General features: G+C 54.9%; 55 protein-coding genes and 1 tRNA gene (2 of these 56 only partly in view). 16 read left to right on the forward strand and 40 right to left on the reverse strand.

The window, feature by feature from the left end; all coding sequences use genetic code 11:
• The 3 genes from KJS47_RS07125 to KJS47_RS07135 form a co-directional block, all read right to left on the reverse strand.
• A protein-coding gene (locus KJS47_RS07125; RefSeq protein WP_213523993.1) for a helix-turn-helix transcriptional regulator crosses the window boundary here: on the reverse strand, positions 1-556 show its 5' portion. It extends 245 nt beyond the left edge of the window; the window shows 556 of its 801 coding nt (coding positions 1-556); its start codon is at positions 554-556; its stop codon lies beyond the left edge, outside the window.
• Positions 557-674: 118 nt separating this feature from the next.
• Positions 675-1100, reverse strand: a complete 426-nt coding sequence (locus KJS47_RS07130) for a hypothetical protein (RefSeq protein ID WP_213523995.1) — start codon at positions 1098-1100, stop codon at positions 675-677.
• Complete coding sequence (locus tag KJS47_RS07135; protein ID WP_213523997.1) at positions 1090-1563, reverse strand: MerR family transcriptional regulator; 474 nt, start codon at positions 1561-1563, stop codon at positions 1090-1092. The genes KJS47_RS07130 and KJS47_RS07135 overlap by 11 nt, the downstream gene beginning before the upstream one ends.
• Before the next feature lie 358 nt (positions 1564-1921).
• On the opposite strand from KJS47_RS07135, the gene KJS47_RS07140 reads away from it, so the two are divergent.
• The 5 genes from KJS47_RS07140 to KJS47_RS07160 all read left to right on the forward strand — a co-directional run bounded on the left by KJS47_RS07140 (position 1922) and on the right by KJS47_RS07160 (position 4297).
• Positions 1922-2404, forward strand: coding sequence for a DUF2975 domain-containing protein (locus KJS47_RS07140; protein WP_213523999.1), 483 nt, complete (start codon positions 1922-1924; stop codon positions 2402-2404).
• A 10-nt stretch (positions 2405-2414) separates the two neighbouring features.
• Positions 2415-2633 carry a helix-turn-helix domain-containing protein gene (locus KJS47_RS07145; protein ID WP_213524001.1) on the forward strand — a complete coding sequence of 73 codons (219 nt, stop codon included), beginning with the start codon at positions 2415-2417 and terminating at the stop codon, positions 2631-2633.
• A gap of 164 nt (positions 2634-2797) precedes the next feature.
• A complete protein-coding gene (locus KJS47_RS07150; protein ID WP_213524003.1) occupies positions 2798-3268 on the forward strand; it encodes a DUF4871 domain-containing protein in 471 nt (156 codons plus the stop codon).
• A 199-nt stretch (positions 3269-3467) separates the two neighbouring features.
• On the forward strand, positions 3468-3809 hold the full coding sequence (locus tag KJS47_RS07155; RefSeq protein ID WP_213524005.1) for an MmcQ/YjbR family DNA-binding protein: 342 nt from the start codon (positions 3468-3470) through the stop codon (positions 3807-3809).
• A 104-nt stretch (positions 3810-3913) separates the two neighbouring features.
• Entirely contained in the window at positions 3914-4297 is a 384-nt protein-coding gene (locus tag KJS47_RS07160; protein ID WP_213524007.1) for a hypothetical protein, read from the forward strand.
• A 210-nt stretch (positions 4298-4507) separates the two neighbouring features.
• On the opposite strand, the gene KJS47_RS07165 is transcribed toward KJS47_RS07160, so the two are convergent.
• From KJS47_RS07165 to KJS47_RS07190, 6 genes are all read right to left on the reverse strand, one after another.
• Positions 4508-5998 (reverse strand): sodium:solute symporter family protein, encoded by a 1491-nt coding sequence (locus KJS47_RS07165; RefSeq protein ID WP_213524008.1) that lies wholly within the window; start codon positions 5996-5998, stop codon positions 4508-4510.
• Entirely contained in the window at positions 5998-6228 is a 231-nt protein-coding gene (locus tag KJS47_RS07170) for a DUF3311 domain-containing protein (RefSeq protein ID WP_186381963.1), read from the reverse strand. Before KJS47_RS07170 ends, KJS47_RS07165 begins: the two co-directional genes overlap by 1 nt.
• 145 nt (positions 6229-6373) lie before the next feature.
• Positions 6374-6835: a RidA family protein gene (locus tag KJS47_RS07175; RefSeq protein WP_076170412.1), complete on the reverse strand. Its 462-nt coding sequence runs from the start codon at positions 6833-6835 to the stop codon at positions 6374-6376.
• A complete protein-coding gene (locus KJS47_RS07180) occupies positions 6835-8046 on the reverse strand; it encodes a M20 family metallopeptidase (RefSeq protein WP_213524010.1) in 1212 nt (403 codons plus the stop codon). The genes KJS47_RS07175 and KJS47_RS07180 overlap by 1 nt, the downstream gene beginning before the upstream one ends.
• Before the next feature lie 26 nt (positions 8047-8072).
• Positions 8073-9164 carry an alanine racemase gene (locus KJS47_RS07185; RefSeq protein ID WP_213524012.1) on the reverse strand — a complete coding sequence of 364 codons (1092 nt, stop codon included), beginning with the start codon at positions 9162-9164 and terminating at the stop codon, positions 8073-8075.
• Positions 9165-9518: 354 nt separating this feature from the next.
• Positions 9519-10187, reverse strand: coding sequence for a helix-turn-helix transcriptional regulator (locus KJS47_RS07190; RefSeq protein WP_213524014.1), 669 nt, complete (start codon positions 10185-10187; stop codon positions 9519-9521).
• 543 nt (positions 10188-10730) lie between these two features.
• Here KJS47_RS07190 and KJS47_RS07195 point away from each other — a divergent pair.
• From KJS47_RS07195 to KJS47_RS07220, 6 genes are all read left to right on the forward strand, one after another.
• The gene (locus tag KJS47_RS07195; protein WP_213524016.1) at positions 10731-12524 is read left to right on the forward strand and encodes an alanine--tRNA ligase; all 1794 of its coding nucleotides are present in this window, start codon (positions 10731-10733) and stop codon (positions 12522-12524) included.
• Between the two features lie 129 nt (positions 12525-12653).
• On the forward strand, positions 12654-13139 hold the full coding sequence (locus KJS47_RS07200; protein ID WP_213524018.1) for a DinB family protein: 486 nt from the start codon (positions 12654-12656) through the stop codon (positions 13137-13139).
• Between the two features lie 142 nt (positions 13140-13281).
• Positions 13282-13728: a VOC family protein gene (locus KJS47_RS07205; RefSeq protein ID WP_213524020.1), complete on the forward strand. Its 447-nt coding sequence runs from the start codon at positions 13282-13284 to the stop codon at positions 13726-13728.
• Between the two features lie 169 nt (positions 13729-13897).
• The gene (locus KJS47_RS07210) at positions 13898-14323 is read left to right on the forward strand and encodes a hypothetical protein (RefSeq protein ID WP_213524022.1); all 426 of its coding nucleotides are present in this window, start codon (positions 13898-13900) and stop codon (positions 14321-14323) included.
• Between the two features lie 32 nt (positions 14324-14355).
• Positions 14356-14640: a GNAT family N-acetyltransferase gene (locus KJS47_RS07215; RefSeq protein WP_213524024.1), complete on the forward strand. Its 285-nt coding sequence runs from the start codon at positions 14356-14358 to the stop codon at positions 14638-14640.
• Positions 14641-14758: 118 nt separating this feature from the next.
• On the forward strand, positions 14759-15676 hold the full coding sequence (locus KJS47_RS07220) for a VOC family protein (protein WP_213524026.1): 918 nt from the start codon (positions 14759-14761) through the stop codon (positions 15674-15676).
• A gap of 10 nt (positions 15677-15686) precedes the next feature.
• Here KJS47_RS07220 and KJS47_RS07225 read toward each other — a convergent pair whose 3' ends face one another.
• From KJS47_RS07225 to KJS47_RS07260, 8 genes are all read right to left on the reverse strand, one after another.
• Complete coding sequence (locus KJS47_RS07225; RefSeq protein WP_213524028.1) at positions 15687-16067, reverse strand: VOC family protein; 381 nt, start codon at positions 16065-16067, stop codon at positions 15687-15689.
• A gap of 16 nt (positions 16068-16083) precedes the next feature.
• Positions 16084-16521 (reverse strand): SRPBCC family protein, encoded by a 438-nt coding sequence (locus KJS47_RS07230; protein ID WP_213524030.1) that lies wholly within the window; start codon positions 16519-16521, stop codon positions 16084-16086.
• A gap of 56 nt (positions 16522-16577) precedes the next feature.
• Positions 16578-17144 carry a TetR/AcrR family transcriptional regulator gene (locus KJS47_RS07235; RefSeq protein WP_213525005.1) on the reverse strand — a complete coding sequence of 189 codons (567 nt, stop codon included), beginning with the start codon at positions 17142-17144 and terminating at the stop codon, positions 16578-16580.
• Positions 17145-17601: 457 nt separating this feature from the next.
• Positions 17602-18855, reverse strand: a complete 1254-nt coding sequence (locus tag KJS47_RS07240) for an FAD-binding protein (RefSeq protein WP_213524032.1) — start codon at positions 18853-18855, stop codon at positions 17602-17604.
• Between the two features lie 321 nt (positions 18856-19176).
• On the reverse strand, positions 19177-19851 hold the full coding sequence (locus tag KJS47_RS07245) for an MBL fold metallo-hydrolase (RefSeq protein WP_213524033.1): 675 nt from the start codon (positions 19849-19851) through the stop codon (positions 19177-19179).
• Positions 19852-19902: 51 nt separating this feature from the next.
• Positions 19903-20484 carry a TetR/AcrR family transcriptional regulator gene (locus tag KJS47_RS07250; protein WP_213524034.1) on the reverse strand — a complete coding sequence of 194 codons (582 nt, stop codon included), beginning with the start codon at positions 20482-20484 and terminating at the stop codon, positions 19903-19905.
• A gap of 298 nt (positions 20485-20782) precedes the next feature.
• Entirely contained in the window at positions 20783-21319 is a 537-nt protein-coding gene (locus KJS47_RS07255) for a hypothetical protein (protein WP_213524035.1), read from the reverse strand.
• A 21-nt stretch (positions 21320-21340) separates the two neighbouring features.
• Positions 21341-21712: a DUF3139 domain-containing protein gene (locus tag KJS47_RS07260; RefSeq protein ID WP_213524036.1), complete on the reverse strand. Its 372-nt coding sequence runs from the start codon at positions 21710-21712 to the stop codon at positions 21341-21343.
• A gap of 335 nt (positions 21713-22047) precedes the next feature.
• Between KJS47_RS07260 and KJS47_RS07265 the strand changes: the two genes are divergently transcribed.
• Positions 22048-22860 carry a VanW family protein gene (locus KJS47_RS07265; RefSeq protein WP_213524037.1) on the forward strand — a complete coding sequence of 271 codons (813 nt, stop codon included), beginning with the start codon at positions 22048-22050 and terminating at the stop codon, positions 22858-22860.
• A gap of 197 nt (positions 22861-23057) precedes the next feature.
• Here KJS47_RS07265 and KJS47_RS07270 read toward each other — a convergent pair whose 3' ends face one another.
• A complete protein-coding gene (locus KJS47_RS07270; protein ID WP_213524038.1) occupies positions 23058-23429 on the reverse strand; it encodes a winged helix-turn-helix transcriptional regulator in 372 nt (123 codons plus the stop codon).
• A 132-nt stretch (positions 23430-23561) separates the two neighbouring features.
• On the opposite strand from KJS47_RS07270, the gene KJS47_RS07275 reads away from it, so the two are divergent.
• On the forward strand, positions 23562-24770 hold the full coding sequence (locus KJS47_RS07275; protein WP_213524039.1) for an MFS transporter: 1209 nt from the start codon (positions 23562-23564) through the stop codon (positions 24768-24770).
• 223 nt (positions 24771-24993) lie between these two features.
• Here KJS47_RS07275 and KJS47_RS07280 read toward each other — a convergent pair whose 3' ends face one another.
• The 3 genes from KJS47_RS07280 to nrdR form a co-directional block, all read right to left on the reverse strand.
• On the reverse strand, positions 24994-26778 hold the full coding sequence (locus KJS47_RS07280; protein ID WP_213524041.1) for a GmrSD restriction endonuclease domain-containing protein: 1785 nt from the start codon (positions 26776-26778) through the stop codon (positions 24994-24996).
• Positions 26779-28187: 1409 nt separating this feature from the next.
• Positions 28188-28263 (reverse strand) — tRNA-Ala (locus KJS47_RS07285).
• A 69-nt stretch (positions 28264-28332) separates the two neighbouring features.
• Positions 28333-28809: a transcriptional regulator NrdR gene (nrdR, locus tag KJS47_RS07290; RefSeq protein ID WP_213524043.1), complete on the reverse strand. Its 477-nt coding sequence runs from the start codon at positions 28807-28809 to the stop codon at positions 28333-28335.
• Between the two features lie 119 nt (positions 28810-28928).
• Here nrdR and KJS47_RS07295 point away from each other — a divergent pair, with 119 nt between their 5' ends.
• Positions 28929-29147 carry an alpha/beta-type small acid-soluble spore protein gene (locus KJS47_RS07295; protein ID WP_213524045.1) on the forward strand — a complete coding sequence of 73 codons (219 nt, stop codon included), beginning with the start codon at positions 28929-28931 and terminating at the stop codon, positions 29145-29147.
• Between the two features lie 87 nt (positions 29148-29234).
• Here KJS47_RS07295 and KJS47_RS07300 read toward each other — a convergent pair whose 3' ends face one another.
• The 5 genes from KJS47_RS07300 to polA form a co-directional block, all read right to left on the reverse strand.
• Complete coding sequence (locus KJS47_RS07300) at positions 29235-29816, reverse strand: lytic transglycosylase domain-containing protein (RefSeq protein ID WP_213524046.1); 582 nt, start codon at positions 29814-29816, stop codon at positions 29235-29237.
• On the reverse strand, positions 29813-30409 hold the full coding sequence (gene coaE / locus KJS47_RS07305) for a dephospho-CoA kinase (protein ID WP_213524047.1): 597 nt from the start codon (positions 30407-30409) through the stop codon (positions 29813-29815). The genes KJS47_RS07300 and coaE overlap by 4 nt, the downstream gene beginning before the upstream one ends.
• Before the next feature lie 125 nt (positions 30410-30534).
• Positions 30535-31248 (reverse strand): MntP/YtaF family protein, encoded by a 714-nt coding sequence (locus KJS47_RS07310; RefSeq protein ID WP_213524048.1) that lies wholly within the window; start codon positions 31246-31248, stop codon positions 30535-30537.
• Between the two features lie 269 nt (positions 31249-31517).
• Positions 31518-32447, reverse strand: coding sequence for a DNA-formamidopyrimidine glycosylase (mutM, locus tag KJS47_RS07315; RefSeq protein WP_213524049.1), 930 nt, complete (start codon positions 32445-32447; stop codon positions 31518-31520).
• A gap of 76 nt (positions 32448-32523) precedes the next feature.
• Positions 32524-35190 carry a DNA polymerase I gene (gene polA / locus KJS47_RS07320; protein WP_213524050.1) on the reverse strand — a complete coding sequence of 889 codons (2667 nt, stop codon included), beginning with the start codon at positions 35188-35190 and terminating at the stop codon, positions 32524-32526.
• A 128-nt stretch (positions 35191-35318) separates the two neighbouring features.
• On the opposite strand from polA, the gene KJS47_RS07325 reads away from it, so the two are divergent.
• On the forward strand, positions 35319-36059 hold the full coding sequence (locus KJS47_RS07325; RefSeq protein WP_213524052.1) for an HAD family hydrolase: 741 nt from the start codon (positions 35319-35321) through the stop codon (positions 36057-36059).
• Between the two features lie 96 nt (positions 36060-36155).
• On the opposite strand, the gene KJS47_RS07330 is transcribed toward KJS47_RS07325, so the two are convergent.
• From KJS47_RS07330 to pnpS, 13 genes are all read right to left on the reverse strand, one after another.
• On the reverse strand, positions 36156-36677 hold the full coding sequence (locus KJS47_RS07330; protein WP_213524054.1) for a DinB family protein: 522 nt from the start codon (positions 36675-36677) through the stop codon (positions 36156-36158).
• Between the two features lie 145 nt (positions 36678-36822).
• Positions 36823-37656: a CheR family methyltransferase gene (locus tag KJS47_RS07335; RefSeq protein WP_213524056.1), complete on the reverse strand. Its 834-nt coding sequence runs from the start codon at positions 37654-37656 to the stop codon at positions 36823-36825.
• Between the two features lie 19 nt (positions 37657-37675).
• On the reverse strand, positions 37676-40897 hold the full coding sequence (locus tag KJS47_RS07340) for a response regulator (protein WP_213524058.1): 3222 nt from the start codon (positions 40895-40897) through the stop codon (positions 37676-37678).
• Positions 40898-41190: 293 nt separating this feature from the next.
• Positions 41191-41850: a phosphate signaling complex protein PhoU gene (gene phoU / locus KJS47_RS07345; RefSeq protein WP_213524060.1), complete on the reverse strand. Its 660-nt coding sequence runs from the start codon at positions 41848-41850 to the stop codon at positions 41191-41193.
• A gap of 34 nt (positions 41851-41884) precedes the next feature.
• The gene (gene pstB / locus KJS47_RS07350) at positions 41885-42643 is read right to left on the reverse strand and encodes a phosphate ABC transporter ATP-binding protein PstB (protein WP_213524062.1); all 759 of its coding nucleotides are present in this window, start codon (positions 42641-42643) and stop codon (positions 41885-41887) included.
• Between the two features lie 6 nt (positions 42644-42649).
• Positions 42650-43507 (reverse strand): phosphate ABC transporter permease PstA, encoded by an 858-nt coding sequence (gene pstA / locus KJS47_RS07355; protein ID WP_213524063.1) that lies wholly within the window; start codon positions 43505-43507, stop codon positions 42650-42652.
• The gene (pstC, locus tag KJS47_RS07360; protein WP_213525007.1) at positions 43504-44346 is read right to left on the reverse strand and encodes a phosphate ABC transporter permease subunit PstC; all 843 of its coding nucleotides are present in this window, start codon (positions 44344-44346) and stop codon (positions 43504-43506) included. Before pstC ends, pstA begins: the two co-directional genes overlap by 4 nt.
• A 375-nt stretch (positions 44347-44721) precedes the next feature.
• Positions 44722-45627, reverse strand: coding sequence for a phosphate ABC transporter substrate-binding protein (locus KJS47_RS07365; protein WP_213524064.1), 906 nt, complete (start codon positions 45625-45627; stop codon positions 44722-44724).
• Positions 45628-45862: 235 nt separating this feature from the next.
• Positions 45863-50020, reverse strand: a complete 4158-nt coding sequence (locus KJS47_RS07370; RefSeq protein ID WP_213524065.1) for an FIMAH domain-containing protein — start codon at positions 50018-50020, stop codon at positions 45863-45865.
• Between the two features lie 355 nt (positions 50021-50375).
• A complete protein-coding gene (locus tag KJS47_RS07375; RefSeq protein WP_213524066.1) occupies positions 50376-51458 on the reverse strand; it encodes a Gfo/Idh/MocA family protein in 1083 nt (360 codons plus the stop codon).
• Between the two features lie 208 nt (positions 51459-51666).
• Positions 51667-52641, reverse strand: coding sequence for a Gfo/Idh/MocA family protein (locus KJS47_RS07380; RefSeq protein WP_213524067.1), 975 nt, complete (start codon positions 52639-52641; stop codon positions 51667-51669).
• A 45-nt stretch (positions 52642-52686) separates the two neighbouring features.
• Complete coding sequence (locus KJS47_RS07385) at positions 52687-53406, reverse strand: response regulator transcription factor (protein WP_213524068.1); 720 nt, start codon at positions 53404-53406, stop codon at positions 52687-52689.
• 85 nt (positions 53407-53491) lie between these two features.
• The gene (gene pnpS / locus KJS47_RS07390; protein WP_213524070.1) at positions 53492-55312 is read right to left on the reverse strand and encodes a two-component system histidine kinase PnpS; all 1821 of its coding nucleotides are present in this window, start codon (positions 55310-55312) and stop codon (positions 53492-53494) included.
• A 207-nt stretch (positions 55313-55519) separates the two neighbouring features.
• Between pnpS and KJS47_RS07395 the strand changes: the two genes are divergently transcribed.
• Positions 55520-56041, forward strand: a complete 522-nt coding sequence (locus KJS47_RS07395; RefSeq protein WP_213524072.1) for a YoqH family protein — start codon at positions 55520-55522, stop codon at positions 56039-56041.
• 442 nt (positions 56042-56483) lie between these two features.
• On the opposite strand, the gene KJS47_RS07400 is transcribed toward KJS47_RS07395, so the two are convergent.
• Positions 56484-57378 carry the 3' portion of a fumarate hydratase gene (locus tag KJS47_RS07400; protein ID WP_213524074.1) on the reverse strand. 647 nt of this gene lie beyond the right edge of the window, so 895 of the gene's 1542 nt are visible here — the last part of the coding sequence; the start codon falls outside the window, past its right edge; the stop codon is at positions 56484-56486.

A 57378-nucleotide genomic window follows, 5' to 3' on the forward strand; every position in this document is an offset into this window, starting at 1 on the left:
CACGAACGGAGAGCCGGGCCTGCTCGGAGAAGATATATTGCATGCCGGCATGGAAAAGCGGGTCCGTCCTCCCTTCATTCCGGCACAGAGCTTGCAGCAAAGAGCGTTCCACCTGCTCTATCCGCTCTTGTATGCCGCGAGCCTCTCCTGCTTGCTCAGCCAAATCCCCGGCCCTTGTTCCCCACAGGTCGTCCAGCCCTACGTGGCCTCCCTTTAATTCGGAGACCGGACAGGTCAGAAAGCGGTGAGCGTGCTCGGGATAGAAGCGGATGCCAAAGGAAGAGCTCTCTGTTAAGGATACGGTTTCATATCCGGTCATAAGCCCCACCGCAAAAGTTTCTATCGAAGAGGAACGAAGGTCAACTATAATATCGACGCAGCCATCCGGGATAATGCGATGAAGCAGGGGGGCGTCGGCCGAACAGGCGTCTAGCGTCCAGTAGCAAGCTACATAAGGCGCAAGAGGTTTACAAGGAGCGAATTCTTGGTAACGACAGCTGGCATCCGTCCCGGCTCTTTGAAGCATGGGCGGCTGTATAGGAAGAAATGCTTTCATGGTCCTCCCCTTTCTCCGCAGCGCCAGTAGCATAACGATACCATATCCGTTGTCCTCTACAAAAGGAGAATGGCCGCCAAACAAAAGACGCGGCCGCATGCGGCCGCGTTCTTGCAGGCTAGGGCAATGTCTGAACGCCGCTGCGCTTCCTCCTCTGCCCTGTGCCCAGCAGGATCAAGACTACGTAGAGGACGATAGCAAGTGAATCCACCATCGTATCCGTAAGCGCCGAGCGATCAAACCATGCCGTGACGCCAACGATGACCGCGAGCCGGACGAGCAGAAGCGCGGCGATCGTCCAGGCGGCATACCTGCTCTTCGTTCGGTCCTGCTGGAACGACAGCAGCAGGAACGCAATGCCGAAGACCAGATTTTCCGCCGTGACGATGTGCCAAACATACGTGAATACCGTCCGGGTCTCCAAGGAAATCCCCCGGCTATCGAGAGCCGGCAGCACCGCGGAATGCCCATTCCATGCATGCGTCACCGCAAACAGAACCGCAAGAACGCCCGCAAGCAGATAATACCCGTTTCTAACCTTCATCGTCCTGACACCCCTCCTTGGGAATTTCGGGATCCTTCTTTCGGCTGTCCTTGTAAAACGAACGTACGGATTCCGCCAACCGCTGGTCGCTTTCGGGATTCAGGTCTCTTAACGTTTCCGCCGCCAGGCGGAGCAGCCCGCTGACCTTTTCCAGATGGTCGATCTTCTTGCGAACTTCTGCGTGTTTGGCATCGAGGAACGCAGCGGCCTCTTCGCAGGAAGCGGGATAGAGCTTTTTCAGCTTGCGGAACCCAACATTCCCCTTGATTTCGTCAAGCGAGAAGTTCGCAGCCTGCATGATCTGAACCGTCATCAAATCGATCAGGTCTTCCGCCGAGTACACGCGGTACCGATTGTCTCCCCGGGACGGCGAGACGACCCCCATCCGGTCATAATACCGAAGGGTATCCTTCGGGATCCCGAGCCTCTCCGAAGCCTCTTGGATAGAATAGAACGTTTTCATGCGTTCAGCATATCATTGGAGCGGACTCCAAGGTCAACACGTGTTTTTCTCGATCTGCGGAACTTCCGCACAACAAAAAACGCGACCTCATGCGGTCACGTTCTGGGTGGTGGACGAAAACGGTTAACGGAGTACGGAGAACGATTTCCCAACAATTAAACTAACGGGCAGTTTTGTTGACAAATTGTAAATTTAACATTTATAACAAGAGCATTTCTTTGTAATGAGAAATGCTCTTGTTATAAAATAGGATATCAATTTAACAATAGAAATATATTAAAAAACGATACTAATTTATTGTATAACAATAAATTGTGTGTTAATGTCATTTTATAATTAAATTAGTGAGGTGCTCTTTATGAAACGGGGAACAACACTCTTTTTGAAGATGGCTGTTATTCTTATGGGAATCCCAATTCTTGCTTTGTGCATATTTTTAGTGCCTAAGATCGGGAATTTTGCTGGAGAATCTTATCCAGATATCGCTTATATGAAATATCTCGTTTTAATAGATATGTACGCGGCAGCGATACCATTTTACTTTGCTCTGTATCAAGCTTTTAAACTTTTAAGCTATATTGATAAGAACCAAGCGTTCTCGGAATTATCCGTAAAGGCTTTAAAGAATATAAAATACTGTGCCATCACAATCAGTACCTTGTACCTGCTAGGTATGCCACTCTACTATCTCATGGCGGAGAGAGTTGACCCTCCAAGTTTCATACCAATCGGATTGGTCATCATCTTCACCTCTATGGTGATCGCCGTTTTTGCTGCTGTTCTCCAAAGACTTTTACAAGAAGCTATTAATATCAAATCAGAAAATGATTTAACGATCTGAGGTGAATATCATGGCGATTATCATCAATGTTGATGTGATGTTGGCAAAAAGGAAAATGAGCGTAACAGAACTTTCGGAGAGGGTTGGAATTACTATGGCGAATCTTTCCATTCTAAAAAATGGGAAAGCAAAAGCAGTTCGTTTTTCAACATTAGAAGCGATATGTAGGACTTTGGATTGTCAGCCAGGTGATATTTTGGAGTACAAAAGCGACGAAGACACTCAATAAAAACAGACAACTAATTTATTCAACTAACGGATACAAGAGCGCAGCGATGGAGCAGATCCATCGCTTTTGGCGTTAATCCACAATCTGTTCAACAGGATAGTGGATATTCCTGTATAATGAGCATATATTTAGGCTTTAATAAACACCTCGCAAGGAGGTTGCATATGCGATTCGTATTAATTTTAATGGTATTACTACTGACCTTAACAGGATGCGTATCGGAGCAACCCGTTCTAGAAAACCATGAATGGAAAGTCAGTCCTTTGTTTAAATCAGACAGCTATACCATGATTGGAGAAGAAGGAAAGATCGGCTTTATTTATGATGACGGTGAAGTAGTTCGTTTTTACCCGAATAAAGAACAAAAATATATGTGGCATTTTTGGGCTCAAACACCACAAGAAACACAAAAGTTATTTGGTAAAAAAGTAAAGATAATCGGAGTTAGCAAACAAACTGGAGAAAAAGTGAATGTTATTGAGGGTGGGATTGGTATTCCAAATACTGCAATAAAAGATAATGATAAGGTAGGTAGAATGCCATCAACGATGTCATTACCTTCAAAAGGTTTATGGAGATTAGAAGCTTATGTAGATGAAAAGCTATTCGGTAGCGTGGTTGTAGAAGTACACTAATTCTGCGACTTTGCCCGATATTAAACTAACGGACTATAGACCGGCTGCCGGCATGGATCGGAAGCCGCGTTGCGTTAACGGGCAGGATAATTTGATTTCCATTAAAAATGTTAGGTAGCAGCGTTGTGAGTGAGATGGAAGGTTGTCCATAATAGTGGCGAGTAAGACGCGATGAGGTTTATTGCGGAGGTGATCTCAAATGTTATCCATAAGTGAAATTCGTGAAGTGGCTCTATCGCTGCCTGAAGCGGAAGAGGTGGAGCATTGGGGGAAAGCTTCTTTTCGAGTGAATAAGAAGATCTTTGCTGTTATTCAGGACGATAAGAAGACCCTTACCGTGAAAATAACCAAAGAAGAAAGAGCGTTCTATATCCAGATGGCCCCTGAAATCTACAGGATCCCGGATTCGTTCGCCAACCTGAACTATATGCATATCAATCTCGATGCAGCGAAGGATGCGGAAGTAAAGGACTGCATTCGAAATGCATGGGGATGCGTTGCTTCTAAGAAAGCAGCAAAAGATTATTTTGAAAACCGTTAGTGCGCGCCAGTCATGGTAGGAATTATTGCTCTGCTAACGGGAACGAGAGCACGGCGGTGGATCCGATCCACCGCTTATTAGGTTGCTCTAAAGGGAGGGTACACATGTACATATTGATAGCAGCATCCGTATTCTCTACCTTAATCGGAATTGTAATTCTTTTTCAACTTGCTTTGGCTGCAGGAATGCCTTGGGGAAGTTTAGCAATGGGCGGGAAGTTCCCTGGAAAGTATCCGCCAGTTATGCGTTTAGCCTCTATATTTCAGGTCATCATTCTGGCGTTACTAGCCTCGGTCGTGTTAAGTAAATCAGGTATCATATTTACGGATTGGAATTCGGTTGCAGATTCGGCTATCTGGTTTGTTGTGACTTTTTCAGCGCTTGCTACTGTATTAAACTTTATTACAAGGAGCAAATGGGAAAAAAGGATCTGGGCACCCGTATCTTTGTTGTTGCTTATTACAAGTATCGCTATAGCCATTGGGTAGTTATTTATTCTACAGGTTCAAATCCCCCCACTACATATAAAAAAGCCGGGAAGTCCATCTTCTGGACGTTCCCGGCACGAAGCGCCGTGTATAACGAAAAATGCCTATCAAATGGCAGTCCATCAATTAAGTGGCCCCTTGATCTAAAGGTTCACCATGGCCATAACGATATCTTTCTAACTTTTCCCGCTGCTTGTTCACAGCACAGATTCATGCACCCTTGACAGCCGCACTCTCGGCAGCGGCGCTGTCGCGGCTGGCGGACAAGGATCGGGTTGCTGCGCTGACGATCAGGGAAACCACGATGTTGGCGAGCAGCGCCACGATCCCCACGTTCAAATCCTGGAACCAGCTCGGGGCCGCAGGGAAAAAGGTGCCCATGGTGGCGCCGATCAGATTGATATAAGCGACGATCAGGACACCGACCGTCACTCCGGCAAACACGCCGTACTTGTTCAACGGATTCCGTTTCATAAAGCTTGTGACCACCGCCGGCGTAAGCTGCGACACAAAACCGTACCCGCTCAGCATCAGCAGCAGGATCGCCGAGCCGCTGTTGAACGTGAAGATGAGCGCGACCGCGGCCACCACCGGCACCAGCCAGCGCGCCAAATTCATGACCGCGCGGTCCTCCGTCCGCGGGCGGAGCGCTTTGACGACGTTGTTGGCGATCAGCGATGCCGTCGTCATCAGCAGCATCGATCCCGGAACGATCGCCGTCAGCAGCCCGGCAGCGCCAAGGAGACCGACGACCCAGGGGCTGAAAGTCTGCTTCACGATGGCAAAAATGGCGATGTCGTTGTTGCTGACGCCATCCACCTGCAGTACCGCCGACGTCCCGATAAACAGAACGAACAGCGTAAACAGCATGTATAGCGGGAGCATGAGCGTATTTTTGCGGATGGAGCGCGCATTTTTGCCGGAATAGGTGGCGATGAAGGCGTGCGGCCACATGTAATATCCGAAGGACAGCAGAATCAGGCTGGATACGTACCAGGACGTGCTGTACCCCTTGTCCTCCAGGCCGAGAAAACCGGGCTTGGCGTTCTCCACCGCCCGGAACATATCCTCAATGCCGCCATAATAGTGAATCGGCAGGTACAAACCGAGAAACACGACGACCACCACGATGAGGATATCCTTGATGACGGCGGTCCACGCCGAGCCGTGAATGCCCGAAATCATCACATAGACCGTGACGGCGATCACGCCGATCCAGATGGCGGCGGTCGGGGAGATGGCGCCGTACGAAGCCTCGGAAATGATCAGCCCCAGCCCCTTCAGCTGGATGATCAGATAAGGAATCATTGAAATGAAGCCGACGACCGCCACGAAAATGCCCAGAACCGGACTGTTGTATTTTTTGATAAAAAAGTCGGATTGGGAGATCAGATTATGCTCCTTCCCATACTTCCAAATCTTCGGCAGCAGCCAGTATCCGATGATGAAATTGAGCATCGTGATGTTATAGAACGCAGCCCCGCCGCGCCCGAAAGCCCAGCCGCTGATGCCCATCAGGGCGTTGACCGTATACAGCTCGCCCGCCATCAGAAGAAAAATAAACGCCGTCCCGAATCCGCGTCCACCGACGGACCATTCTTCGAGACTCATTTTTTTGCCTTTCGACGCCCGGATGCCGAGATACAGCGCCAGAACTAGAAAAATGCCGATAATCGAGATGGAAATAGCCTGATGTGACATTACTCCGTCGCCTCCTTCTCTTCTTCCAGGTTGTCCGGATTGAGCCTATGAACCAGCAGCATGATGCCAACCCCAAGGAGGATCCACAGCACCATCCAGAACAGCAATAAAGGCATGCCGAGTACGAACACATGGCGTTCCTCGAAAATCCGATTCATCCAGATGACGCCGAGCGGCATCCCCAGGTATGCAATAAGAGACAGCAGATATAATGGAACCTTGCTCTTCATCGTTCGATCCTCCGGTTCGTTGATTTTCAAGCTTCGGTCTGTCAGATTAATAATCTGATCATTCTCCGGAGTGGTGGTTCATTGGGTTGAACCCCCTCCTTTTTTTGTATGAAAATAGCTCTCCCGGCAGTCTGCTCTACCGCCGTTATTCGATCTCGACGATGATCTCCACCTCGACCGGCGTATCAAACGGCAGCTCGTTAGTCCCGATCGCGGAGCGCGCATGTTTGCCCTTCTCCCCGAACACTTCGATCAGCAGATCCGACGCCCCGTTCAGCACGTAAGGCTGATCTTTAAATCCCGGAGCGCTTTGGATGAAGCCGAGCATCTTCACCACTTTCTTCACCCGGTCCAGGCTGCCCAGATGGGCCTGCAGCGACGATAAAATGTTCACGATGCACCGGCGCGCCGCCTCTTGCCCCTGTTCGATCGTCAGCTCTTCTCCAAGCTTGCCTTTTAATATCAGCTCCCCGTTCTTGCGGCAATCATGACCCGAAGTGTACAGCAGATTTCCTACCTGATTTACGGGAACGTACGAGAACTTCGGCTCGCCGACCGGCTCCAGCTCGATGTTCAGTTCTTTCAATCTCTCTTGAATGCTCATCATCATTCCTCCTGTAATGGTTGTTGTTGAAGCAGCCGCATGGCGAGCTGCATGTATACCTTGGCTGCGTCCGTGATCTGACGGACAGGAACCCGCTCATCCTTCACATGGGCTTGGTCCAGCGATCCTGGTCCGAATATAACCGTCGGTATGCCCAAGTCAACGGACAGAAACGGCGCCTCGCAGGTCGCTTCGAAAATGCCGATGGCGGACGGGTTCCCGAGAACATTACCGGTGACCTCCACCAGCGCCTGCACAAGCTCATGGTCCTGCGGAATGGTCGATGCCGGTATAAACAAGTAGTCGTCTACTTCGTAGGTGACTGCACCAGTTCCGGCACTTAAGCCTGCGCCTGAGCTTGTGCCTGCAGCTGCATTTAGCGCCTCCTTCAGTTGCTCCAGCGCCTGCGCCGCCGTCTCGCCGGGGATAACCCGGCGGTCGACCTCGATCTCGCAGTGCTGCGGCACGATGTTCGGCGCCGTCCCGCCCTTGATCTGCGTGACGTTCAGCGTCGCGTATCCGAGGAGCGGATCGGCGCTCTCTTTGAGGCGGCTTCGAAGCGGCTCCAGCGCCGAGATGAGCGCCGCCATCTTCGGAATAGCGTTGTCGGGCTCCAGCACCTTCGCCGCATGGCCGGCGACGCCCGCCGTGCGGATCCGGTAGCGGCCGACGCCTTTATGGGCGGTGCAGATGCCGAGCCCGGTCGGCTCGCCGATAACGGCGAAATCGGCGTGTATGCCGCTGCGCATAAAGTGGCGCATGCCGACATTCTCCCGCTCTTCGTCCACGTTGAAGAGCAGGATCAGCTCCCCGGCGAACGGGCAGCCGCGCCGGTGCAGCAGGATGGCCGCGTACAGCATGGCCGCGACGCCCGACTTCATATCGGCCGCACCCCGGCCGATCAACTCGCCGCCCCGGACGACGGCGGCAAACGGGTCCTCGCTCCAGCCTTCCCCGGCCGGGACAACGTCGAGATGGCCGTTGTACAGGAGCGCCGGCCCTTCCGCCGCGCCCTTCAACCGGGCGACCACATTCGGCCGATGCGGTGCGGCCCACTGCAGCTCTGCTTCGATCCCCTCGTTCCGGAGGAGCTGCAAGACGTACCGGGCGGCCGCCTCTTCGCGCCCCGGCGGATTTTCGCTCGGGATGCGGATCAGTCCGCAGACGATATCCAGCAGCTCCTGCTCGTGAAATGAATCAAGGTCCTTCCCCATGAATCCCAGCCTCCTCTCTATACCGCTTAGCTGTTCTTGCCCCTCGCGTCGATCCGTATCTTCTCGACCGGCATTCCTCCGCGGAAGCCGACGATTTCATCGCACAGATTCGGAAGGACGCAGGCATGGTTCGGGATAATCGTCAGGTTCTGGCCGATGTGAAGCGATACGGAAGCCGGATCATAGCTGAGGAAGCCGTGCTCTTCATTCAGCTTGAAAATTTCAATGTCGGGATGCTCCACGATGTAGCCGAAACCTTTAGAGAATGGCATCGTGTCCGTGGTGAGCGTTTTGGATCCCGCGTCGATGATCGCCCGGCCCGGAGCCGGAACGCTGACGACCGTTGTGATCACCCGCAGCGCGCAATCGTCCACCGTGATCATGCCCATCGACAATTGCCCCACGTCGTGGAATATGTAATTTCCGGCGCGGATCTCGGTTACACCCTCCAGCTCCCCTGCGAACTTGGACGACAGCGACGAACCGCCGCTGACGACCGGAACGTCGATCCCCGCTTCCCTCAGTAGATCGGCGGTATTCTTCAGGGTAGCCGCCTCCTGGCGTGCCGTGCTGCGGATCTCTTCCCGGCTCTCTTCGCCGTAAATCTGCCCCGCGTAGGACAGCAGTCCGGTGATTTCGATCCCCGGCAGGCTTTGGATCCGCCGCGCAAATTGCAGCGTGTCCTCCCCAGGCTGGCGGCCGCAGCGCCCGATGCCCCCGTCCACTTCAATGTAGAGCGGTATGCGGCGGCCGAGACGCTCACCCACCTCCGACACCGCCGTGGCGCCTTCCACGCTGTCGGCGACCGTCGTTAATTTAACCTTTTGCGCCAGTTGATACAGCCGCTCTTGCTTGTCTTCGCCAATGATGGGAAAAGCGATCAAAATATCGTCGATCCCCGCTTCAGCCATCACTTCCGCTTCTCCCAGCTTGGCGCAGGTGATGCCGGTGCTTCCGGCCTCCAGCTGCTTGCGGGCAAAATAAACCGACTTGTGGGATTTGATGTGCGGACGGTGCCGGATCCCGGCTTTTCTCGCTTCCTCCGCCATGCTGCGGATGTTGCGTTCGGCGATGTCCAAATCCACGATGACGGCAGGCGTTGATACGGTTTGAACCATCTTGCTCCCTCCTTGAATGACACAAAATCTGGATATAGATGTGCCCTTGTGATAGGCTCGCTGAGACAATCAAACTCCAAACCAACAAAAAAATAATTAGATCAAAAAAATATTTTTTTGATTTTTCACATTATGAATCCCTTCGCTGCGTATTGTCAATATATAATTTCTATGATTTATCACAAATCGAATGCGCTTTCAATCCATGATAAGAAAAACCTGAAATACAGGCTTACTCTTATGCAGCACCGTTTCCACTTATGTTCATGCGATTGCGCAGACTCCTTCTGCCCTTGTCTGTCACTTTGCTATTCGAAAATCCATCCGGCCCTTGGCCTGGGCAGCCTCTCCTTGCTATACCCTGTTTTTCGGCATGCCTTTGTCCTGGTTTGCCCGAATATCGTCGAGATAGTTATACAGCGTAAACTTGGAAATATCGAGGAACTGGCATACTTTATCTCCCGCCTTTTTCACGAGAAAAGCGCCGCGCATATCCAGAAACTGCACCGCCTTCACCTTGTCTTCCTTGCTCATATGCGAGACCGGCTTGCCGATTTCCTTCTGGCATTCCTGCAGCAGGTAATCAAGCAGATCGTTCACGTCGTTGACGAATACCTCTTTCACTTCCTGATCGAGGCTGTGCATCGTCAGCGAGCGGATCGTATTCTCCGCAACGAGCAGATCGGAAATATCCAGGTTCATGCAGAGCGCTCCGATCGTCTCACCCTTGCTGTTCTTAAAGTAGGTTGAGGAGGAACGCAATATTTTGCCGTCCTTCGTCTGGGTGATGTAGTTGTAGCGGTCTCCCTCCATCACGGTTCCGCGCAGCACCTCCAGCCCAAGATTGCTGCCGCAGTCCCCGACCTTCCGCCCGGTAATGTGGCCGTTCTCGATCGCCACGATCGTGCTTTCGTACCCATGCGTCAAATCATGAAGCACCACTTCGCATTTCTCCCCAAATTGGGCGGCGATGGCCCGGATAACAGGCAGCAGCACATTCAGCTGATCCTTGATATGTTCCATAGATCCCACTCTCTTTAATCTGTCGTCTAAAAATAATTTTGAATATCAAAAAAAATTTCATGTACGACTAGTTTCTTCAAAATCGTTCCTTTTGTCAAGACATGACGGCAGATCCGCGGCAGGACTATACGAAAAATGATAAGAACAGAAGAAGCAGCACATCCTGCTGCTTCTTCTGGGTTCGGACCTTAAATGCGAGTCCCAACCGCATAGGGTTGCTAATATACTCGATTGACATCTGAATTATAACTGGCTACAATACCAATAATTAGGAAATATTACAAATGAAATCAATGAATGAACAAAATATGCTACATTTCGTTCAGAGAGGGATGTTTTGGTGTGAAATCCTACGAAACTTAGTATGTTGCCGGTTCAGGAGTGCGGTTAATGCCCGCCGGTTTGACTCGTTATAGTCAACAAGAGCTGATTGTTTCGCTATGCGCGAGGACAATAACTTGGGTGGTACCGCGATTAAAATCGTCCCAATATTTGGGGCGGTTTTTTTGTTGTAAAAATTCGGAATGGAACGGGGTAATATTGATGAAATTGTATACATCCGATGAAATTAGAACGAAGTTTATTCGGTTTTTCCAAGGCAAGGGTCATGAAGTCATTTCAAGTGCTTCTGTTATACCCGATAACGATCCAACAGTTCTGTTTACGACAGCTGGGATGCACCCCCTGATCCCGTATTTGCTTGGAGAAAAGCATCCTTCTGGAACGAGGCTAACTAATATTCAGAAATGCATACGTACTGTTGACATCGACGAAGTCGGTGATGATACCCACTGCACCTTTTTTGAAATGATGGGCAACTGGTCACTGGGCGATTATTTCAACCAAGAATCGATTGCGTGGAGTTGGGAGTTCATCACATCCCCCGAATGGCTCGCAATTCCCAAGCAAAAAATTGCGGTTACCGTGTTCGAAGGGGATGCTGATGCTCCTCGTGATCAGGAGTCGTATGACATTTGGCGTGAATTAGGTCAAGATGAGAAAGAAATTTTCTTCCTACCCAAAGCCGATAATTGGTGGGGCCCAGCAGGTCAAACAGGTCCTTGCGGTCCTGATACAGAAATTTTCATCATTTCGGATAAAGAACGTTGTGGTCCTTCCTGTTCACCAGCCTGCGGTTGTGGGCGTTATATCGAAATCTGGAACAATGTCTTCTTGCAATACAACAAAAGGGCAGATGGCCAGTTTGAGCCGCTTGATCAAAGAAACATCGATACGGGAATGGGCTTAGAGAGAGTATTACTTGCATTGAATGGCGGAACTGTCTACGATAGTGATCTATTTACTTCGATATTCGCTCAAATTGCAGCATTGTCGGAGGCGACATATGTAGATCAGCCCAAAGCGTATCGAATCGTTGCGGATCATACCAGGACGGCCGTATTTATCCTGGGTGATACGTATGGCGTTACCCCGTCTAATGTCGACCAAGGATACGTACTGCGCAGATTAATTCGTCGGGCTCTTCGATTCGCAATGGAATTGGGTATTCAGGAGGGCAGTTTGGCAAATGTCGCTAACGCAGTAATTGAGAAATACGAGCTCATATATCCGGAATTGCAAAGGAACCGCGATAAGATTATTAGGGAGTTCCAAGCGGAAGAAGCACGTTTTCAGAAAACACTCTCGCAGGGACTTCGTGAGTTCGACAAGCTTACGATTTCGTTGGAGAATGATCAACTAGATGGCAAAGCAGCATTCAAACTTTACGATACGTACGGGTTCCCCATCGAACTGACGATGGAACTGGCAAAAGAGCGTTCTATCGTCATCGATCTGGAAGGATTTAAAGAAAATTTTCAGAAGCATAGAGAATTATCCCAAGCTGGAGCAGCCCAAAAGTTTAAAGGCGGCTTAGCGGATCATTCTACGCATACAGCTAATTTGCATACGGCAACTCATCTTCTACATGCTGCATTACGAAAGGTGCTCGGCGAAGAGGTAGCTCAAAAGGGCAGCAATATAACGGCTGAGAGGCTGCGTTTTGATTTTTCTTTCCATCGCAAAATGACGGTAGAGGAAATCGCGGCAACCGAGAGGCTTGTCAACGAAGCGATTGCCGAGGGCGTTGAAATTATCTCCGAAGAGATGACACTGGAAGAAGCGCAGAACACAGGGGCTATTGGGTTATTCGAGAGTAAGTATGGTCAAAAGGTAAAGGTGTATTCGATGGGGAAGTTCTCTAAAGAGATATGTGGCGGTCCTCATGCAGCGAATACGGCAGACCTCGGTACTTTTAAAATTGTTAAGGAAGAGAGCTCGTCGTCCAGCGTTAGGAGGATAAAAGCAATACTTGAAAGCACTGATGCTTTACGCTAACGGGTACGAGAGCACAACAACGCAGGCTGTCGGCAAAAGGTCGGCAGCCTGTTAAACTAACGGGCAGGAGTATTGAATAAGTGAGCGAACTTAAATAACCATAAAAATCGTTTGCGATGGAGGATTGTGATGAAACAGCTTATTTTTGAATATGAAAAAGGCTATGATTTGATCATGCAAGCCATTGAAAATGTTTCAGATGAGGAACTGAATTATAAGCCTACACCTGAGCAATGGAGTATCAAACAAATTATTATTCATCTAGGTGATTCAGAAACGGTTGTTATTAATCGAATGAAACGAATAATAGCAGAGGAACGTCCTTTACTCGCTACGATGCAACAAGATCTTTGGACGGAAAAACTGGATTATAGTAACCTCGACCACGTCCCGTATTTACAACTCTTTAAACTGCTTCGAAGCACAATGGCGGAAGTATTGCGTGGTTTGAGCGATGATATTTTTGCAAAAATAGGTATCCATGATGAACTCGGCGAAATGACTCTGAGTGACGTAATACAACGCTATACTGCTCATGTGAGTGGGCATGTGGACCAAATAAATGGAGTTAGAGCCGCATACCGTAGTGAACAATTTCATGGCAGTAGGCGGTGATAACTAAACCGTGCTTGTTGACGGCATGAATCGCCTCCTGGTATCAAACGTGTTCATTGGATCGGCGTAACTTCCGAGAAGTGCAACCACCTGTATTTCCGGTAACGGCAATGGTAGAGAAAAATGCTTTAGGAGGTTTTCCATGGTGAAAAACCGCTCTGTACCGACCGATTGCGTTCTTCCGCACGTCTATTATAATAACATGCCCGATGCGCTTATTTGGTTGAACAAGGTGCTTGGTTTCGTGGAGCACTACCGCATCGAGCTCCCGGACGGACAGCTCCATGGTGTCATGATGCACCATGGCGATGCCTGGATCATGCTCAAACAGTCGGGCCGAACGCTGACGAGTCCAGCCAAGCTCGGCGTGTCCACGCTATCGCTTATGGTGTTCGTCGAAGATGTCGATGACCATTATCGCCGCGCGAAATCTTCGGGTGCTCAAATCGTGGAAGAGCTTTTTGACACGGAATACGGAGAACGCCAATATGCTGTGCTAGATCTAGAAGGTCATTTATGGGAGTTCTCGCAACACATTCGAGATGTTACTCCCGAAAGTTTTGGAGCGAAGTTTGCTGATAAAGGATAAGACTACTATAACTTAAAACAGAGATGACGCGGCTGCCGGTGTGGGGATCGGCAGCCGTGTTGTGCTAACGGGCAGTTCAGTTCCAATCGAAAGCGGACTTGCTGCCGTATGCCGGCAAGCCTGTTTCGCTCTTCCAATTCGGAGCGTTTGATGATAAGGGGGAGGTTATTTGCATCCAATAACGGTGATTGAGATTACAATGTCGGGTGTGTTTGTATGTATCCTTTTTCTAATCGGGTTATTTCTGCCCAATAAAATTAGGAAGTTGGGTTTCATCATCGCAGCTTCCATTTCTTTTATCCTACTAGTATCTTTCGTTGTTCGTCCCTATTGGGTTGATTATCAAGTATCCAAGAAAATGGAACAGTTGAATCAATATCTTGAGAAAAAGTACCCAAATGAACAATGGGAAATCACACGACAAATAGGGCGGCAATACAATCCATATCACTTGAATGTCGAGTTTGAAAACGAGAACGGTTGGTTTTACACCTACTCCATGGTAGATATAAATACTATTTGTCAAAAAAGCTGGGCACCGCCGGAAGGGAAGTTTCCCGGTGAAGGGAAACACTATGAAGGACATTGTGAATAACCCGGCGTTCGTGCTAATGAGGGGAGAACGAAATGATTAAAGAATTGATGCATGAGAATGAATGGCTTGATGCATTTCCATTAATGAATGAATTACGCACTAATCTAAACCAAAGTACATATCTTGATTTGCTTCGGAGCATGAGTGAAGAAGGGTATGGTGAAAAACTACTGGCACATATCCATCAGTACGCGAAGTTAAATGGTTGCGGAACTGTGGCATTAGAATCTGGATTATCACGTGTTGATGCACATAAGTTTTATGAAACGAAGATGGGCTACGGAAAACTTGGTTATTCGTTCAGTAAAGTTCTCTAACCGTACCTTACCGGTTCATGCTGTCCGTTCAGGACAGCAATTGAAAAGAAACATGATGGCTATCCTTATGTTAGAATTATTTAAAAATTGCGAATTCCGCAAGAAGGAGGAACCTATCATGAAGTCTCTTCGCCGCCCCATCACCCCGCACCTGTGGTTCGATAAGGAGGCAAAAGAAGCCGCCGATTTTTATTGTTCCGTATTCCCGGATTCCAAAATGACGAGCACGACCGTCTTGAAGAATACGCCCTCGGGCGATTGCGACCTCGTCTCGTTTACCATCTGCGGACATCCGTTTATGGCTATTTCTGCAGGACCGCATTTTCAGTTAAATCCTTCCATCTCGTTTTTTGTACATTTCGATCCGTCCCGGGAACCCGATGCAAGAGAAAAACTAGACGAGGTGTGGAACAAATTGTCGATAGGCGGCACCGCGCTTATGCCGCTTGGCAAGTACCCGTTCAGCGAATGGTATGGCTGGATCCTGGATAAGTACGGGGTCACTTGGCAGCTCATGCTGACGAATCCGGAAGGAGAGCCGCGGCCCACAATTGTTCCGTCCTTGTTGTTCGTGGGCAGTAACTATGGCAAGGCGGAAGAGGCGCGTGAGTTCTATCTGTCGATCTTCCGAAATGCCAAACCGGGCGCACTCCAGCGGTTTGGCCCTGGCCAAGAGCCGAACAAAGAGGGGACAGTGATGTTCACCGACTTCATGCTGGAGAACACCTGGTTTGCGGCGATGGACAGCGCGCTGGAGCATCGGTTTAACTTCAACGAGGCGATCTCTCTGATCGTCAACTGCGAGACGCAGGAGGAAATTGACTACTACTGGGACAAACTCTCCGCCGTACCCGAGGCCGAGCAGTGTGGCTGGCTCAAAGACCAATACGGCCTTTCTTGGCAGATCTACCCCGTATCGCTTGAAGAGATGATAGCCAAGGGCACGACGGAGCAACGCGATCGCGTCACGAAGGCGTTCTTGAAGATGAAAAAGTTTAACCTTGCAGAATTGCAATCAGCCTTTCAAGGTCAGTAACAAATGAGGGCTAATTGACGCGATGAACCATTTCGTATTTATTTCCGCAAGGATCTTCAAAATAGACGGCGTAATAGGTCGGGCTAATCGGGAATAGCCGGGGGCCGCTGTTTACATCGCCCCCGTATTCTTTTACCAGCTTAGCAACACGATCTACTTCCGATCGATCATTCGCCCAGAACCCGATTACATTCTCATTTGGTTTATGGCCGGCATCCTCCGTGATAGCGAAATAGGGGACGCTTGGAAGTTCCCCTTCAGCGGCAAACACCTTCCAGTTCGCGCTGTGAAAGGTCTGTGTAAATCCCAATTCAGGCAGAAGCTTTTCATAAAAAGGCAGAGCGGCTCCCAAATGGTTTACCCGAAGATCGATATGGCTGAACTTATTCATTCAGTAGTTCTCCCCCTTAAAAGGATTCCTGACTTGTCTTTTCCTTTATGGCAGCGAGCGCTTCTTCCCAATACATCTTCATTTGTTCCCGTATCCCCGGATGTTCCAGATTCTCTTGATGAAAGCTGATCGTTGTTCTGTCGGGCTTATCGGAGATCAGCCGGATTTGCAGCGTGGATGGTTTGCTCCATCCTGTCTTTTCCCACTTCAGGCGAAGCTGTTTCATCGGTTTGACCACCCTGAATTGTACCGAAATTCCCTCATCGGATTGGAAGGCCTCTCCCTCCTGCAAGGCACGGAAGGAAACCGTCCCAAGCCATAATTTCATCCCTTCCGAGGAGGTAAGGAATGCCCATGCTTGCTCCGGCGAAATCGGCAGCGTCCTCCGAACCCCGATTTGGAAGCCAGCAGACGCGGTTTGCCCTACCATTCTGATTGTTTCGGATTTTTTCATCCTGACACCTCTCCCAGTAAGTTTGTTAGCACTAACTAACTCATTGAGCAAAAAAATTATGGGGTCAAAGCTCTAACAAATAGCTCGATACTTGAATTCATAAACTGCGGTAGCGTCACTTTCGTCATCGGCTTGCCGAATAGCTGCGACAGGAAAGCTCCGTAATTCATCCACATGAACGTGATCGCCTGGGTTTCCGCATCCGTAACGATCATTTTGTTCTTCCTCTGCATCTCATGAAAATAATCCGTTAACAACTCCAGCAATTTACGCGGATGCCTCTCCGCCTTCTCACGGATGCCAGATAGTTCGTTGTCCCCTAAGACGATAAGAAACAATTTACGGTTTCGCAGCATGACTTCATGGTACATTTGGCAAATGGCAAGCAAGTCCGCTTGCAAATCCCACTGGATCTTCTCTTTAAAAAGCGCTTCCATCTCAATCGAGTAATGATAGTGATCCACTGCTTGTTCAAGCAAGTTTTGCTTGCTTCCGAAATTGCGGAACAAGGTCATCTCACTGAATCCGGCAGCAGCTGCGATTTCTTTCGTCGATACACCTTTGTATCCTTTTTCAGCCATCAAATCGATGGCCGCCAGCATCAATTTCCTTTTCGTGTCCATGGTCGTCGTGTTCACCGAATCTGTACCTTCCTCTGCTTGATTTGCGGAAGTTTGTTAGTGCTCACTAACATTTGACTCCATACTAAAGCTAATCATCACGAAAGTCAATCTATTCTGCTTTGTCTCCACAGAACGATTCCATTCGATCGAAGCGAGATGCATCATTTGACAACACAATCCTTCTTCCACATGCTCAAACCGGACCTTCTCCAGAAACGGATTCGATTTCTTTTTTTTCGTTTGTTCTAGAAACCGCCTAAACCACTCTTCTGTCAAAAAATCGGGCTGCCGGATCATAATCGTATACTTCAAGTTGGTCTTATCCGAAGCCGGCTTGGTCCGGTCCACCAAGTCTAGTTTAACCGCTAGCCTATGACAACAGTATGCACGGTCAAGGTATTTATACTTGGTGAAGCCATGTTCCTTTGCGGGATGGCATCTTCTATCCAATGCTTCTTTACCACAGATACCGATCCAAGAACGAATTGCGGAACTTCCCCTGCGGATCGCAGCTAGCTGCGAGGCTTAGGAAGTCACTGTGCTTCTCATAAAGCGACTTCAATCGTTCAGGCGCCATTGTGAACAGCTTACCCCAGTGCGGGCGTGCCTCATAGGGATCGAGTGCTGCTTCGATCAGCGGCAACACACGCTCAACCGCCTCACTGTGCGGCTTCCATGTAAAATGAATTCCGATGGAATCACGTCGATAGTTTGGGCTCATCCATAGCTGATCGGCGGCAATTGTACGCACTTCCGAGATATATAGGTGCGGAGCGATACGATCCCGCAGCTTGAATATCGCCTCTAACGCAGCATAGGCATGGCTTCGCGGCACTAGGTACTCGCTTTGCAGCTCCTCTCCCGCACTAGGAGTAAACGCCATCCGGAAATGCGGCAGCCTCTCGTGCCAAGGGCCTCTTTTTCCTAGCTGCTCACTGCATGGCTCCGCAGAAATGTCCGGTACGGGATGCAGCGGTACCGTGGCCCTCGTCGCCCCGTAGAAATCATCCTCGACGAACGTATCATCCACGCTGGCGAGTCGTTTCAACCACACCTGATTGAAGCGATCGCTGCTCCAATCGGTAAATAGGCTGACGCTGTACGCACTCGAGAAAACATCGTCGAATTGGCTTTCCAGCCTTGATAGGGCCAGATTCTCAAACAACAGCTGGCTGATAGCGAAGCTCGGCACGATGTCGAGTGTCAGCTTTGTCACGACGCCTAGTGCTCCGAGACTGACGATGGCTCCGTCTGCTTCCGGCTGTTCACCGCGTGTAAAAATGATAGCATCCCCGGTTGAAGCAACAATCTCAACGGAGCGTACGGAGGTAGCGAGATTGCCGTTCCGGTCCCCCGAACCATGTGTACCCGTTGCACAAGCGCCAGCAATCGTAATGTGCGGAAGAGAAGCCAAATTATGCAGTGCATAATTGTTTGCGTGCAAATAACTAGCCAACTCTCCATACCGGATGCCGCCTTCCACTGTGACGGTTCCGCTAGAACGGTCAAGCTCTAATACTTGATTCATCTTCTTCAGTGAAACCAGACTGCCGGACGTATCGGCAATTCCGTTGAATGAGTGACGCGAACCAAGCGGTCTAATTTTATGGCGTTTCGCCACCCATTCCTGGAGCTGCTCCATCCGCTCAGGCTCGAACAGCTCCGCAGCACTGTATTGGTAATTCCCCGCCCAATTGCGCATCTCTTGCATCGTAGTCTTCCCTCCATTCTACGCTGTGCTTTGCTGAACGTTATCCGTTACTTACTTATGATAGAATTCAGCTTAACGGAGCAAACCAGCATAGATCGTTTCATGCCCAGAATCCCCCAAACCTCGCCAATCATCGAGGTACATTCCACATAAATTTCTTCCTGCTTCGGAAAATGATCCATATTTTCACCCCCCCTTACCAACAAACAGTAAGTAAGTTTGACTTTCTGGATAATATCAATAAAAATTGCCTAATTTCGGAATGGATCTAGATAAATATTAATTTACCCATCGCCGTTGAGCAACCAACTAGTTCGGGTATCAAGCTAATGACCGGTCTTTAACCAAATTTCTATATTGAAGCGAAGCTTCTTTCACGACTCCGCAATGGGAGCAGGCAGTTAACTCCGGCTGCAATCTCTCGACAATCGCTCCACTTTGGAGGGATTCCTCCATGTTTGCCGTGAACTTATGAATCGGTTTACGAAGCTTACCAAAAAAAGCGGTAAATAAATCGCCGGCAAGCAAGATACGATCCTCAGGATGATAATAGGCAACATGGCCTAAGCTATGTCCAGGTGTAGGGTAAGGGATCAATCCGCCGTAGTCTCCTTTCAAGTTTAGAGGTTCCAGCTTATTCTTAGCAAACGGCGGGATGTCTTTATTCTTGCTTCCTTCTCTCAGCGTGGTATAGGACCTTTCCCCGGTGAGAAATGGAAGTTCGATCTCGTGTGCCGTAATAGGGACGGCGATTTCTTCAGTCAGCTCGTAAAGCATTCCGACATGGTCGGTATGCCCATGAGTCAGCAAAATGCGAGTAAGGGGATGCCCCCGGAATGTGGTGCGCAGCTCTTCACGCAGCGAACCCCACATGGAAGGAACTCCCCCATCCACCAAGGTTAATCCATCGCGATCTTTGACTATCCAAACCATCACGGGCAGCGGCCAATAGATGGATCCCGCCCAAACATGACGAGTCAATTGCTTCCACTTCATACGTCTCAACACCTTTCATTTTGTACATATCGGTACATAATGAGAAAAAAATTATTGGATTGTACTTAAAAGGACACGCACGCTATTTCGCACAAAGGCTTCATCGGGTGCAGTTTTGATCACCACATTTAATCCAACTAACGCCATCGTTAAAAAATGCGAAAGGGACGAGACGTCATCATGCATCGGAATTTCACCAGTCTTCCTTCCATTCCTTAAGGCATCTTCAAATACGCCGGAGACCTTTTCTTGAAATACGCGTCCTCTAGTCGCCATATATTCATCATGTGCCGCCAATTCCGTTATGGAATTGATAAAAAAGCACCCGCGTTTAGCCGTCGGATTCTTCGATGCTTCCACAAAATGGGCGAAAACGGCTTCGATCCCTCGAAAACCCGATCCGTTTTTTTCCAACAACTTTTGCAAGTTGTTTAAAAAATTCTGTTGATACAGGTTGAGGGCCAACTCAAACAGCCCACGCTTATCTCCAAATGCCGCATACAGACTCGGCCGGTTTATTCCCATCCTTTTCGCTAAATCCGCTACGGTCGTTGCCTCGTATCCGTTCTCCCAAAACAAGTCCAAAGCATCGTTTAATGCTTTCCTTTCATCAAACTCTCGCGGACGTGCCATCTCTTCACCTCATTTTGTACAGTTGGGTACATAACGAAGGTACAACATTTCTATTCCCTTGTCAATAACTGGAAGTTATTTACTCCCCACAAAGTGAGGCCTATCCTTGGAGGCTTATTCCGAGGCCTTTGCAGGGCCCCCCCGGTTCCCTCCCCTCCACTGGTCGTGCGGACGAACCCCGGGGTTCGAAGCTTCCCCTATCTCCACATAACAAAAAACGTGACCTCATGCGGTCACGTTCTTGTTGGCATTTGCCGCCGCGTTTGCCAAGTGATTGGTTAATGATTAGTGATCCTTGTTATGCCGATAGGTAGCGAACCAAACCCAATATGGCAAAACAAAATAAAGCTATACCAGATCCTATACCAGTGATTGCACTACTGGCAACGCCCAATTTGTTGGAGCCCCATGGGGAGAGTACCGAAATTGCTATCATAACGACTGCTAATATATACAAGCTGGGGTCTTTAAAGATGCTTACTAACCAGAAAAAATGAACACCTACGATAAATGCAATCCACGGAGCGACATAATCCTTTTTTTTACTTCGGATCAACAAAAAAGCGCCGAGGCCAGCTAGAATAAATTCCGTATAGAAAACAATTAGGTAGTTCTTATACGAGCCCTTTTCTGACAATGTAGTAGCCGAATCCCAATGCGTCACGCTTAGATACACGCCAATCAAGCACACTAACAATGCAGCTCCGGAAGCAATCCCGATATACTTGCGCCAATGTTCTCTAGGTTTCTCCTGAGCCCACCCGAACCAAACAAAACTAAACATACCGAAAATCGCTGCGTACATCGCATAGTCCCTTATATAGTCGGTTTCCATGGCCCCTCCTTCTGACAAATCTCAAAAAGATGCTTTGAACCCGGTATTCCCTTCTTTGTGTTTCGGTTGATCCAAGGGATCGTTCCTTCCAGAAAGCTTACCCCAAGAGGATTGAATGATTGTTGAGTCCCTCTTCCAATAGGTATAAATAATGTCCGGTTCATCTTTAAAAACGACTTGCATAACATAGGGCGGGGCCTTTGAACGTTTCGTTGTAAGCTCCAATATTTCGTCTCTTTGATAACCTTTTTCTCCGATTAAATATTTTGTTACTTCTTGTTTTAACGTATATCTTTGAACCTTGTCATACACATATACAGAAATAATGGGAACTAAGATAATGGCTGCAACTATACTAAACAACCCGAATATTAGTAGACTTCTCTTTTTCAATCGACGAATCTCAGCATGGATCTCGGCCTCACTTAGCTCGTAAAGTCATTACTTATCCTCCCCTCAGTCTTCCGTTCCGTGTGAACGAACCTTGGAGGCTCAAAACATCCCCTAACCCACCAATCAGATGATAATGCTTCAAATACAGTTTTATGAATAATGTTATTGTAATATAATGGAAATACATTAGCACCTCCGAATAGGAAGGCGAATGGTGATGGCGTCTGCAGGTAAAGATTCCTTCTATACAAAGTTTGGATTTCATATACATGAAGGAATAAAACAGGAATGTTCAGCCGGTGGGGGTTATTATCCAGGAAACGGAGATTCGTTCCATGAAAAAGATCTTATTGCGCTATTTTCCTTTTCTCTATAAGGCAAGGATTCAGCAGCTTATATGGAAGAGACGGCTTGCCCTCTTAAGGTCCCCCACTCCTTATGCCCGCGACAGAAGATCGGAGCCTTACGGCTTTGTTTGCAAACGTCATAAATCCATCTTAAGGAGAGTTTTGGCTCACTCGAATCCTATCCTGCAGGAGAACAAAATAAAAAATCTCGCGATTGCCCTTCCCCATATCGATGGAATCGTAATCCGCCCGGGGGAGACTTTTTCGTTTTGGCAGCTTGTCGGGAAACCGACCAAGGCAAAGGGGTATATCGACGGGCTGATGCTGTCGAATGGTGAGGTCCGAACGGGAACCGGCGGAGGATTATGTCAGTTGGCCAATATGTTATTTTGGCTGGCTCTTCACACTCCTCTTGTGATTAAAGAACGGCACCATCATAGCTTCGATATCTTTCCCGACGATAGGCGGGTGGTGCCTTTCGGGACAGGCACCAGTATTTTTTACAATTATGTCGATTTGCAATTTTACAATCGGACCAACGTATCCTTCCAGTTTCATCTGTGGTTGACGGATGAATTCTTAGAAGGGACGATTAGCTGCAGCGAGGAATTGAACGCATTTTACAAGGTAGAAGAGAGAAATCATCGGTATTACCAAAATCAGAACAAGTGGTACAGGGGAAACGAAATCTGGCGTCTGGAAATCAACAGGCACGACAATACGCTTGTTCAGGAAGCCTTGATCATGACGAACCATGCCGAAGTAAGATATGAGAAATTCAACGAGGCCGAGTCCGGGTGAAACCGGAAACAACCATACCCTCGAATCCGAATAGGCTTTGCGGGTCCTCCATAAGTAAAAAACACGCTTCTTTAGCGTGTTTTTTTATTTATGGTGGGGCTTCCGTTCTGTCCGTGCGACCAAGCCCCTGACCTCATCGCTGCCAGCGATAGACTCTCACGCATTGACCGACCCACTCCCATAAAGGTTTCAACAGTTTACTCCTCTCGAGGCCCCTCTCCCCATCGGATCGCCCAATTCTCCATCTCCTTAAGCGCGGCTTGAAAATCGAGTCCTTTCTCCGTTAAGGAATATTCGACGGTTACAGGGACGCTCGGGTACACTTCTCGATGCACAATCCCGTTATTCTCCAGATGGCGAAGCACATTCGTCAATGACTGCGTGCGAACAACAGCAACATCCCGAAGCAATTGCTGAAATCTTCGCGGCCCTTTGTGCAGTTCGGCGATAACAAGAAACGCCCATTTTGCCCCCAATATTTCTAGGACCGAGCAAATATGAGGATATCCCGATTCCCTATGGCGCCTATTCTCACTTGGAAATCGCTGTTCATTCGTTAAGTTATCCATTCGCCCTCCGACAACTTACTATTAGTAAGCTAGTCTATTATTTTGGATTACGTCCATTTGATTTGCGTTCTTACATAAATAAAGAAACTTAACTATAATGCATTCCAATAGAACAGAAGGGATTGGTAAACAATGAAAACGAACGCATTCTTGATCTATATTCTCGCTATCGGCGTATTCCTTACTGCTACATCTGAGTTAGTTGTATCTGGCATTTTACCCCAGATCGCGAGTGGCGTAAATATCTCCTTAGCTGCTGCCGGACAATTAATTACCGTTTATTCCCTGTCCTTTGCCATTGCTACTCCGCTTCTAATCATGATGACGAGCCGTGTGAATCGGAAGTCACTGCTCGTTGGTTCGCTAGCGGTTTTTATCGCCGGAAACGCAATGTCTGCCTTTAGTACAAACGTCGTGACATTAATGGTTTCCCGCATGCTGCTCGGAGCAAGCTCAGGCATATTCCTCGTCGTTTCACTAGGCATCGCCGCAAAACTCGTACCAGCCGAAATGCTTGGTCGTTCCATCGGAACCATTATTTTGGGCTTCAGCAGCGCGCTGATCCTGGGTGTACCGCTTGGCATTGCGATAGCCGACTGGATGAATTGGCAGGCCGTCTTTCTAATGCTGGGCGGGCTTAGCGTCCTAGTCGGTACCGGAATTCTACGTCTCTTGCCTACTGTGGAAGGTGATGACCCGGTTCCATTCTCACACCAGTTGAAGCAGGTAGGGAGCGCGGTTATCCTTACCGCCTTATTCATTTCGTTGTTCCGTGAAGGAGGAAACTCCGTATTCTTAACATACATTTCGCCTTACTTACAGCAATTACTAGGCTTCGGAATATCGGATGTTGCCTTCCTAATGCTTGCTCTCGGCTTCATCGGCGCATTCTCCTCTCAGCTCGGAGGAAGCTTGGTTGACCGGTGGGGGTCTTCGCGCACGCTCGGAACCTGCCTAGTCATTCATCTGCTTACTTTGGCGCTGCTGCCCCTCTTGTCGTTCTCGACCCTGCTCTCGGTCGGAATGATCGCAATCATGTTCAGCGCATTGTTTGCCTCCGGTCCAGCCATACAGAGTTTTATGATTCAGCAAGCGCCTAAGTCCGCCAACTTCGTCCTAAGCTTGAATACTTCGGTTATCCATCTCGGTATTGCCGGAGGTGCGGGAGCGGGAGGATATTTGGTAATTGGAACGGGTACGCTGCAGCATCATCCTTGGCTTGCGGCTTCGCTTCTTACACTCGGCCTAACAGCCGCACAGCTCAGCTTTGCGCTGAGCCGGAGGAAAAAGAGAGACATGGTGATCCATTCGGAAAAGGGGCCTCTAAACGCCACAAAGTGAAGCTTATTCTTTGAGGCCCATTCCGATTCCTTAGCGGGGACCTCGCCCGTTCTTGGCCGTACCGTCCGCATCCCCTATCTCCACATAACAAAAAACGTGACCTCATGCGGTCACGTTCTTGATGGTGGAGGGGGATTGAACCCCTGACCTCATCGCTGTCAGCGGTGCACTCCCCCATGTAAGTTAATTGAACTACCATCAAAGAACAATCAACTTTGTGATATTATAAAAACTTTGCGAAAAATGCAGGCATACTTTCAGGTGAAACAGGTACCGGATCATTACTAGCACCAGATCGAGTAAAGTAACCATCACCGAAAAAAACTGCTCCATTATCACATACAATTTTTAGAATTATTACAGATTTAGAGTAATAATTTACCATGCGTATTTTTGAACCCAATTGCCTTTTATAATGCTCAGACATCGGCATAATATTAATAGCATTTTTGAAAATTTCATAATAACGATCATAATTTCCATTCATGAATTCTTGAACTTCGCCATCAATCCCGGTAATGTAGAAGGAACCTACTTTCCGATAATCACTTTGATACCTGTCACTTATTTGTTTTGCATCATCGAGATTATCAGCAACACCTACAAGAATGTATCCCACAGCATTCTTGCCCAAGTTGGCCATAGCTGAAAGAGTTTTGAATATTTTTCTTATTAGCTCATCATTCCGTACTCCTGTCGATAGAGTAAAGATTCCTTGCTTAAAATCATACTGACTATTTTCAGTACGCGACTGTTTAAGTAACGTTTCCAGTTCAGTTGTATAAGAATAATACATTGGATCTCCGTCAGTCCGATTTACAAAATGTGGACTAAGTACAGCAGCTGTGGCGGAAATCAAGTCAGTTTTCTCCTTACTAGCCCACCAACCACCGCCTCCAGATATACTCATGGTCCTGCTTCCTATGTTCTCCAGCTTATTATACAGCGCATCATAGTCTAATATTTTTTTCTCTTGTCGTACTAATAATTCATACATCGACAAAAATAAGACTTGAAAATACCTTGGAGCCTTATATATCCGCGGTCCAACCATTTGGCCAATAATTGTTTTGGGTCGATTATAAAAAGTCTTTTTAATCTCATCAAGTACATATAGGAATTGATCTAATAATCTTTCTGGATTTGTCGCTAAAATCGCATCTTCTATTCTTTGTCCTCTAAGTTCCGAATCTACATTGCGAAATCCATAATATTCATCCAAGACACTTACATTCGAAGGAGGAATTGGATTCAAGACCATAGCAGCCAGGATATCTGCTACTTGTTCTTCATCCATTGACTGTCGTAAATCCTCTTTGTTAATAATATTTTCTTTTACCCAAAATACAGAGTCCGCATTAATTCCAATGTCACTATTTTCTTGGTTTATACTTATCTCTTGCATCTGTGAAAGTAGTAATAAATCGTCGTGCGATACATCACTGCGGATTTGGTAAGATAACAATCGTACAAGTTGGGCAAATTCACTCGTAGCACCTGCTTGCCTGATTTCTTGACGAGACAAATGTTGCCCATTGGAGTTAATTCTACGGAATACTTCGTCTATAACATTAGGATTGCTTTCATTGTAAATTGAATAGGGTAATTCATAACTCACTATTTTAACACATACTGAACGGTCAAGTATCGGCTTCTTTTGTGTTAATATTCCCTTATCCAATAGGTCTTTGGTCAAAGCTGTCGAGGACAGATCAAAATAACATCCATTATCTAAAGGATACTCATTTTCAATAAAAGAAAATATGGCATTTAGCCTCTGCATACCATCGATTATTTCATTTCTTACATTGTCTTTATATGTACTGATTGAAAACAAAAAAAGAGGAACAGGATATCCATTTGCCAATGAATCAATAAATGCCCTTTTCTCCGAGACACCCCAAACTAATTTCCTTTGGTATCTTCGATTAACCAAGTAAAGATTGTTTCGATAATCTTCGTATGAACGCTCAACGACCTTACCATTAATTGTAGGTTGACTAGCCATTTTCCTCACCTCGAAAATGTATATTCCCAATTTTACCATATAAATTAAAACTCAGAAATAAATATAAAAAAGTGTCATCTATTCCATTTACTTGGAGTGTATATGGCGCTTAGGGGGATGTATGAATCTTCATTATATAGCTGACTCAGACTATTCGACGAAACCAAGACTTAGCGGAAGATTCAGACGCCGTACTCCTCCACTCGAAGCATGGCTTCGCAGCCTGACCTCTCGTTCCGTCCGTGCGGACGAACCTCGGGGTTCGAAGCATCCCCCGCCCACCAAAAAGAAAAAACCTCGACCTAACACGGTCAAGGTTTTTTACATTTGGTGGAGCCTATGGGATGTATGAATCTTCATTATATTGCTGACGCAGACTATTCGACGTGGCCACCCCCTAGAGGAAGATTCAGACGCCGTATTCGCACCCCACAAAGTGAAGCTGCCCTATGAAGCCCATCCCGATTACTTTGCGGGGACCCCGCATAACCACGCATGTCCCTGGGTCAACCGTTCCGTCCGTGCGGACGAACCTCGGGGTTCGAAGCATCCCCTTAGCTCCACATAACAAAAAAATTGACCTCATGCGGTCACGTTCTTGATGGTGAAGCCTAGGGGGATGTATGAATCTTCATTATAATGCTGACGCAGACTATTCGATGTGGCCAACCCCATAGCGGAAGATTCAGACGCCGTATTCGCACCCCACAAAGTGAAGCTTACTCTTTGAAGCCTATTCCGATTACTTTGCGGGGACCCCGCATAACCACGCATGTCCCTGGGTCAACCGTTCCATCCGTGCGGACCAACCTCGGGGTTCGAAGCATCCCCTAGCTCCACCATCAAGAACGTGACCTCATGCGGTCACGTTCTTGATGGTGGAGCCTAGGGGGATGTATGAATCTTCATTATAATGCTGACGCAGACTATTCGATGTGGCCAACCCCATAGCGGAAGATTCAGACGCCGTATTCGCACCCCACAAAGTGAAGCTGCCCTATGAAGCCCATCCCGATTACTTTGCGGGGACCCCGCCCGTTCTTGGCCCTCCCGTTCCGTCCGTGCGGACGAACCTCGGGGGTCGAAGCATCCCCTAGCTCCACATAACAAAAAACGTGACCTCATGCGGTCACGTTCTTGATGGTGGAGCCTAGGGGGATGTATGAATCTTCATTAAATAGCTGACGCAGCCTATTCGACGCCGCCAACCCCATAGCGGAAGATTCAGACGCCGTATTCGCACCCCACAAAGTGAAGATTTACTCTTTGAAGCCTATTCCGATTACTTTGCGGGGACCCCGCCCGTTCTTGGCCCTCCCGTTCCGTCCGTGCGGACGAACCTCGGGGTTCGAAACATCCCACTAGCTCCACATAACAAAAAACGTGACCTCATGCGGTCACGTTCTTGATGGTGGAGCCTAGGGGGATCGAACCCCTGACCTCATCGCTGCCAGCGATGCGCTCTCCCAGCTGAGCTAAGGCCCCGTTGCAACAAGATAAATATTATCACGTGATGCGGGGCCTGTCAACAGGTCCATTTCATTTTTCAGCAAGCTACCTCTCTTGCCCCTCCTCCTGGTTTTTCATCAGAATTTGGGTCAGCTCCTTCATGAACATGTTGATGTCTTTGAACTGCCGATAGACCGATGCGAACCGGACATACGCGACCTCATCGACAGGATAGAGCTGGTTCATCAGAATCTCTCCGATCTCGCGGCTCTCGACCTCTGACTGGGCCGTGTTGCGGATCTGCATCTCAACCTCGCTCACCATCCCTTCGAGCGTCTCGACGGAGACTGGGCGCTTCTCGCAGGCGCGGATCAACCCGCGGAGAATCTTCTCGCGGTTGAACTCCTCGCGGCTGCCGTCTTTCTTGATGACGACCAGCGGCGTTTCCTCCACCATCTCGAACGTCGTGAAGCGGCGCGCGCACTTCTCGCACTCGCGTCGGCGGCGGATCGATTTGTTCTCATTCGCGGACCGGGAGTCCAGCACCTTGGTGCCGGCATGGTCGCAATACGGGCATTTCATCGTGGTTCCCTCCCTCTCTTGCAGGCTTTGCCGCCGTTCGGAATACCCAATCGTTACCTGTTATGATCCCCGGAATACGGAACATAATAGAGTTACCAACCGACAAGGAGGTGAACAACATGGGTGCAGGACAATCCCGCAGCAGCAACGTACTGGTCGTTCCTCAAGCTAATCAAGCTCTGGATCAGCTGAAATACGAGGTAGCTCAAGAACTGGGGATTCAAATTCCTCAAGACGGTTACTACGGTAACATGGCTACTCGTGACACTGGTGCGATTGGTGGACACATCACTCGCCGTCTGGTGCAAATCGCTGAACAACAACTGGCTGGCAAATAATGATTCCTTCTTCCGGAATCGGAAGCATCCGAGCGGCTTTCACCAGCCGGCGGATGCTTCTTTTATATAGAGCTCCGTCCCCGCTGCCTACCGGCCGTCCGCATAGATCGACAGATACTTCTTATAATAATAATCCACCTTGCCTACGTAGCGCCGCGTTTCATTGAACGGAATCCGGTCGACATCCTGCAGCGTGCCGTCCCAGATGCCGGCATCCCGCCATTTGAGCACATTGCCCTGCCCCGCATTGTAGGCGGCCAGTATCTCGAACCGATTCTGGTTGAAACGCTCGGCCAGAAAATCCACGTACTGCGTTCCCACCCGAATATTGATGTGGGGATCGTTCAAGTCTTCTACCCGGTACGTGGACTTGAGCCCTTCTTTCTCAAGCAGCCACTCCGCCGTTTCCGGCATGAGCTGCATGAGCCCGATCGCTCCCTTGCGGGATTCGGTGGCGGGATTGTAGTTGCTCTCCACCCGGATGATAGCGGCGACGAGATACGGATCCACGCCGTATTTTTCGGCATACTGCTCAATCTCTTCCCGATAGGCGATCGGATAGATGAGCTTGCCGATCCAGGTGCTCTTATAGAACAGGACGACCATCACCAGCACAAAAGGCAGCAAAACCAAAAGCAAGCGGCGCCGGCGTTTCGTCGGTTTCTTCATGCAGGCCCCTTCTCCTTCACAAACGCCTCCACCTGCCGCTCGGTGTCGCTCCGGTCACCGCTGTTGTCGATCACGGCGTCCGCCAGCTCCCGCTTGCGCTCGATTGGCATTTGGGCTGCCAGGCGGAGCTCAGCCTGCTCCCGCGTCAACCCGTCGCGGGCCATCAAGCGCTCGAGCTGCTTGTCCGGCGGAACGGCGACGACAAGCACTTCGTCGAACATTGCCTGCAGCCCCGATTCGAACAGGAGCGGCACATCGACGATAACGAGCCGGTCGGGCTGTTGCTTCTCGGCTTCCTCCATTCTCTTTCTCATCGTGGCGCGGATCTCGGGGTGCAAGAGCCCTTCCAGCCGCTTGCGCGCCGCCTCGTCCGCAAAGACGATCTCTCCCAGTCTCTTGCGGTTGAGAGAGCCGTCCGGATGCAGCACATCCTGCCCAAAGGCAGCCGCCACCTCCTGAAGAAGCGGCGTCCCCGGCTCGACCACCTCCCGGGCAATCCGGTCGGCGTCAATCAGAATGGCGCCCCGCTCGACCAGCATCTCGGCTACGGTCGATTTGCCGCAGGCAATGCCACCGGTCAATCCAATCTTCATCGCGGTCCCACACTTTCTTAACTAGTCATTTATGCAAACGGGCGGCTGCAGGCAGCCGCGCTGGAGAGTAACCCTTACCTATCGATCGTCTCTGCCAGGCCGGATCGAATGGCCGGGCAGCCGCCTCACATCCACTTAAGCAGCCCCATCACGATCAGGACGCAGCCGGGCAGCAGCGACAGCCGCTTCATCCAGCGGACGTCCGCGAACCGCAGTCCGATCTGCAGCCCGCTCGCGAGGAACAGCGCAGCGAACGTCGTAATCACCGCAGACGTGAGCAAGGGGGCGAAGCCGAGCAGCGCGGCGCCCAGCCCGGCGCCGAATGCGTCGAGCGACAGCGCGAGCCCGAGGAACCCCGCCTCGGAAGCTGAAATGTTGCCCGAGCGGTCCGCGTCGGCCGCCGATGGCGTTAGGAGGATCTGGACGACGAGGCCGAGCCGCTTGATCTCGACGCGCAGGATCGATCGGTCCTCCGCTAGACCTTGGACCGGACTAGCGAGCGGAGCCGCCGACAGACCGCTCCCGGTGGCCGCAACCGACGCCCGGTCTTCTTCCGCAGCCTCTACATCCTCCCGCTGGGTCAGCGTCTGGTACACCGTCCACAGCCCGATCGCCATAAGCAGGCTGGCGCCTATCCGGCGAGCGGTCTCAGCCGAGACGTAGCCCGATAGCCAGGTGCCGATCTGCATGGCGAGCAGAATCACGGTTCCCGACAGGAGCGCGATGATCAGCAGCGAGACGAGCGGGATGCGGATCTTCCGGAGTCCGTACATGACGCCGACGCCAAAGCCGTCCAGACTGACGGCAAAAGCCAACAGCACGAGCGATACGAGATGCATGACACTACCTCCCGCCTGTGCGCCCCCGTCCTCCCTAAGGATCGCATGGGCTGCACGAATGTCTATCCCATCCTATGGGGATAGGAGACCATTCGTGACGAAGCAGGAAGGGACATGCAGAAGACAAGCTGCACCGGCAGCTTGGCCTCTCATTTCCGATTCAATCAAGGCGTAGGCAGCATGCTGAGCGCAGGCCCTTTGGCTGCTGCCCAAAAGGGAGCGAATCACCGGGAACACGCCAGGAGGGGATCCCTGTCAACGGCTGCCCTCTACTCTCCCTGCGTAGGGGAACCCGAGGGCGCCGCATTCCCGCGCGGACGCCTGCCGGCCGAAGCGGCGTTGCGAGGCCCCGCAGGCCGGCCGGGAATGCGCTTCAGCTTCTGGCAGGAGGGGCAGAAGTGCGTCCCTCTGCCGCCCAGCACGGTCTTGAGGATGGCACCGCCGCAGCGGGGACACGGCTGGTCCTTGCGGCCATAGGCATTCAGCTGCTGCTGGAACATGCCCATTTCCCCTTGTCCGTTCACGTACGACTTGATGGAGGACCCGCCTGCGTCGACGGCCTCCTGCAGCGTTGTGACGATGGCCTCGTGCAGCCGGAGAAGCTCCGGCTTCGTGAGGGAGCATGCCTCGCGCTCCGGATGGAGCCCGGCCGCGAACAAGGCCTCGTCGGCATAGATGTTGCCGATGCCGACGATGACCTCCTGATTGAGCAGGAGCGGCTTGATCTTGGTGGTCCGGCCGCCGATCGCCTTGCGGAACGCTTCGAACGTGAACGCCGGGTCAAGGGGCTCCAGTCCAAGCTTATGCAGCGGGGGCTGAACAAATTCCTCTCCCGGCGCGAATAGGTGCATGGTGCCGAACTGACGGACGTCACGGTACCGCAATTCGGTGCCGTCATCGAAATGAAAGACGACGTGCGTATGCTTCTCGACCGGCTCGTCCTTCCGGTAAAGGCCGTAACGGCCCTCCATGCGCAGATGCGAGACCAGGACCAGGTCATCGAGAAGAAAACGGAGGAACTTGCCCCTCCGTTCGATCCCCCGGATTGTCTGGCCCTGCAGCAGTGCGGCAAAGACGGCCGGGTCGTCCGGCCGCTGAATGATGCGCGGCAAATGTACGCTGACATTCGTTATATGTTTGTCCGTCACCAGCTGATTCAAGGTGCGGACGACGGTTTCGACTTCAGGCAATTCTGGCATGGCTTAGTCACTCCTGATGCTTTAGAGAATCCTCTTAAGCATACCGTAACCTCAAGGGGATTGCCATACCGTGGTGCTATTTGGCTTCGTACCAGTTGGCGCCGTAGCTGACGTCCGCCCTGAGGGGAACGTCGAGCGGCAGCGCGGAGGCCATGAGCTCCGGCACCAGCTTCTGCATCAGCTCGAGCTCCTCCTTCGGCACCTCGAAAACCAATTCGTCATGCACCTGCAGGAGCATACGGCTGCGCAGCTTGTCGCGCTTCAGCCGCTCGGCGATCTTGACCATCGCGAGCTTGATGATGTCGGCGGCCGTCCCCTGGATCGGCGTGTTCATCGCCGTTCTCTCGGCGAACGACCGCAGGTTGAAGTTCGAGGCGTTGATATCCGGCAGGTACCGGCGACGGTTGAGCAGCGTCGTCACGTATCCGTCCTGACGGGCCTTGAGCACGATATCGTCCATGTACTTGCGGACGCCGCGGAAGATAGAGAAGTACTGCTCGATGAACAGAGCGGCTTCCTTCCGGGTGATGTCGAGGTTCTGGGACAGGCCGTAATCGCTGATGCCGTACACGATGCCGAAGTTAACGGCCTTGGCCGAGCGGCGCATGTTGGCGTCGACCTCCGCTTCGGAGACGCCGAAGACGTCCATCGCGGTCTTCGTATGGATGTCCATGTCCTCGTGGAACGCCTCCATCAGCCGCTCATCCTGCGAAATGTGCGCGAGCACCCGCAGTTCGATCTGCGAATAGTCCGCCGCCAGGATCGACCAGCCCGGCTCGGACGGCACGAACACCTTACGGATCTTGCGCCCTTCCTCGAGCCGGATAGGGATGTTCTGCAGGTTCGGATACTGGCTGCTGAGCCGGCCTGTAGCGGCAATCGTCTGCCTGTAGTAGGTGTGAATCTTGCCGGTTTCCGGCCGCACCTCCTTCAGCAGACCCTCGATGTACGTCGACTGCAGCTTCGCCAGCTGGCGGAAGGTAAGCAGATCCGCGACGATCTCGTGCCGCGGCGCCAGCTTCTCGAGCACCTCGGCATCCGTCGAATAGCCGGTCTTGGTCTTCTTGACGACCGGCAGCTGAAGCCGGTCGAACAGCACCTCGCCGAGCTGCTTGGGCGAATTGATGTTGAACTCGCCGCCGGCGAGCGAATAGATCCGCTCGACGACGACGCCGATGCGCTCCTGCAGCTCTACGCCGAGCGCCTTGAGCTCGTCCGCGTTGCAGCGGATGCCCTGCTTCTCCATATCGGCGAGCACGTTGGACAGCGGCAGCTCGACCTCCCGCAGCAGCGAGAGCATCTCGTTGTCCGCAAGCTCCGCCTCCAGCACCGGCGCGAGGCGAGCAGCGGCGGCAGCCTTGCGGACCAGATGCTCGGCGAGCACGTCGTCCGCCGGCACCTTGAACCGCGCGCCTTTGCCGAACACGCTCTCGTCCTCGGCGAGAGCCGGCAGCCCGTGCTTCGCCGTCACCGCGGCGAGCGAATGGCTCGCCTCCGTCGGATCGAGCAGATACGCGGCCAGGTGGACGTCGAACGCGGCTCCGCCGAGCTCGATGCCCTGCCAGGCGAGCGCCACCTCGGCGCGGTGGGCGTCGTAGAGCGTCTTGGCTACGCCCGGATCGGCGAGCCAGCGGCGCAGCGGCGCGGCGGCGTCCGCCCGCAGCATGCCGACCGGCACGTAATAGCCGGTCGCCGCCTCGGCGTCGAACATGGAGACGCCCAGCACATCCGCCAGATGCGGATTGTCGCCGACCGCCTCGACATGAACGCCGGCGATGTGTGGCAGCCGGCCGACCAGCGCTGCCAGCTCCTCTTCTCCGCTAACGGCGACGACCTCCAGCTTCTCAGCCTCGGCCCCCTCCTCCCCGCCGGTCTCCGCTCCGCCGAAGTCCATCTTCTCGAGCAGCGATTTGAACTCCAGCTTCTGGAACATCGCCTTGAGCGACTGGCCGTCGTAGCCGTCGTACTTGAGCTCGTCCCAAGACAGCTCGGCGGGCACGTCCCGGATGATGGTCGCGAGCTGCTTGCTCATCCGCGCGTCCTGCTCGTGCTCGCGCACCTTTTCGCCCAGCTTGCCCTTGATCTTGTCCGCATGCTCCAGCACCTGTTCCACCGAGCCGTGCTCATGGAGCAGCTTGAGCGCCGTCTTCTCGCCTACACCCGGGATGCCGGGAATGTTGTCCGAGGCGTCTCCCATCAGCCCCTTCAGGTCGATGATCTGCTCCGGCTTCAGTCCGTACGTCTCCTCGATGTGCGCCGGGGTGAACCGCTCGACCTCGCTGATGCCCTTGCGCGTCAGCAGCACGGTAACGTGCTCGGAGGCAAGCTGCAGCATGTCCTTGTCTCCCGTCACGACGAGCACATCCCGCTTGCCCTCGTCCGCGAGGCGCGTCAGCGTGCCGATGATGTCGTCCGCCTCATAACCGGGCAGCTCGTACTGCGCGATGCCGAACGAGCGCAGCAGCTCCTTGATGAGCGGGAACTGCTCGGACAGCTCGGACGGCGTTTTCGCCCGGCCTCCCTTGTAATCCTGGTACTCCTGATGCCGGAACACGACCTTGCCCGCGTCGAACGCGACCAGGAAGTGGCTCGGCTGCTCGTCCTCCAGCAGCTTGAGCAGCATCGTCGTAAAGCCGTACACCGCATTCGTATGCAGCCCGCCCGAGTTGCTGAGCAGCGGCAGGGCGTAGAACGCCCGGTTCGCTATACTGTTGCCGTCGATCACTATCAATTTGTCGCTCATGCACGCACCTCATTTTTTCATCTCTAAGAGCATCATAGCATACGGAAGCGGCAGGATAAAATGCGTTCGCGCAGCATAAAGTGGGATAAAACCGGAGGGATTCCGCCCCTCCCGGAAGGAGTGGCAGCTTGAAGCGGCTCTACACCCCCGACGCCAAAAAAGTTCTCTTCCTGGACATGAACCAGACACTGCTCGATCCCGTCCAGACGTTCCGCGACAGCTTCGCGGATGTGCTGAAGGAGTACACAGCCCGTTGGGACGGGGAGGGATTCTCCCCGGAGCGTCTCGTGGACGCGTATACCGCGGAATGGAAAAAAAGGAGCCCCAAGGCGGGTGGCGTCCTGCTCCGCGAGCGGCTTCGCCGGCAGTGCCTCAAGCTGGCGCTCCAGCCGCTGCCGATGCCGGTGAGCGAACGGTTCGCCGAGGCGTTCCTGCAGAAGGTCAAGGAGCGCGGCAACGAAGCGCCCCGGCTATATCCGGGCGTCCGGGACACACTTGAGACGCTCGCCAAGCGATACCGGCTCGGTATCATCTCGAACGGCCGGCGCGAGCGGCAGGAGCGGCATCTGAAGCTGCTCGGTCTCGACCGATGGATCTCGCCGGGCGGACTGTTCACTTCCGCCCGCAAGGAGACGCGCAAGCCGGCACCGTATCTATTCCGGCTCGCTCTCGAGAGAATGAACGCCGAGCCGGGAGAAGCGCTCATGGTGGGCAATTCGTGGGCCCACGACGTAGTCGGGGCGGTCCGCGTCGGCATGGATGCGGTCTGGCTGCGGGCCGATCACCCCGGCAAGCCGGCGTTCCGCAAGCTGGGCACCCGGAAGGTAGCCGTCATCCGGCGGTTCGAGGAGCTCAAGCAGCTTTGCTGAGCCGCTCGCCCGCCGCCGGAAGTCCCCCCCGCGCAAGAAGGCCCCTCTCCCGCCCATGGGAAAGGGGCCTTCTTGCGCCTGCGGTCGTTCTCCCGGTCAGGACATGCCTAGATACCGCGTACGGAGAATCGCCTGGTGATGCCGTTCATGCCCGGCAATAATCCGGGCGAGCGCTCGGACCGAATGCGGATGGCCGCTCGCGGTGCCGATGCGCGCCCAGGCGTCCGCGGGCAGGATGCCGAGCAGAGACAGCGTCGCCTCCCGGACGATTCGCAGCTCTTCGCAGAGCCGGCTGAGCGTCAGCCGCCCTGCCTCCGCGTGGCGAACGAACAGCTCCTCCTCGAAGCCGGGGAGCGGCGTTTCGTCTCCCCGCGCAATGCGAAGCAGGCGGTACGCCATAATGCGTTCGGTGTCCGCTATATGCAAGACGACCTCCTTCAGCGTCCATTTGCCAGGAGCGTAGGCATAGCCTTCCTGCTCCTGCGTGACGGCTTCGAGCAGGGCGAGCGTCTCCTCCAGCTGCTCGCGGAGGATCGTCTGGATGTCGCCCTCCGGCACCAGCGCCAAATACGGCGCGAAATAGTCGGGATATTCTCCCGCCTCCAGTCGGTTATTCATACGGTTCGTCTCCTTCCTCCTTGGTCAGGGGCAGGCGCCTTCCGGCCGGACAAGCCCTCTGCCGCTTCCTCCATTATACAAGACGGGGCCGTTCCTCAGACATCCCTGGCTTTCTCCGCTTACGTAGGAAGCGCCTGTCTTCGCCTCAGCGCAGCTTGCGGTACAGCTTCTCCTGCCCGCTCCATGGCTCGTAGCAGTCCTCGTGCTTCGAGAAACGGATCGACTCCTTGTCTCCGAGGATAAGGAAGCCGAGCAGAGGCAAGCTTTGGTAGAACAGATCGTGAACCCGGTCCTGCAGGCTTTGGCTGAAGTAAATGAGGACATTGCGGCAAAAAATGACGTGAAATTCGTTGAACGACGTGTCCGTCGCTAGATTATGCTCGGAGAAGACGAGCTGGCGGCCCAAAAACGGGGCGAACGTCACCGTATCGTCCTCGATCTCGCAATAGGAGGCAAAATCCCCCTGTCCGCCCGCCTCCCGGTAATGCCGGGCGTATTCCGACAGCTTGCGGAGCGGGAACGTGCCCCGCCTCGCCCGCGTGAGCGACGCCTCGCTAATGTCTGTCGCATAGATATGCGTCTTGTCCAGCACCCCCTCCTCCCACAGCAGGATTGCCATGGAATAGACCTCCTCCCCCGTCGCACAGCCGGCATGCCAGATGCGGACGGACGGATAGGTATGCAGAAGGGGCACCACCGTTTCCCGGATCGCGCGGAAGAGATCCGGATCCCGAAACATCGTGGTGACGCCTACGAGCAGATTGCCGAGAAACGTCTTCATCTCTTCGGGATCGTGCAGAATCTTCTCGAGCAGGGCGGTTATGCTGCGGGTCCCCGTCGCCTGCAAGTGGCTCTGGACGCGCCGGGAGACAGACGCCCTTTCATATTCGCGCAGGTCGTATCCGTACACCCGGCGAATGCCTTCCATCAGCAGGTCCAGCTCGACGGCTTCCCGCTCTTCTTTGGGCTTGCCCCGCATAACGCTCCAGGTCCCTCCTTTACTTGTACAGCCACACTTTTAACAGCGAGAACAGCTGGTCGGGATTGATCGGCTTGCTGATGTAATCGCTCGCCCCCGCCTCTAGACACTTGAACCGGTCCTCTTCCATCGCTTTGGCCGTCAGCGCGATGATCGGCAGCTGGTCGTAAGCCGGCTGCTTACGGATTTTCTTCATCGCCTCGTAACCGTTCATCTCCGGCATCATGATATCCATCAGCACGAGATCGATATCGGGCTGCTGCTCCAGTACCTGGAGCGCCTCGCGGCCGTTCTGGGCGAAGCTGACCGCCATCCGGTAGCCCTCCAGCAGGCCCGAGAGGGCGAAGATGTTGCGGATATCGTCGTCGACGAGCAGAATTTTGCGCCCCTCGAGTACTTTCTCGCGATTGGACAGATTCTCCAGCAGCTTCTGCTTGTCCTCCGGCAGTCCGGCATGAATCCGGTGCAGGAACAGCGAGGTTTCGTCGTAGAGCCTCTCCTGGGACTTGACGTTCTTGATGATGATGCTGTCCGCATACTGCTTGAGCTGCGTCTCTTCCTGCGAGGTAATCTGCTTGCCCGTGTAGATGATGATCGGAATGGTCCGCAGCTGAGGGTTCGTCCGGATGCGCTCCAGCAGGTCGAAGCCGGTTATGTCCGCGAGGCCCAAATCCAGCACCATGCAGTCGAAGTGCTGCGCGCCCAGCGCCTCGAGCGCCCCCTCGCCGGTACCGACCGCGGTGATGGCCACATCCTCGTAATCGATCAGATCGACGAGACTGCCGCGCAGCGCTTCGTCGTCCTCCACGATCAGCAGCCTCTTGACCTCCTTGCGAAGAAACGATTCAATCCGCAGGAAGCTCTGCTCGAGCTTGTCCTTGTCCACGGGCTTCCTTATGTAGGCGATCGCGCCTAGGCTGAGCCCCTGCCTCTGCTCGTCCATTCCCGATATGATGTGAATGGGGATGTGCCGGGTATCCGGGTCGTTCTTCAGCCGGTTCAGCACGGACCAGCCGTCCATGACGGGCAGATGCAGATCGAGAATGATCGCGTCCGGCTGATACTTCTGGGCGAGGGCCAGTCCCTTGTCGCCCTGCACCGCGGCGAGGGTGCGGAAGCCTCTCTCCCGCGCCATCTCCAGGAGCAGCTTGGCGAATTCGAGATCGTCCTCGATGACCAGGAGCACCCGGTCGTCCTGCCCGATCACATCCCGGTCGTCCGTCAGCTCCGGCGGAGCCGAAAGATCGGGATTGGGCTCCGCTGGCAGCGGCAGCAGGACGTTCTCCGGCCGGGCGGACTTGTCCTCCCGGGATGCCGCCGCTTCGGTCTGGTCCTCCCGCGCCGGCGCGACGGGCAGATACAGCGTGAAGGTGCTGCCCTTGCCTTCCGCGGACTGGAGGCCGATATCCCCGCCGATCAGCTTGGCGAGCTCCCGGCTGATTGTCAGGCCGAGGCCCGTGCCCCCGTACTTCCGGCTGGTCGTGCCGTCCGCCTGTTGGAACGCCTCGAAGATGGCGGCCAGCTTGTCCTGCGGGATGCCGATGCCCGTGTCCACGACGGTAAAGGCGATCCGCTCCGCCGGAAAGCCGGTCCCGTCCGATTCCCGTACGGAGGCGGGAGGCGCCCAGTCGATCCGCAGATGAACGCTCCCCTGCTCCGTGAATTTGAGCGCGTTGGCCACGAGATTCCGCAAAATCTGCTGCAGGCGGTAGCTGTCCGTCTGCAGTGAGCTCGGCAGCCGGTCGGAGATTTCCACGGCAAACTCGATTCCTTTCTCCGCGGCGAGCGGCTGAAAGCTGCGCTCCATCGTCTCTTTGATTCCCTGCAGGCTGACAGGCTCGACGACCAGCGTCATTTTGCCCGATTCGATTTTGGACATATCCAAAATTTCGTTGATCCTATGCAGCAGCTCGCTGCCCGAGGAGTGGATCGTCCGGGCGTATTCCACCTGCTTGGGCAGCAGGTTGGCCTCCTTGTTCTCCTGCAGCAGTTGGGACAGGATGAGCAGGCTGTTCAGCGGTGTCCGCAGCTCATGGGACATGTTCGCGAGGAATTCCGACTTGTACTTGGACGCCAGCGACAGCTCGCCGGCCTGCCGTTCCAAATCCTTTTTCTGCTCGGCAGTAAGAACATACTGCGTCTCCAGCTCCCGCGCCTTGTCCAAGAGCTGCTGGTTGCTCTCCTCGAGCTCCTCCTGCTGCCGCTGGAGCCTCTCCTCCGATATTCGCAGGGCTCTCGTCTGTTTTTCGAGCCCTTCGTTGGACAGCTTGAGCGCTTCCTGCTGATTGACAAGCTCCTCAGATTGCATCTGGAGCTCCTCGTTCTGCGTCTGAAGCTCCTGGGTTTGCTGCTGCAGCTCCTCCTTCTGCTTCCGGGTCTCGACGAGGAGCGATTCCACCTGATCGCGGTCGCGGATCGTATTAAGCAGCGTGCCGAGACTTCCACACAGCTGGTCCAGCAGCTGGCGCTCCGTTTCGGTCAGCTTGCGCAGCGAGGCCAGTTCGAGAACAGCCAGCACCTCCGACCGGTATGGAATCGGCTGTACGAGCAGCTGCGCGGGTGCAGCGCCGCCGAGACTAGAGCGCACGCGAAAATAATCGGCGGGCACCTCCTCGATGACAATTGGCGACCGGTCGAGCGCGCATTGACCGACCAGCCCGATGCCCGGCCGGATAGCCGCTGCCGGCTCCTCCAACTCCTCCACCGCGTAACCGGCGGCGAAGCGGAGCCCTTCGCTTTCCTTCATATAGAAGGTCCCGTAGGCCGCTCCCACGAGCGGCGTCAACTCGTTCATGACGAGCTGCGCCACCTCCTTCACCGACTTGAAGCCCTGCACACGGGTCATCAGCTCCGAGATATGGGACTTGATCCAGGCCTGCTGCTCCATCGAGAGGCGAACCTCTCGTTCCTCGGCTGTCTTGTCCAGCAGATCGACGGCCAGCTCCCGGAACATGCCTGCGAGATCGCCGAATTCGTCCTTGCCCGCCGCCTTCTCCAGCGATTCGTCCAGCTTGCCGCTGGCCATTTCCTTCAGAATATAGGCAATTTGATTCATTCCTCTGTTTATGCGTTGTCCGATCGAGGCCGCAGTCCACACCCCTGCGCCCATAGCGGCCAGTCCGACTGCCGCCGCCCCCAGTGCCCAGCCCCCGGGAGCCGTGGCCGCCCCGAGAATCGTTAACGCCCCCGTACTCCCGAGCAGGACGCTGTACCCGATTCCCAGCTTCGTCTTTAGCTTCATAAAAGAACATAACTCCTTTGTGAGACAGGCCCGCACAGGTCCTGTCTGGGATGCGCTCACACCCGGGTAGCACCCATCTTTCCTTACTTCCACATGAGCCTCTACTATCCTTTACCCTTCAAGCAAGAAACGAAATCCGCCTCTTGCCGGAAGATGCCACCCTTTTCCCGAATTCAGCGGGATTCTCCTCTTGGATCGTGGAGACGAGGCCTTGTCATCCAGCACAAAAAAAAGCAGGCCGTGGCGGCCTGCCTCTTAGTTTACCATTCCTTGGCGCCGATTGCCCGATCGGCCTACGGGTTCAAGTCCTTGCGGACCCCGGTCACCAGATAGATGACCCCTTCCCCGATGTTGGTCGTATGGTCCGCAACCCGCTCCAGCGAATTGGCGACCAGCATCAGATGGATCAGCTGCCGATTGGCGGCGGCGCTCGTCCCCATCAGCCCGGTGATCTCCTGCAGCACGTCTCCGTACAGCCGGTCCACCTCGTCGTCCCGCTCAGCGAGAGCGGCTGCGCGGTTGACGTCCCGGCTTGTAAAGGCGGCCAGACTCTCCTTCAGCATCGATTTGGCCACCAGCGCCATCCGCGGGATGTCGACAAGCGGCTTGACGAGCGTCTCGCCGGCCAGACGCGTCGTTACCTTGGCGATATCCACCGCATAATCGGCGATCCGCTCGAGATCGATCGCGATCTTGAGCGCCATTCCGATAATGCGCAGGTCGCGCGCCATCGGCTGCTGCAGCGCGATGAGCCGGAGGCACCGCTCCTCGATTCTCGTCATCAGCTCGTCGATCCGATCGTCGCGGGCGACGGTTTCGCGCGCTCTCTTTTCGTCTCCAGAGGAGAGCGACTCGACCGCCTCGTTTATCTGCTCCTCCACCTCGGCGCCCATTCTCGTCAAGAGCGCCTCCAGCTCCTGGAGTGCGTGCTGGTAATTCGACCTCGTTTCCATCCGCCTGCCTCCTTCTCGTCGTCGGCCGGGTTCGTCAGCCGAACCGGCCGGTAATGTAATCTTCGGTTCTCGAATCGCGCGGCGTGGTGAACATGCGGTCTGTCTCGTCGGTCTCCACCAGGTACCCGTTCAGGAAGAACGAGGTCCGATCGGAAATGCGCGCGGCCTGCTGCATGTTGTGGGTGACGATGATGATCGTGTACCGCTCCTTTAGCTGCTGGGTCAGCTCCTCGACTTTGAGCGTCGAGATCGGATCGAGCGCCGAGGTCGGCTCGTCCATGAGCAGCACCTCCGGCTCGACCGCGAGCAGCCGTGCGATGCAAAGACGCTGCTGCTGCCCCCCGGACAAGCCGAGTGCGGACTTGTGAAGACGATCCTTCACCTCGTCCCAGAGGGCGGCCTGCCGGAGGCTGCGCTCGACGATCTCCGCCAGCTCCGCCTTTTTCTTCGTGCCGTGAATGCGGGGTCCGTAGGCCACGTTGTCGAAAATGCTCATCGGAAACGGGTTCGGCCGTTGGAAGACCATGCCGACCCGCTTGCGGAGCGAGGCGACGTCCGTATCCGGTGCATAGATGTTCTGCCCGTCTACCTGCACGCTGCCCGTAATCGACACGCCGTCAATTAGATCGTTCATCCGGTTGAGCGTGCGCAGAAAGGTCGATTTGCCGCAGCCAGAAGGTCCGATCAGAGCGGAAACGGAATGCTCCGGAATCGTCAGCTCGATGTCGTGAAGCGCCCGGTTGCTGCCGTAGGACAGGTTCAAGGCGTCTACCTGAATTTTTGTATGGGTCACCGGATGTTACCTCCCTGACAGTTTTTTCTGAATGATGCGTCCCGGAATGGCGATGAGCAGGTTCAGCCCAAGCACGATCAGGACGAGCAGCGCGGCGCTGGCATCGGCGATCTCCTTGGCGTCCGGTGCGAGCGAGCTCGAACCGGAGTACCACAGGTGGAGCGCCAGCGTCTCGCCCATCGCCATCGGATCAAAGTCCGGCACCTTGCGCGAGACGGACAGTCCCGCCGTGTAGATGAGGAGCGCGGTTTCGCCGAGGGCACGTCCCGCGACGAGCGTCACGCCGGTGATCAGCGTTGGCAGCGACGACGGAATGAGCACTTTGCGGACCGCCTGCCAACGCGTCGAGCCGAGGGCGAGCGAAGCCTCCCAATACGAAGCGGGCACCGAGCGGATCGCGTCTTCAGTTACCCGGACGAGGACGGGAAGGTTCAAAAGCGACAGCGTCGCGGCACCCGCCAAAATCGAAAATTTGAAGCCGAGCCAGTTCACGAACAAGAGGGCGCCGAACAGACCAAAGACGATCGAAGGAACCGACGAAAGTGCCTCGACGGATACCCGGACGAGCTCGGTGAACCGGTTCTTCCGGGCATAAACCGCGAGGTAGATGCCCGAGCCGATGCCGATCGGCAGCGAGAACAAGAGCGACAGGAACAGAATGTAGAATGTATTGAATAGCTGAGGACCGACGCCGCCCCCCGCCCGGACCTCCGACGGCCGTCCCGTCAGGAAGCTCCAGGACAGATGAGGCAGCCCCCTCCCGAGAATCCGGATCAGAAACCAGGCCAGGATCGCAATAATCAGCAGGCCCATCGCCCAGAAAAAGACCGTGGCCGCCCGGTCGGCCAGTTTGTTTTTGGTCATGCTTGCTCCCTCCTTTTAGCGACGACGCGAATGAGCAGAATGAGTCCTAGCGACAGCAGCAGCAGGACGAGCGCCATCAGGTAGAGAGCGTTGTTCCAGGGCGTGCCGTAAAAGGTATTGCCCATGTCCTTGACGATCGCCGTCGTCAGCACAGTAGTGGAGTCGAGCAGCGAGCCGGGAATTTTGGGCGAGTTGCCGATTACCATGAACACGGCCATCGTCTCCCCGATGGCGCGGCCCATGCCGAGAATGACGCCGGTCATGATGCCTGGCATCGTCGCAGGCAGCAGTACTCTCCAGATCGTCTGCCAGCGCGTCGCCCCGAGGGCTAGCGAGGCTTCCTCAAGCCGTCCCGGAAGCGAGCGGAGCGCATCCTCCGAGATCGAGAGGATCGTCGGCAGAATCATCACGGCCAGGATGATCGCGGCCGGCAGAATGCCGTAGCCCTGGCTGCCGAACAGCTTTCCGAGAAAGGGCACGAGCACGGTCAGGCCGATGAGGCCGTAGACGACCGAGGGAATGCCGACGAACAGATCCGCCGCGGGCCGGAGAATCTCTCTCATCCAGCGGGGAGCGATCTTGGCCATGAAGATGGCGCCCGACAACGCAAGCGGAACCGCCAGGACGACCGAGAGCAGCGTCAGCAGCACGGTGCTGTATAGGAAAGGAAACGCGCCGAAGGACGGATTGTCCGAAGACGGGTTCCATTCGGTGGAGAAGAAAAAGTCCGTAAACGAGACATCCTTGAACGTCTGTGCGCCCTGCCAGCCGACGAACAGGACGATGGCAAAGATGACGGCCGTCACCGCCGTGGCGCTGATGGCGAACAGCCGGCGCATCCAGCGGTCGTAGCCGTGCTGCCTGCCGGTCCACCTGGCGGCTTCGCGCGTTTGCGGTTCGGTTTGCGTATTTAGGGATTGATAGGCCAACGTGGGTCCTCCTTCCGCCTGTCGAGCCGTGTTCGCTCTAAAGCCTCTTCATCATAAAAGGCCAGTGTTTGCGGAACATTAAAGGTTTGTAAAGGGAATGTTAAATAAGCGGACGGCGGGCGCACACAAAAAACAGGCAGCCACAAGGGAGCCTGAGGGCAGGAGAGTTCCGCAAGCGGAGGGCTGTTGAGGGCTGTCTGTGAAAAGAGAGCCAAAAAGACGGCCGGAATCGGCCGCCTAGTCTGGCAATTGAGGGAATAGGGGTGTCAAAGCCCAACAGAGAGCTTACTTGCCGCTGAGCAGGTTCGCCGGCAGGAAGCCGAGCTTCTCGACCTGCGTGTCCTGGAACTCCTTGCTCATGATGTACTCGAGGAACGCCTTGGTTGCGCCTTCCGGCTGTCCTTTGGTGTACATATGCTCCATTCCGTACAGCTTATACTGTCCGCCCTTGATTGTTTCCTTGGAGTAAGCGACCCCGTCGATCTTAAGCGCTTTGACCTTGTCGGTGATGTACGGCGTATCGACGTAGCCGATCGCGCCCGAGCCGCCTGCCACTGCTTCAGCGACCGTTTTGCTCGCGTCCTGCACGACGCCTTCCTTGGAGAAATCTTTCCCTTCGAGCACGATCTGCTGAACGAGCTTGCGGGAGCCCGACGAATCCTGACGGTGTACCAGCGAGATTTTCTGGTCTTTGCCGCCGACGTCTTTCCAGTTCGTGATTTTGCCTGTATAGATATCGGCCGCCTGCTGCTTCGTCAGATTGTCCACCGTCACATCCTTGCTGACGATGAGCGCGAACGGTGCAATCGCTACGACGTGATCGACGAGCTTGGACTTGTCTTCCGCCGAAGCCTCGACATCCGAATTGCCGATCTGCGACGTTCCGTCCAGCACGTTCTTGATGCCTTGGCCCGAGCCGCCGCCCGTAGCGTTCACGGTTACCTTCGGGTTTTTGTCCATGAAGTCTTCAGCGGCCTGCTTCACAAGCGGCAGAAGAGCGGTCGAGCCGGAAGACGTAACGGTGCCGGATATCTCCGGCGATTTGGCCGCTTGGCTGGGCTGTACCGAAGCTGCAGGAGATCCGCTGGCGCCCGCGCTCCCTTTAGAGTCGTTTCCGCTGCCGCACGCCGTCAGCGTGCCGATCGACAATACTGCTGCAAGGACAAGACTTAATCCTTTTTTGGTTCCCATGAATGAATCCTCCCTTTTTTTCTCTAGCCTGGTTGGTTGCGAGTACTTCTTCATGGTACGACCCGAATGTAAACCCCGTCCTCATACTACGTTAACGCTGTGTAAAAACTAAAAAACATCGCTTTCTTCGCGAAAGAGAAGCAAAAAAAGGAAGACAGCCAAGGCTGTCTTCCTTTTGCGGACCCTTCCTACCCCGCTTCTAGCCGCTAGCTCCGCTTGGGCGGCGGGGTCGCAGCTACTGCCGCCACTGGGCGGTTAACGCCTCGAGATCGGTGCGCAGAATCTGTCTCGCCCGCTCCGACGTATCGCCCGGCTTGAATTCCTTCTCCAGCTGCTTCCACAAGCTGTCCGCTTGCTTCAACGCCTTGTCGCTATCGCCCTTGGCCAGATGATGCTCGATTGTGGCCAGATGAGTGGTGAGGATGGCCTGCAGCGGCTTGCCCAGTTCTCCCTCCGCAGCCAGACGCGAGACCGTCTCCAGCAGGCTTTGTGGGGTGACGTCAACGGTCAGTGTCGTCTGCGCCTGGCGGGTCAGCCCGTTCGCCAGATAGACGCTCGCCGTGACGGTCGCCGTACCCGGATTGCCGGCGGTGAGGCGCCCTGACGCATCGACCGATACGACATCAGGACGGTCGCTCGAGTAGGAGGTGTAGACAGCACCGGTAACGCTGAAGTTAGCCGGCTTGCCGTCCGCGTACCATCCGCTCAGCTGGACGCTCGTTTCCTCGCTTCGATGAAGCGTCTCTTTGCCTGCGCTTGCCTCCAGGCTGGTGAGCCCGATCCGCTCGCTGCTGAGCGGGATCGTGACGGCCGCCCCCTCGGCTACATCGTAGAGGAAGCCTTGGTTCAGGTCCGTTGTGCTCTTGTAGGAACGGATCAGCGTGATATCGCCAAGCTCCAGCGTGTACCGGCCGCTTCCTGCGGGCGTCACGCCCTTGATGCGATAAACGGCGTTCCGAACCTTGTCATTGTTCACATAGATCATTCGGCCGACCAGCTTATCGGGAGCAAGGCCCTGCAGATCCATCTGCACGGTCAGGCTATTGGAGAGAGACATCTCCTTCGTAAAATCGAGTAGCGTGCCGGTCAGCCGCGCGATGCCTTCTGCGCCCGTCTCGCTGGCGGGACGAATGAACGACCCGTCGTTCACGTAGGTAAACGCCGTTTCTCCGTTCTGCTCCGAATAGACGCCAAACGTGCCGCGGAAGGCGATCCGGCCGTCGACCGTATAGGTCTTGTCCGGATTCAAGCTGCTGACGATATAATCGGTGCGGCCGCTGGCAAGCTGGACCTTGACGGCCGTAGCTTCCGACTCGCCTACTGCCGCCCCGTCCGCCGTAACGGTCGCCGGGCTGATCGCTGTCACGAACCGGTTGTCCTTATACGGCTCGATGACGGAGGTGAACAGGCTATCCAGATTCTGGCCGGCGCGGTGCGCGAGCAGGTACCGCAGGCTCTTCGGATTGCCCGGCTTGTTCTGCGGCGGCACGCCGTCGGCAAGCGCCACATCGTCGACATGTCCGAGCATTGTCAGGCGCAGATGTAGATCCTGCGGACCCGGCAGCACCTTCCATGTGTCCGTCACCTTCCAGTCGACGCTGAACTGGCTGGCCGGGTTCTCATCCCGCTCCACATTCTTCAGCCAGTGGTAGCCGGGGCCGACATAGCCGGAGCCCGATACGCTATCGCCCGCCGGGCGAACGCCGAACTCCACACCGGGTCCCGCATAGGTGCCCGTTGGCTGCGGAGTGAGCGTCAGTCCCTCCGCGGTGGCCGGACCCTCGGCAGCGTGGAAGCTGAAGACATGGTCGCTGCCGCCCTTGACGCGGAAGAAGTCGACCGCGTACGAATTCTGCCCGTCGACGCGGATCATCGCCGTCGTCCGCTTATATAGGTCGGTCTGCGGATAGACGAGCGGCGCTTCTTGATCGGTCAGCTTGACCATCGCCGTGTTGTCGTACTGCTTCGGTTCGGCGACGACTTGCGTCTTTTGGCGCGTTTTGCCGACCTGTACGGTGTTGTGGCTGATCGTATTGTTCACCCACTCGTACCGGTTTACATCGGTGGCGTTCGCCTGCTCGGGGTAACCGAGATCCGGCAGCATGTCGATGCCAAACGCGTGCATCCCGAGGTTCAGTGAATCGCTGTGACCATGCCCGCCGTTGCGTCCGTAGTACGTCCATACGTCGCGTCTCGTATCGCCCTGTGCGCTCGCTTCCCCGTCCCGCAGGGCGGCGAAGCCATAGCCCGTCAGATTGACGCTGGAGGCGTCATAGGGGCCCTCCCGATCGATAACCGCCTGGATGTCCCGGGCGATCTTGTTCGGATCCGGGGTAAAAATATCGCTGTGGATGCCGTCCGTCGTGTTGTTGTTCTGGAAATACGCCATCTGCGCAAACACGCTGTCCCCATACACCTCAAACGCTTTGATCGTCTGGGCTTTGTTGAGCGTCAGCCCGGGATTGCCGGTCGAACCGGAGTCGCCGATCTGCGGCGTATATTTGCCCAGCATGACAAGCGGATACATGGAGGAGAACATTTTGCGGAATTTCACGTTGTTGTACAAATCCGCAGCCGGATACTTGTCGTAGCCTCTCAGGATGTCGGCGACCTGCTGGTAGGTGTTCAGCCACAGGACGTTGTAGCCGGGCGCCGCCTCGTTGCCCATGCCGTCCCGGTCGACGTCGTTCACCATGCTGAACAGCACGTTGCCGCCTGTGACCTGGTACGGAATTTTGTTGACGAACCCGCCCGGCTGGAAGACGTAATCGAGCCAGGTCTTCGTCTCCGGCAGCGTGTCGAGAACGACCGCCGCCGTCGCGAGCGTGCTTTGATGGAAGCCGTTGTTGCCGCGATTTTTGGATTCCTTGAAAGCCGGGTACATTTGGCGGAGAATGCCGTCCTCGATATTGCGCCGGATTTGCGTGCCGTTCTCTTTCAAAGGCAGGTTGTACTGCTCGCCTTTCTGCTTAAGGAACGCCACTACTTCCGGGTCATCGAACACCGGATAGAAGGCATCGTACGCATTCGCCAGGTCCTTGGAGAAGGTCGATTCCCAGATCGAGCCGATTACCTTGCCGGCCGGTGCGCCGCCGTGCGAATTGACATATATCTTACTATCGAACGTCGAGATGTCCATGGCCGGGTACAGATCGGCCACCCGGTCGAGCAGAATGGCGCCGGCGCGCGCATAGCGCAGATCGCCGGTGTAGACGTAGGCGTCGCGGAGGCCGGTCAGCGCCTGCCAGACCGCCCCTGTGCTGTACCAAGCGAACCAATGCGCATAGTAGGCAATGAACGTATAACGGGTACCGGTCGCAGGGTCCACCCAGCCGTAGCCGTCGTCTACGCCCCAGGTTGGCCCCATCTCGGGATACAGCGTATTGACGAGAAGATCGCGGTTCGCGAGATTCGGATCAAAATTGCCGTGCTCGTCGAGTCCGCTCTTGTAGTAGGCGGCAAAATCATTCGTCGGAAACCGCTTGCCGCTCGCCGGATCGATCAGCTTCCACGGCTCCTCAAGCGGATTGGCCTTCCACGGGTAGTTCCCGTACGACTTCAGGTCTCCGCTGACGGGGCTCAGGTTGCCGACGAGCTGGTTCGTGTTGTAGCTCCGCGGGATCTCCTGCGAGGACATCATCGACCAGAGCGTCTCGTAGCCTGCCGCCAGGTACGGGTCCGCCTTGGTTTTTGCAGCTGCGAGCTGGGTCTGGGCCCAATCGTATTGCTGTGCGTTCGCGCGGGCGGCATCCAGCTTGGTCTGGGTATAGATCGTGCTGCGCTGCTTGCTGCTCGTCACCTGGCTTAGGTTGACCAGATGAAGCTCGGTCGGGTAGAGCTGAAGCCCTGTCCCCCTGCCGGTTCCGCTTCCTTTGGCCGCCGCCGTCAGTGTAAGCGTGTGGGTGCCCTGGGTCAGATCTAGCGTGTCCAGGAACAGCAGGGATCCGTTCCCTCCGGTCGTGGAATAGAAGCTGTAGCGGCCTCGCGGCACGCCGTCGACCTGGACGTCTGCGGTTCCTCCTCCAGGCGCATAATACCCTTGCAGCCGGAGCAGATACTGGCTCTCCGCCGGCGCTTCGAACGAGAACGAGCGGGACTGTCCCTCTGCGGTCGCTTTGATTTGGGCTCCGTACGACTGGGCGGCGATAGAAGGAGCGGCCGCCGGGTCGCCGACCAACGACCAGCCGGGCTGGGTCGGCTGGCCGGGAAGCCCGAGCTTCCCGAACGAGTAGACGGTTGTATCCGGCATCACATAGGTGTCTTCCGCTTGGATGGCCGATTCGGCGGCCTGTCCGGGCGCCGGCAGCAAGCCGGAACAGACGGACAGCAGCATGGTGCCTAGCATCAGCTTGGCCGCATGGCGCGATAGACGGGTGTGCAGATTGGAATTCACAGGTTACCTCCTCGGTTTGAAAACGCTTTAGTTTTGACGCGCAACAAAACGACTTGCTTTCTCCTGTCGATTCCTGGTGCAGGCGGCAGCTTGCTGCCGCAAGTCCTTCGTGCCTCCTTTCCATCGGATTCGCTGTCTGCGCAACATGATCGATACTTAACCTGTATCGTACCCGTTATTTTCTACAACAACCGGCAAGACTCCTTTTCCCCGGCGTGTCCAAAAATGTACCATAAATCGGACACCGGCTTCCGGATGCCAGCTTCTCCGGCCGGCGTACTGCCCGGACACGGCAAAAAGCCCGGCTTCCCTGAGGGAAACCGAGCCAAGAGACGGATGGGAAAGCGTGACGCGATTAATCGAAATAGATAGCTTTACCGGTACGCGAGGACTCGTAAATCGCCTCGAGAATCTCCGACACGACCAAAGCCTGCTCCGGCGTAACGACCGGCTCGGTGTCGTTCTGGATCGCCTCGATCCACAGCCGCATCTCGAGATCCGGGCCCTGCTCTTCCTTGGAGTCGTAGAACGCCACTCCTTTGCCCCCCAGATTGATCTCCTGGGTATAGAGCCGTCCGAGGCTCTCGCCGTTGATGCGCAGCCCGTCCTGCATATCGGCGCCGCCCTCGGTTCCGCAAAGCGTGCACTTCGCTTCTCCGTCCTGCAGCGTGTTGAGCGCCCAGCTGGATTCCAGCACGATGGTGGCGCCGTTCTTCATGGTGATCATGCCGAACGCGGAATCCTCAACCGTGAATTGCTTCGGATCCCAAGGACCCCAGGCGTTCGCAGCGTTCTCGCGTTGAGACAGCTTATGATAGGCGGTGCCGAGCACCACTTTGGGCTCATAATTGTTCATCATCCACAGCGTCAGGTCAAGCGCGTGTGTGCCGATGTCGATGAGCGGGCCTCCGCCCTGCTTCTCCTCGTCCAGGAAGACGCCCCAGGTTGGCACGGCACGCCGGCGGAGCGCATGCGCGCGCGCATAGTAGACCTCGCCCAAATCCCCTCTCTCGCAGATCTGGTGGAGATACTGCGAATCGAGACGGAACCGGTTGTTGTAGCCGATCGTCAGCTTCTTGCCGGATTTCTTCGCAGCTTCGAGCATGCGGCGGGCATCGGCAGCCGTCTTGGCCATCGGCTTTTCGCACATGACGTGCTTATCCGCTTCCAATGCGGCGATCGTGATCTCCGCATGGGAATCGTTCGGCGTGCAGACATGCACGACGTCGATCGAGGCATCCTGGAGCACTTCCTTGTAATCGACGTAAACCTTGGAGCCCTCCGCCCCGTATTCCTTCGCCGCTTTCTCGGCCCTCTCCACAATCAGATCGCAGAAGGCCACCATCTCTACGGTGTCCAGCTTCGCCAGGCTCTTCATGTGTTTGCCGTTTGCAATGCCGCCGCATCCGATGATCGCGACTTTCAGCTTGTTCGACATGACAGATTTCTCCTCTCGCATATGCGCTGTATCCGGGATAGCCGCCATGGGCCCCCTCGCAGGAATAAGTATAGAAAATGCCACTGGAAAAGAAAACCGTCGGTTGCTTGCTCGCGCTCTTAATCCGGGGGGAACGGCAGCGGAGCCGGGGCTGTCTCCTCCGTCAGGCCGGCGGCTGCCCCTGTTCCTTCCGTCTCCCCCTTGGCCGCTAGATGAGCGAAATTCTTGTCTTCTCGCGGTCCGCTTGGAACAGCGCATCCGTGATCCGGGTCTGCTGGATGGCGTCCTCGATGCCGAACGGCACCGGCTCTTCCTTCAGAATCGCGTCGGCGAACGCCTCCACCTGGAAGATGTACGCCTGGACCCGGTCGGTGATCCACTTCTGCTTCTGCCCGTTGTATTCCGCCGTGATGGTGACGCTGTTCGGCTCGACCTTGGAGGCGACGGACATCCTGCCCTTCGTCCCGTACAGATCGAACGAAGAGCCGTTCGCCATATCGAAGGCGGCGCAGCACTGCGCGACCCGGTTGCCGGGGTAGTAGAGCGACCCGATGAAACGGGCGTCCACATCCGTATCCGACCACTTCATCATGCTCTCGACGGCGACCGGCTCCGCATCCATGAAATAACGGCTCCAGGCGATCGGGTAGCAGCCGAGATCGTACAGCGCCCCCCCTCCCCATTCCTTCACCCAACGGGTGCTGGCCGGGTCCGCGACGAACGAATAATGCGCGGTCATCACATTGACCTCGCCGATAACATCGTCGTCGAGCATCGCCTTGATCGCGGGGTAGGCCTTCTGGAACCGCCAAGAATGCGCTTCCATAACTTGAACGCCGTTAGCCTTGGCGGCCTCCGCAACCTCTCTTGCTTCCTGCTCGTTCATCGTGAACGGTTTCTCCAACAATACATGCTTGCCCGCCTGAAGCGCCTTGATCGCCCATTCCTTGTGCAAATGATTGAGCAGAGCAATGTAGACGGCGTCGATTGCGGGGTCTTCAATCAGCTCCTGGTAATTGGCATACCGATGGGCCAGGCCGTACTTGAGCGCGGCGCTCTCGCCGTTCTCCGGCGTCCGGCCGGCGATACCGTGCCATTCGCTGTTCTCCGCATGGTGGATGGCAATGCCGGCCTTCGAGATAATCTTGCCCGTGCCGAGCACGCCCCAACATAGCTTGCGCATCCGCTCACCTCGCTTCCTGCATTGTCCGGCGGCCGGAGGCCGCCTTTACTTCTGCTTGCCCGAGTGGGCGACGAGCTTGTAGCCGACGCCCCGGATCGATTCGATCTGGACCGACTGCTGGTTCATCTCCAGCTTCTTGCGCAGGGAGCTGACGTGAACGTCCACCGTCCGCTGCCCTCCGATATAGTCGAATCCCCAGACGACGTTCATCAGATCGTCGCGCGTCACGACCACCCCGGGCCGCTGAACCAAGTACAGCAAGACCTCGAATTCCTTCGGGCGCAGTGAGATGGGTTCCCCGTGCAGATGCACCTCGTATTTCTCCGGATAGATCATCAGATCGCCGACCGGTATCGCCTTCTCTCCGCCTTCTCCGCCTTCCTCTGCGGTCTGGTCCGGCGAGACGCGCCGGAGCACAGCCGCCACCCGGGCGAGCAGCTCCGCCACGCCGAACGGCTTGGTGATGTAGTCGTCGGCGCCGTACTTGAGCCCCTGGACGATCTCCTCCTCGGCGCTGCGCGCGGTGAGGACGATGACCGGCGTCCGGATGCCGGCCTGCCGCAGACGGGATAGAATCTCGAGCCCGTTCATTCCCGGCAGCATCAGATCGAGAATGATCAGATCATGCCGGTTCTTCATCGCCGCGCGGAGACCGTCTCCGCCGTGATCGACGAGCTCGACCAGATACCCTTCCTGGGACAGATTGTACGAGAGAAGACGTGCCAGCGTCGGCTCGTCTTCGATGATCAACAGGTTGTGCTGCATGGGACTTTCCATCTCCCGCCTTTGTGTGTAATCCTGGTGGAGCCCGTTGCTTCGTTTCTATTATAGCTCTTTTTTCGCCCGATTGCTAAAATCTTCCCGGCTGCTCCTGCACAACCGGCAGCTCGATTAGGAACCTCGTGCCGGCCCCGTGCTCGCTCTCTACCGTAATCGTGCCGTGATGCAGCTCCACCAGATGCTTAACGATCGACAGACCGAGACCCGTGCCGCCCGAGCTCCGCGAGCGGGCCTTGTCCACCCGGTAGAAGCGTTCGAAGATGCGCGGCAAATCCTTCTTCGGAATGCCGATGCCCGTATCCGAGACGGCAATCCGGATCTTGTCGTAATCCCCTGTCCCGTTCTCGAGCAGGACGGGCTCGGCCGTCACCCGGACGCGTCCTCCCTCAGGAGTATAATTGATGCCGTTGGACAGCAAATTGATGAGAATTTGGCGGAGCCGGTCCTCGTCGGCCTCCATGAACAGGCTCGGCTCGCATGCGGCTTCCAGCCGGATGTTCTTTTTGTCCGCTTCGGCCTGCATCATCTGAACCGTCTTGGCGAGGAACTCCGGCAGGTCGACCGGCGAATACTGGAGCGGCACGCGCTTCGATTCGATCTTCGACAGCTCTAGGATGTCCCCGATCAGCCGGTTCAGACGCTCGCTCTCGTCATAGATAATCTGCAGGAAGGCGCGAGCGGTCTCCGTATCGTTCATCGCGCCGGCGAGCAGCGTTTCGGCAAAGCCTTTAACGGCCGCGACCGGTGTCTTGAGCTCATGGGAGACATTGGCGACGAACTCGCTGCGCACCCGTTCCAGCCGCCTGAGGGCCGTTATGTTGTGAAGCACAACGAGCGCGCCGGTCCCTTCCTCCTCGTCCTCCTGCGCGATCGGATTGAGCGACACCTCGAGGATGCGCTCCTCGGGGTAATAGACGATCATCTCGTCGCGCACCGGCTGCCGGGTATCGAGGCATTCCTGGATCATCTGCGCGAGCTCGAACGGCATACGGGCCTCCCCGTATTCGCGCCCGAGCAGCTCGCCCGTCGAGATGCCGAGGAATTCCTCTCCCGACCGGTTGAGCAGCGCGATCGTGCCGCCGGCGTCGATCATCATGACGCCGCTCTGCATGTTCTCGAGCACGTTCTTGAGGCGCTCCTCTTCCTTGCGGATGCGGTTCATCTGCGTCTGCAGGCTGCCCGCCATCGTATTGATTGCCGCCCCCAGCTGGCCGACCTCGTCGCGAGTGCGAATCTTGACGCGGGCCCCGTAATGCATGTTGGTGATCTGCCGGGCGACCCGCATCATCTTCTCGATCGGCCGGGTCAGCCCATGCGCGAGCCGGTAGGACACCACTCCGGCGAGGAGCGTCAGCACGCCGAGTCCCGCGAACAGGAACAGCCACAGCTTCTTGAGCGAGGCATCTACATGCGCGAGCCCCATGGCTAGGCGTATGTAGCCGGTAATGGCGCCGCCCGGCTCGCGAAGCGGCAGGGCGACGTACAGCATATCCGCATCCAGCGTCGCGCTGTGCCGGATCGAATAGCCGATGCCGGCTTCCTTGGCTTCTACGATTTCTTTGCGCCCGCTGTGATTGTCCATCGTCTCGGGCGGCTGGTCGGAATCGCCGACCACCGTGCCGTCGGCTCGGATGAGCGTAATCCGGGCGCCTGCCGATTCCTTCAAATAGGCAATGCGGTCCTGATACTCCCTCAGACGGGAGGCTTCTGCATCGTACAGATCCCAGCGGTACGCCACCTGCAGCAGCCGGATCTCGCGGGCGAGGTTGTCCTGCTGCGATTCGATATAGAGCGTCTTGATCAATTGCGCCGTGAAGACACCCGCCCCTGCGAGGGAGAGCCCGATCAACAGGACGAATAGAGCGGTCAGACGATTGCGGAATTTGTTCATGGAAGTTCACTCGCTTCTCTCTTGTCCGGCAGCCGGCTCGCCTGCCGGCTGTCGGCAGGGGCGCGGCTGCATCCGCGGACTTCCTTCCTCTTATCGTAACCCGGCATGCAGGGAAAATCCACCGTCCCGCCGCGAGCCGAAGATTAAGGTTTTGTAAAGGTGCACATCCTAACGATTCCAGCTCTCTTCGCGAAAGGACGGATGACGATGAACCGAAAGAGACTAGCACCACCGCACAAGGCCGCCCCGCCGACGCGTCTGCTGACGGGAGTGCTGGCGGCTCTGCTCACCGGTCTGCTGCTCGGCGCTTCCTCCGCGGCCGCCGATCCGGTGCTGCCCGTCCCTCTCCTGCCCGAGTCGTGCAGCCTGGCGCTGCAGCCGCTGGAGGGACTCAGCCTGCTGGCCGAAGGCGCCGCAGAGATCTACCAGGTGAGCCTGACGCCGAGCTTCCCGCGCACGAGCATCCGTATTGAGGCGTCCCATCTGCCGGCGCCCTCAAGCATTGGGCCGTTCGACCGGTACGAGGGCGTCGCCTACGCGCCCGACGAGATCAGCTGGCGGTTTCCGCTCGCGCCCGCTCCCGAAGCGGAGATTCCGACCTGGGCCGGGCGGATCGACGAAGGGTCCGCCACGCGGCAGCAGGTGCGGATCGAAGTTCGGCCTTACAATTCGGCGACGAACGCCGCGGGGCCCGCCCTGCTCGCGAGCTCGACCGAAGCTTGCCGGTAGCGGTGCAGCACGGGACGGCTCCTGAGGCGGAGGCCGACCGCTTCATAGCGGCTGAGTCAGCGCCGGCTCACGCAAAAAAAGCCGGACTCTCGGGATGAGAGTCCGGCTTTTTTATATGGTTTGGCTGGCCGCGAAGTGGCCCTCACGGCTCCTTCCGCTTCCGACGGAAGCATCCCCTCTCCACTTCCGGCGGAGCATCTCCTCCCGCCCCCTACACACTTCCGGCGGAGCATCCCCTCTCGGAAGAGCGGAGCGTCCGCCTTTGCTTTCGGGAATCATCCTCGATCTTCTAATCAAGGATTCCCGAAAGCAACAGCGGCTGGAGAGAGGGGATGCGGAGCCCGCAGCGGCTGGAGAGAGGGGATGCGGAGCCCGCAGCGGCTGGAGAGAGGGGATGCGGAGCCCCCAGTGGCTGGAGAGAGGAGAAACGGAGCCCGAGCTCCTATGCGAAGACCGGCTCTTTGTGAGCCGACAGCTTCTCAAGCGAATGCTTCTCCACATCGGCGTGCAGGCTGTTGCCGTGCGAGTCCATCGTGACGATCGCCGCGAAGCCCTCGGTTTGCAGATGCCACATCGCTTCCGGAATGCCGAATTCCATGAAATCGACGCCCTCCACCTTTTTCAGGCACTTGGCATAATACTGTGCCGCGCCGCCGATGGCGTTCAGATACACAGCCCCGTGCTCGCCCAGCGCCTTGAGCGTCTTCGGTCCCATGCCGCCCTTGCCGATGACGGCGCGGATGCCGAATTTCTTCAGAATGTCGCCCTGATACGGCTCCTCGCGGATGCTGGTCGTCGGGCCGGCCGCCTTGACGGTCCATTCGCCGTTCTCGTCCTTCGCCATAACCGGCCCGCAGTGATAGATGACCGAGCCGTTCAGATCGACCGGAGAGTCATGGTCCATCAGGTACTTGTGCAGCGCGTCGCGGCCGGTATGCATGAGGCCGTTGATGATGACGACGTCGCCCACCTTCAGCTGGCGAACTTGCTCCTCGGTAATCGGCGTCGTCAGCACGACCTCGCGCCGCTCGCCCGGCTGGGCGGCTGCCGCCGACTGGTCCGCTTCGTCCTTCACGCTGATCTTGCCGTTGCCCTGGTACTGCCATTCCTTGATCTCGCCGGTCTGGCCGTCGAGGATGACGCCTTGGCGACGGTAAGCCCAGCAGTTATAAGCAACCGAGACGAAGAAGCTCGCCGGCAGCCGGTTCATAACGCCTACCTTGCAGCCGAGCAGCGTCACCTGGCCGCCGAAGCCCATCGTGCCGATGCCGAACTGGTTCGCCGTCTCGAGCACATACTCTTCGAGCTTGCGCAGATCTTCGTTCGGGTTCACATCG

Source organism: Paenibacillus sp. J31TS4 (assembly GCF_018403265.1).
GTDB lineage: Bacteria > Bacillota > Bacilli > Paenibacillales > NBRC-103111 > J31TS4.

Bases quoted from the DNA above. Each gene is read 5' to 3' on its own strand.
- KJS47_RS07130 (WP_213523995.1), bottom strand. From the start codon at position 1,100: ATGAAGGTTAGAAACGGGTATTATCTGCTTGCGGGCGTTCTTGCGGTT.
- KJS47_RS07135 (WP_213523997.1), bottom strand. From the start codon at position 1,563: ATGAAAACGTTCTATTCTATCCAAGAGGCTTCGGAGAGGCTCGGGATC.
- KJS47_RS07140 (WP_213523999.1), top strand. From the start codon at position 1,922: ATGAAACGGGGAACAACACTCTTTTTGAAGATGGCTGTTATTCTTATG.
- KJS47_RS07145 (WP_213524001.1), top strand. From the start codon at position 2,415: ATGGCGATTATCATCAATGTTGATGTGATGTTGGCAAAAAGGAAAATG.
- KJS47_RS07150 (WP_213524003.1), top strand. From the start codon at position 2,798: ATGCGATTCGTATTAATTTTAATGGTATTACTACTGACCTTAACAGGA.
- KJS47_RS07155 (WP_213524005.1), top strand. From the start codon at position 3,468: ATGTTATCCATAAGTGAAATTCGTGAAGTGGCTCTATCGCTGCCTGAA.
- KJS47_RS07160 (WP_213524007.1), top strand. From the start codon at position 3,914: ATGTACATATTGATAGCAGCATCCGTATTCTCTACCTTAATCGGAATT.
- KJS47_RS07165 (WP_213524008.1), bottom strand. From the start codon at position 5,998: ATGTCACATCAGGCTATTTCCATCTCGATTATCGGCATTTTTCTAGTT.
- KJS47_RS07170 (WP_186381963.1), bottom strand. From the start codon at position 6,228: ATGAAGAGCAAGGTTCCATTATATCTGCTGTCTCTTATTGCATACCTG.
- KJS47_RS07175 (WP_076170412.1), bottom strand. From the start codon at position 6,835: ATGATGAGCATTCAAGAGAGATTGAAAGAACTGAACATCGAGCTGGAG.
- KJS47_RS07180 (WP_213524010.1), bottom strand. From the start codon at position 8,046: ATGGGGAAGGACCTTGATTCATTTCACGAGCAGGAGCTGCTGGATATC.
- KJS47_RS07185 (WP_213524012.1), bottom strand. From the start codon at position 9,164: ATGGTTCAAACCGTATCAACGCCTGCCGTCATCGTGGATTTGGACATC.
- KJS47_RS07190 (WP_213524014.1), bottom strand. From the start codon at position 10,187: ATGGAACATATCAAGGATCAGCTGAATGTGCTGCTGCCTGTTATCCGG.
- KJS47_RS07195 (WP_213524016.1), top strand. From the start codon at position 10,731: ATGAAATTGTATACATCCGATGAAATTAGAACGAAGTTTATTCGGTTT.
- KJS47_RS07200 (WP_213524018.1), top strand. From the start codon at position 12,654: ATGAAACAGCTTATTTTTGAATATGAAAAAGGCTATGATTTGATCATG.
- KJS47_RS07205 (WP_213524020.1), top strand. From the start codon at position 13,282: ATGGTGAAAAACCGCTCTGTACCGACCGATTGCGTTCTTCCGCACGTC.
- KJS47_RS07215 (WP_213524024.1), top strand. From the start codon at position 14,356: ATGATTAAAGAATTGATGCATGAGAATGAATGGCTTGATGCATTTCCA.
- KJS47_RS07220 (WP_213524026.1), top strand. From the start codon at position 14,759: ATGAAGTCTCTTCGCCGCCCCATCACCCCGCACCTGTGGTTCGATAAG.
- KJS47_RS07225 (WP_213524028.1), bottom strand. From the start codon at position 16,067: ATGAATAAGTTCAGCCATATCGATCTTCGGGTAAACCATTTGGGAGCC.
- KJS47_RS07230 (WP_213524030.1), bottom strand. From the start codon at position 16,521: ATGAAAAAATCCGAAACAATCAGAATGGTAGGGCAAACCGCGTCTGCT.
- KJS47_RS07235 (WP_213525005.1), bottom strand. From the start codon at position 17,144: ATGGACACGAAAAGGAAATTGATGCTGGCGGCCATCGATTTGATGGCT.
- KJS47_RS07240 (WP_213524032.1), bottom strand. From the start codon at position 18,855: ATGCAAGAGATGCGCAATTGGGCGGGGAATTACCAATACAGTGCTGCG.
- KJS47_RS07245 (WP_213524033.1), bottom strand. From the start codon at position 19,851: ATGAAGTGGAAGCAATTGACTCGTCATGTTTGGGCGGGATCCATCTAT.
- KJS47_RS07250 (WP_213524034.1), bottom strand. From the start codon at position 20,484: ATGGCACGTCCGCGAGAGTTTGATGAAAGGAAAGCATTAAACGATGCT.
- KJS47_RS07255 (WP_213524035.1), bottom strand. From the start codon at position 21,319: ATGGAAACCGACTATATAAGGGACTATGCGATGTACGCAGCGATTTTC.
- KJS47_RS07265 (WP_213524037.1), top strand. From the start codon at position 22,048: ATGAAAAAGATCTTATTGCGCTATTTTCCTTTTCTCTATAAGGCAAGG.
- KJS47_RS07270 (WP_213524038.1), bottom strand. From the start codon at position 23,429: ATGGATAACTTAACGAATGAACAGCGATTTCCAAGTGAGAATAGGCGC.
- KJS47_RS07275 (WP_213524039.1), top strand. From the start codon at position 23,562: ATGAAAACGAACGCATTCTTGATCTATATTCTCGCTATCGGCGTATTC.
- KJS47_RS07280 (WP_213524041.1), bottom strand. From the start codon at position 26,778: ATGGCTAGTCAACCTACAATTAATGGTAAGGTCGTTGAGCGTTCATAC.
- nrdR (WP_213524043.1), bottom strand. From the start codon at position 28,809: ATGAAATGCCCGTATTGCGACCATGCCGGCACCAAGGTGCTGGACTCC.
- KJS47_RS07295 (WP_213524045.1), top strand. From the start codon at position 28,929: ATGGGTGCAGGACAATCCCGCAGCAGCAACGTACTGGTCGTTCCTCAA.
- KJS47_RS07300 (WP_213524046.1), bottom strand. From the start codon at position 29,816: ATGAAGAAACCGACGAAACGCCGGCGCCGCTTGCTTTTGGTTTTGCTG.
- coaE (WP_213524047.1), bottom strand. From the start codon at position 30,409: ATGAAGATTGGATTGACCGGTGGCATTGCCTGCGGCAAATCGACCGTA.
- KJS47_RS07310 (WP_213524048.1), bottom strand. From the start codon at position 31,248: ATGCATCTCGTATCGCTCGTGCTGTTGGCTTTTGCCGTCAGTCTGGAC.
- mutM (WP_213524049.1), bottom strand. From the start codon at position 32,447: ATGCCAGAATTGCCTGAAGTCGAAACCGTCGTCCGCACCTTGAATCAG.
- polA (WP_213524050.1), bottom strand. From the start codon at position 35,190: ATGAGCGACAAATTGATAGTGATCGACGGCAACAGTATAGCGAACCGG.
- KJS47_RS07330 (WP_213524054.1), bottom strand. From the start codon at position 36,677: ATGAATAACCGACTGGAGGCGGGAGAATATCCCGACTATTTCGCGCCG.
- KJS47_RS07335 (WP_213524056.1), bottom strand. From the start codon at position 37,656: ATGCGGGGCAAGCCCAAAGAAGAGCGGGAAGCCGTCGAGCTGGACCTG.
- KJS47_RS07340 (WP_213524058.1), bottom strand. From the start codon at position 40,897: ATGAAGCTAAAGACGAAGCTGGGAATCGGGTACAGCGTCCTGCTCGGG.
- phoU (WP_213524060.1), bottom strand. From the start codon at position 41,850: ATGGAAACGAGGTCGAATTACCAGCACGCACTCCAGGAGCTGGAGGCG.
- pstA (WP_213524063.1), bottom strand. From the start codon at position 43,507: ATGACCAAAAACAAACTGGCCGACCGGGCGGCCACGGTCTTTTTCTGG.
- pstC (WP_213525007.1), bottom strand. From the start codon at position 44,346: ATGCGCCGGCTGTTCGCCATCAGCGCCACGGCGGTGACGGCCGTCATC.
- KJS47_RS07365 (WP_213524064.1), bottom strand. From the start codon at position 45,627: ATGGGAACCAAAAAAGGATTAAGTCTTGTCCTTGCAGCAGTATTGTCG.
- KJS47_RS07375 (WP_213524066.1), bottom strand. From the start codon at position 51,458: ATGTCGAACAAGCTGAAAGTCGCGATCATCGGATGCGGCGGCATTGCA.
- KJS47_RS07380 (WP_213524067.1), bottom strand. From the start codon at position 52,641: ATGCGCAAGCTATGTTGGGGCGTGCTCGGCACGGGCAAGATTATCTCG.
- KJS47_RS07385 (WP_213524068.1), bottom strand. From the start codon at position 53,406: ATGCAGCACAACCTGTTGATCATCGAAGACGAGCCGACGCTGGCACGT.
- pnpS (WP_213524070.1), bottom strand. From the start codon at position 55,312: ATGAACAAATTCCGCAATCGTCTGACCGCTCTATTCGTCCTGTTGATC.
- KJS47_RS07395 (WP_213524072.1), top strand. From the start codon at position 55,520: ATGAACCGAAAGAGACTAGCACCACCGCACAAGGCCGCCCCGCCGACG.